Source organism: Paenibacillus harenae, assembly GCF_030812415.1.
In the GTDB taxonomy this organism is placed as follows: Bacteria; Bacillota; Bacilli; order Paenibacillales; family Paenibacillaceae; genus Pristimantibacillus; species Pristimantibacillus harenae_A.
This window is the reverse complement of the sequence record NZ_JAUSST010000006.1, coordinates 57672-115342: the sequence shown is the minus strand read 5'-3', so window position 1 is coordinate 115342 and position 57671 is coordinate 57672. Positions and strand designations below refer to the sequence as shown.

Genomic DNA, 57671 nt, shown 5'->3' with positions numbered 1-57671 from the left:
TCGAGTGTAATTCCCGTGACCGCGATCGAAGGCGCAGCGTAGCTGTACACTTCAAAGTCGTCAATCGCCGCCCAATTCCCGCCGGGCGCATCCGAATAGACGCCGATCTCCATCTTGCCTGCCGTCACTTGAATCCCGTCGATCGCGAACAAGGTCCACGTTCCGCCACTGGCACTGCGCAGGTCCTTCGTCCGCTGGTCGCCGCCGTAGTTTTTCACTTCAAGCTGGAACGTATTTTGACCGCCGCCGGTGCGAACCCATGCTTGCACCTTGTAGGTGCCGTTCGGCACATCGAGCGTGCGATACGTCGATTGCTTGTAGTCGGAACCGCCCCAATGGGTCAGCTTGTATTGTCCGCGAGGCGAGTCGCTATCCACGAACGCGGCTGCCGATTGGCCTTCGGGATGCCACTCCTGCCAAGGACTCAGACTGCCGCTTTCGAAGTCCATATTCGGGAACGGAACAAGCACGCCCGCCGCTGCCGGCGTCGCCGTTACCGTATCGCCGGCCGGCGATTCGTTGCCCAAGTGGTCAACGGCCGTTACGGCGAACGAATACGCTCTGCCCGCCGTCAGCTTCGCGACGGTATACCGTGATTCCGGCGCAGGCTCGACCGATGCGCTCTTCACGCCATTCACATAAATATTGTATTGAAGAAAATCGCTTTCCAAGCTCGGCTGCCACGTCAGTTGCACCTGTTCCACCCCCGGAGCAGCCGAGAGTCCTTCCGGCGCGACGGGAGCTGTCGTCTCCGAGCCGCTATCCGTCGTTGCCTCATAAGCGTCCGTCGCCGCCGATTCCCCGCCGCCGTTATAGGCGCTTATGCGGTACGAGTAGGTTGTATCGCCGCGCAAGCCTTGATCGACATACGAGACAGCATCCTGCGGCGCCAATCCGATCAGCCTATAATCGGCATAGACGGAATCGGCTACCGTATCCGATTGCACGCCTGAACGGTAGATTCCGTAGCCGTCGGCATCCTCCGCGGGAGACCAATCCAGCTTCACATTGTATCCGTTAATGACGGAGACATTTACGTCTTGAGGCGTATCCGGAGCGGCTGCTCCATCTGCCGATGCGGGTGCTCTGGAGGTTACCGGCATTAGCTCGACGTCGTCGAAATTCACCCATTCTCCGGCCGCATTGTCCGAATGGACGCCGATTTCTACTTGGCCGTTCGTCACATGGATAGCCGGAATGACGAGCTGCGTCCACTCCCCGACGTAATCCGTTGTCGCTGCCGGCGCGTTAATCGCGGCGCCACCGTAATTTCTGGCAAGCAAACTAATATTCGTGCTGCCGCCCTTCTGGAACCAGACCGATGCCTTATAGGTCCCGTTCGGCACTTTGACGGTACGATATGTCGTCTGCTCATAAGCGTCGCTTGCATAATGGTTCAGCTTGAAGTTGCCGCTTCTTGGCTGAGCGCCTTCCTCCTTATGCGCGGACGCTTGCCCTTCCGGTGTCCAGCCGCTCCACCCGGCAAGATCGCCTTCCTCGAAGCCTCCGCCAATGGTCAAGTAATTATAGCTGTCCTGTACGAAATCGGAGGAGAACTGGAACCAGTTCAGATTGACATGGCCCTTGAACACCACATAGAGCGGCTGCGCACCGACAACGGCCTCCACCTGCGCCGCCTTCGTCCGCCATGACTGCGGACCGCCCGTATCGACCAAGTAGACGCCGCCTACGTAGGTTCCCGTCGGACTTCCCAGTCTGAATTCAATCGCTCCGTCGCCTTCCGCGGCAGCCCTAACCCGAACGCTGGCCGTACCGCTTGCGAATTCGGCATTACGATACGCAATATAGCTTCCATCCGTGGTCGAACCGACGAACCCGCCGCCGCCAGTATCATTGGCGACGCCTGTCGTTACGCCGGTGTAGTCGCTTGCATCCTCCGCCTCCGTCTTCGCGTAAGGGCTGATCGCCGAATCGCCGGACTGCGTGCCGCTCCATACGAACGTGGCTACAGCACCTGCCGGAAGCGTATACGTGAAGCTCTCCGAGCCCCATCTTACCTTGAACGGCTTTGCCCCGTTGGAAGAGTTTAAGGCAAGCAGCGCCTTCGAGCCGTCGGGATTCAAGAAGGCGGCATTCTCAATGCTGCCGCTGCCGAACGTATTCGACTTTATTCGGTACGCGCCGGGACGAATGAACTTGCTCGCATGGCCGAACGCATAGAACTCTTCGTTATACGTAATCTCATCCGTACCCGTATCGATCGTGACAATGCCGCGGCAATCGGTGCAGCCGCCGACTCTCGGTCCATGATTCTCGTCCAAGGCGATGTTCCACTTGAGCGAAGTTTTCGCCCAATGCCGCATCGCGCCGATCAACAGGTTCTGCGTATCCCATACGACATTGCTGCCGAAGTCCGGCGCGAAGTCGCCGCCCGAGCTCTCGGTAAAATAGATATCCTTGTCGGGATGAAGATCATGGACCTGCGACTGGTTTTCTACGCTGCCCGCATAACCGTGGAAGGCCGATCCCGCAATATACGGCTTCGCTTCCGGATCGTTCAAGACGTCGATCGGATAGACCGGCTCATCCCAGTTATGATCCCATACTAAAATTTTCGTATCGATGCCCGCCTCCTCGAAGGCCGGACCGAGCCTCTTGACGAAAGCCGCCTGCTCCTCGGGCTCCATCCGCATGCCGGGGTAATCGCCCGCTTCATGATGCGGCTCGTTCTGAAGCGTGACTGCATCAATCGCGATACCTTCCGCCTCGTAAGCTTGGATGAACTTTACGAAATATCGCGCGTAGACATCATAATACTCCGGCTTTAGCTTGCCTTTGATCAGCGAGTCGTTCGTTTTCATCCAGGCCGGAGCGCTCCAAGGGGAGGCTACGATCTTCAGCTCAGGGTTGATCTCGAGCGCTTGCTTGATTACCGGAATGATGTATGCGCTGTCATGTTCGATCGAGAAATGCTCGAGCGCGAGGTCCGTCCCCCCGGCCGGCCTATCGTTGTATGTATAGGTAGACGTTGCAAAATCGCTCGATCCCATAGGCAGCCGCATATAACTGAATCCCACGCCGCCGTCTGACAGGCCGAACAGCTTGTTCATCAGCTCCTCTCTTGCCGTCTCATCAAGCTCGTTATAGATGACATAGGCCGATGAATCGGTCAACGAACCGCCGAAGCCGTCAATACTCTGATACTTCGTATTCTCGTCGACATTGATCGTGAGTTCTTCCTGCCCGCTGTCCGCTTCGAAAAATACGTCCTCCTGCTCATCGAGAAGCTTGCTCTTGTCGCCCGTCGTCATCCACACCTTCACGGGCTCCGCCGAGGCCGATACGGCTGGAACGGAAGCCCCGCCGAAGCCCGACAATACCAAGGCCGCTATTAATGTATTGGCGGTCCAACGTCTCATTCTGTTTATTGTCACATCCATGCCCCTCTTTCCTTCAAGATGAATATAGATCCGAAATATTGCTTTACTTGGCTTTGTTCAGCATATAAGCCTGTTAATCACCTGGTTTGAATGTGCTTCCACCCCCTGTTTCAACTGTGAGCAAGCCTGCTGCCTTAATCTCCGGTGTTCATCTGAGTGGATAATATCACTTTTTGAAATCGATTTCAATATTAGATTCACAAGTATACAGCCCCGTCTAACTTAAAAATCCTTTAAACTCCACATAAATAGGATTTTACAACTACTACTACACCTTGCTTCCCATCAAGTTAAAATGAAATCGATTTACTTTTGTCGAATTTTGATGACAAATCCCCCGGCTCTTTGGGAATGGCTGTTACTGGCAATCTGTCCGATTTGAAGAGAGAAGCCGGCGAAGCTCGTTCCGATGCGTATACCCTAGCAGAACGAGATTAATGAGCCAGAACAGCAGCATCTCGCCGTCATAAAAGCCGCTTACGTATACGTAAACGCCAAGCAGCAGCATGCCAAGCACAACCTGCAAAGCATCCGCTTCCGCCGTAAGGGGCTTGCCCTTGCGCTGCCATCTTGTGATTACGAGCAGCAGCGCCAGAATAATGGCATAGGCAAGCGAAGCGGAGAAGCCCGTCAGCGCGCTCCATACGCCGAATGTTGCCGCGATGGCTTTGCCTCCTCTGCCTCTCATGAAAGGCGAGAACACATGGCCGAGCAGTGCGGCAGTCGAAGGGAGTACGATCCAATAGCCCGATACGGCATTCGCATGGACGATCCACAACAGGGGCGCATACCCTTTGGCAAAATCAAGCGCAATGCCCGCAAGGCCATACCCATAACCGGCCGTTCGCCATAGATTGAGCGCTCCGGGATTGCCGTCGCCATGCGCCTTCAAGTTACGCTTCGCAACGAGGCCCAGCCAGTAGGAGAACATAAGAGAACCGGAAATAAACGATAGCAGCGTCCAACCGATGATGATCGTCACTTTTTCCGACCTCCTACCTCAATACGACGCCCCTTCCACGCTACCCGTCCAAAGAACACAACTTGATACAAGGAATAAAGCATGATATAGAGGAAGAACACGGTGCTCAGCATATGAACGGCCGGCAGCCACTTGCCGAAACGGCCAGTGTAATGAATGAAATAGTAGAGCTGTGCCGTGTAGAGTACGTAACCTATGACGAGCGGCCACGCCCATTTCGTACCTATCGCGAAAGGCGCTGCCTCCGCCGCAATTAATCCAATCAACCATATTGCGACCAGCAGCGTCGTGAAGCCGCTTAGCTTGCCCGTGCTGATGACTGCTCCTTTGCTAAAGCCCTCGATCTCGCTGCGAATGCCGCCGGGGTACATGCGGAAGGAGACGACGCCATAGCCGATGTAATTGTTAACCGGTACGCCGGCCTCGATGAACTTCGCTCCAAGGTTCAAGTCGTCGAGCAGCTCCGACTTAATGCCCTCATGTCCTTTGGCCCGTTCATAGTCCTCTCTCGTCGTCAGGATGCAGGAGCCGTACAGCCCTTTATTTCGATTGGCCCGCTCCATCGGCGAGGTAAAGGCGCAGAGGCCGAGCAAATTCGGAATAAGCGCCAATCGCTCGTAGAACTTCTCCGCTTCATGATAAGGGACAACCGAAATAACGCCGCCCGTTTCCTCACGTACCGTGATCAGAGATTCCAGCGCATGCGGAGCTAGACGGACGTCGGCGTCGAGGAAGGCGATCAGATCGCCGGTCGACTGCAAATAGCCGTTCCATACGGCCCAGTTCTTGCCTGTCCATCCTGGCGGGGGCGATGAACCGGCAATCACTTTGACGCCGTAGCTCTCCGCAATCGCTCGCGTCCGATCCTCCGAGCAGTCGTCGATGACGATAATTTCGAACGGCTTATACTTTTGAGCCATAAGCGAGCGAAGAAGATGGGGTAAATTGCTTTCTTCATTCCTGGCCGGAATAATAATCGATAGCTTGCCGAAGGTCGCGGCCAGCCTTGCGGCAGCATGAGGAGCAGGAAGGGGAACCGTATTTTTGCGAAACAAAATAAATCCGGCTGAACAAGCCGGCAGCAACAGTGCGAGGATCCATATTCCCATCTCACTACCCCCTTCTATCGATTCGGACAATGTTTATTTATTAAACTATATTGCGCCGTTGCTCCGCCTATGAAGGTTATCTGCCAGCCCACGACGACAAATAAGACCAACCGGCACGAGCTGGTTGGCCTTATCTGATAAAGATCTATTGTTGAGGTATCGTATACGACGCCGTAAGCTCCCCCCAGCCTCCGCCATGGTACGCCTTTGCTGGTTGACGAGTGAATGAGCACATTCCCTTTGCGATGGAGCAGAGTAAGCTGGTCTCCTGGATAATCGATTTCGGCTCGCGGCCATTGATCAAGCAAACTTTGTTCTTCAACGGTAAACAATTGCTTATACAGGTAAACGAATTCCTTGGTGGACAACCGGATGCCGATTAACATTCTCGAATCATGCGTACGAACTAATAAATAATCGTCGAAGACAACTTCCACGGTAAAGACGGTATCGAGCCCCGTTATTTCCGACAAATCATAGCTCCGGGTGATCGTCCCGTCGGGCTGTACAAGCTTCAATACAGCTGCATCAAGCATGATGGCATTCCCGTTATAGGTGCTGATGCTTTTTTCATTGTCCCGATTATTCCAATAAAGAACGCTCGACCTTGCGACAATGGAGCCGTCCTTAATGATCGCTCTCGATATTTGGTCGTTAATATGAGGCTCTCCGAAATTATCGAAGATGGTTACAAGCAAGCTTTCTCCCAGCTTCTCCACTCCTATAGATACGGTTCCCCAGCTCCCATTCAACTCATGAACGGCATTTTTTATCGCTACCGGAGACGTATGGCCGTCGGAATAATAAAGCGTTTTGCTGTCGGTATTCAGCCATACGGTCGTATCCCCAATGGTCGTAGTAACATCCAACCGATGGAGTCAGTCGGTAGCCGCTTTTGCGGCTATGATGGATATTTGCATTAACTTTTGCTAGTTTAGGGAGCTCTCGGAACCTATGTTGGATATCTGCAGTAACTTTCCTTGGGTGAGCTTTATTTCAGCCGTTCAAGAGCGAAGTTGATGCAAAAATCCAATATAGCATTGGATCGGCTCTCCTAAGGGCCCTCTATGCTGCAAAAATCCAACATAGCATGTCTGCTTAGGCATTATAGGAACGGTATTAGTCATGTTATTTACATAGACGAATCATTATTTGGGAAAGTTTCCAGACGAGTACATTTGCAGTATCAAACTAACAGCGGCAGCTACACAGCGATACGGAAATAAACCCCGCAAGACGCTTATTAAACGCTTAACGGGGTTTATCATTTAGACAGCCGGCTTTTAACGGGTTTTACGGTATTTGGCCGTACGGAGATCGTTGATGACGCAGCTCCAGTTCAGTCCGTACGCGAAGTCGTAGACATGGCCTTCGGAACCGACATGGCAGTCCATATCATGCGCCACATCCTCTAGCTGCTCCTCGACGGTCTTCATGTCGGCGGCATTTGCATCGGCAGCAGTCCCGAGGGCTCGAACGCACCGGACAGAACGTCCATCAAAGCTTGATCCTGCAAGCCGAAGTTCGCGACGATCGCGTCTGCCTCGGCCTCGAATTCCGCCACGATTGTCGGATTGGACAGCGGCAGCGACACGATAACCGGCTTTCCTTTCATCATTTCTTTCATCTCCAGCACCGTATCCAAGTCGCTCTCGTTATGAGTCGCTCTCGTTATGAGTCGTGACCGTTTTGCCCCGGTACGCGCGATCCAGCACATCGCTCGCGCGCGGATCGCCGGCGATGCTGTGCTCACGGGCATGCTCGGCCGTATACGGCCTGTATTTCAGGCTGATCGGCACGTATCCGATGCCGCCGCTTGCCGCATCCTCCTCGCTGTAGCCAAGCGTCCGCTTCTCGTTACCCACCGTCGCCTCAAGCGTACCCCGAAGCACGATAATCATTTCGATGCTCGTATGCCAATGGTCCGGTTAATGCTGTGCAAGGAAACGTCAAACGGCAGGCTGTCATCCGTCTCCACCAGCTCGTACATTGCGTTGCGCCCTTCAATGGCTCCTTTTTGTCCGAATGCTCGTTATAATGGCAGTATACGCTTATTTTCGAACGTAAAGGAACAGGCTCCGAACATTTGAAAAGCCGACCTCGCGCTTAGGTTGATTTTGTGGAAACAATAAGATAGACTCGTTGAACGCGGGTATACGACATTACGGCAGCTCTGATCATATAAATAACATACGAGCGCCATTCATACATGGTTAATTATCATTATAGCAAGCCAAGGAGCGTGGCATCATTGAGCAAAGAGCAAGACTGGGCTGAAGAGCAGCTGAGAGTCGACGAGATTACATCCGTCATCGGAGAGCGAATCGGCAAAATCGAGCATGAAGTCGGCTTCGTGCGCAAAGATGTCGTGGAGATGCGGCGGGAGTTCTGGGACGAGGTCACGATGAACTTTATGGAAGAGGTCGACCTTGGCGAAACCTCTATTAGCATGCGGCAGCAATCCGAGGTGTTATTCGAAAGGGAGCATCGGCACAAAAATTCGGCGGAGGAGATTAAACGGCTTCGCAAGCTGCTCCAATCGCCTTACTTCGGACGAATCGACTTCGCCGAGCACGGGAACGAGCCGGAACGGATCTATCTGGGCATCGCCTCCCTGCTGGACAAGGACGACAATGAATTTCTCATCTACGATTGGCGTGCGCCGATCTCCAATCTATACTATGACAGCACCCCGGGCCCTGCGTCCTATCGCAGCTTGAACAGCGAGATCGAAGGGGAGCTTACGCTAAAAAGGCAGTTCGGCATTCGCGACGGCAAAATCCGGTTTATGTTCGATACGGGTATCACGATCGGCGACGAATTGCTGCAAGCCGTTCTAAGCCGCAGCTCCGACGCACAGATGAAAAGCATCGTCGCGACCATTCAGAAGGAGCAAAACCGCATTATTCGCGATGACCGCAGCCAGCTGCTCATCGTTCAAGGCGCGGCGGGAAGCGGCAAGACGTCGGCTGCACTGCAGCGCGTCGCTTATTTGCTCTACAAGTACCGCGGCCAGATCAGCGCCGACCAGGTCGTGTTATTTTCACCGAATCCGATGTTCAATAGTTATGTATCCACCGTACTGCCGGAGCTGGGCGAGGAAAATATGGTGCAGACGACGTTCCAGGAATACTTGGAGCGCAGGCTCGGCCATGAATTCAAGCTGGAGGATCCGTTCGAGCAGCTCGAATATGTACTCTCGTCCGCTTCCGAGCCGGGATACGATGCCCGCATGGAGGGCATTCAGTTCAAGTCCTCGGATCAATTCATGCAATTAATTACTTCCTATAAGGAAATGCTGCTGCAGGAGGGAATGATCTTCAAGTCCATTCCGTTCCGAGGCAAAGCGGTCATTGCCGCAAGCCAATTGAAGCAGAAGTTCTATAGCTACGACGCTTCGATCAAGCTGGCGAACCGTCTGGCCCTGCTGCGCGACTGGGTGCTGAAAGCCGTTGCGAGGCACGGCAAGGAGCAGTACGGGGAGTTGTGGGTAGAGGAGCAAATCGAGCTGCTCGATCAGGAGCAATACCAGCAAGCGTATGAACGGTATTTGGCCATGACGGGCGGGGACGAGGATCCGTCCGCGTCCGAGCAGGCGCTGAGCGAACGGGACATTATGGCCCGCATGGTCGTCAGCAGCAAGCTGAAGCCGATTCGAAAATGGGTCAAGGCGCTCCGCTTCGTCGATACGACCAGCTTGTACTGCGAGCTGTTCCGCAACGAATCGCTCGCCAGGCGGTTGACCGGAGACGGGACGCTGCCTTCTAACTGGCATCAATTAAGCAGGCAAACGATTGACCGCATTAAAGAAGGCGAGTTAGCCTACGAGGATTCGACGCCTTACCTGTATTTGCGCGAGCTTATGCTCGGCTTCCACTCCAATAACGGCATCCGGTACGTGTTCGTCGATGAAGCGCAAGACTACTCGCCGTTCCAGCTCGCCTTCCTGCGGCGGCTATTCCCTCGGGCGAAGATGACGGCGCTGGGCGACTTCAATCAAGCGATCTATGCCCACTCCTCGGCGCTGCAGGATGCTGGACCGCTCTATGCGCTGTATGGACCTGAGCAGACGGAGCTGATCTCGCTCACCCGCAGTTATCGCTCGACGCAGGAGATCGTTACCTTCACGCGCGGCATGGTGCCGGGCGGCGAGCATATCGTGCCGTTCAACCGCAGCGGCGAGAAGCCTGCCGTAACGGTCGTGAAGGAAAGATCGGTTCTTCACGAGGCTCTGGCAGCCGATGTCAGCGAGTTGATCGACCAGGGGTACGAATCCATCGCGATTATTTGCAAGACGGCCAAAGAAAGCGAAGCAGCCCATAAGCTGCTGACCGGCATGCTCACGGCAGCGCCAAGGCTCATTAAGAAGACGACGCCGAACTTCGAGAAAGGCGTTCATATTATTCCCGCCTACTTGGCGAAAGGCGTGGAATTCGATGCCGTCTTCATCTACAACGGCTCGAAGAAGCAATATTCACGCGAGAGCGAACGCAAGCTGTTCTATACGGCATGCACGCGCGCGATGCACCTGCTGCACATTTACGCCCTGGGCGAGCTGACGCCATTCGCAGCCTCGCAGCCCGACGACACTTACACGTATGTCCGGGTGGAGGCTAAGGATGCTGTCACCTCCCCCGTTGGGCAGGATTGAAATCCATCTGCGCTGCATTCAAGGTGCTATGTTGGATATCTGCAATAACTTTCGATCAAGATGCCTCATACAAGATTTTCAAGGCCGAAGTTAATGCGAAAATCCAACATAGCTGCCTATGGTGCCTTATAGACGCTCTCTATCCTGCAAATATCCAACATAGCCACTCCTCGCGCATTCTCAACCATTAACCATTAACCTCATAAATTATCTATTGCAGCCACGCTGACGATGTTTTTGCCCTTGTTCAGACTTGAGCCGGAAATATTTCGCCAAGCTATCGATCATCCCGCTAATGTCGGTTGCGCCTTTGCCGATCGCGATCCAATTGATCGTATCGAGCGTGTTATACAGGAAATGGGGATTTATCTGAGCCTGGAGCGCCTGAAGCTGCGCCTCCCGCTCATGGATTTGGGCTTTGTACTTTTCCTCGACGAGCGTGCGCACCCGAAGAATGAGGTGGTCGACGCTCCTCTCAAGCATGTGGAAATCGCCGTTAACGGGCGACGGCGCCTTGGACAATACGTTGGCGAACGGCAGCAGCGTAATGAGACCCATCAAGGTCAGAACGAGATAAATGCCGCCGTCCAGCGCGTAGTCTCCGAATTTTTTGCCCCGCATGTTATCTCCCCCTTACCAAATGCTTCTCTGCAAAAATTTGCAGCTGAGCATGTTGCCGATGACGATCAGCAGAAAGCCTACCGCGGAATTGAATAGACCGACCGCCGTGCTGAAGCTGTAATCCTGCTGCCCCAGACCCATGCGGTACACGAACGTGCCGATGACGTCGCCGCTCTCGTAGACGAGCGGATTGTACATCGTCAAGATTTGCTCCGTTCCGGCTTCCAGGAGGCCGCCGATCCGAAGGATGAGCATAGCATGATCGTTGGCATGATGCCCGGCAGGGTAATCGAGAACATTTGCCGGATTCGTCCCGCTCCGTCGATAGCCGCCGCTTCATATTGCTCTTGATCGATGCCCGCTATGGCGGCGATGAACACGATCGCATTCCACCCGATCTCCTTCCAGCCTGCGGTGAAGACGACGATACTGCGGAAGAAGGCGTTGTCGGTAAGGAACGATATCGGCTCCCCGCCAAACGAACGGATGATTTCGTTGACGATGCCGCCCGACGGCGACAGGATGTTAACGAACAGGCCCGAGATAATGACCCACGATAGAAAATGGGGCAAATAAATGATCGTCCGGATCGTCCGCTTGAAGAACATCCGCCGCACTTCGTTCAGCATCAGCGCGATGACGATCGGAATCGGAAACAGAATCGTAATCTTGTACAAGCTGATCAGCAGCGTATTGACCAGCACCTGCATGAACTCGTCGGAGTGGATTAGCTTCTGGAACTGCTGCAGACCTACCCATTCGCTGCCGGAGATGCCGCTGAAAATATTGAAGTCCTTGAACGCGATCACGACGCCGTACATCGGCGAATATTTAAACAACAGCAGGAAGACGATCCCTGGAATCAGCAGCGCGTACATATCGAGATTGCCGCGGATCAGCTTCCATCGGCGGTCGCCCCTCTTCAGTCCGGAGGCCTGCACGGTATCTGCTTTACTCAACCTCATCACCTTCTTTTCTCTATCGTGTTTTCATTGTAAATAACCGGCCGGAGGCTGAGTAGCAGACAATCCTTTGAATTATGGTCGAATGCTATAGAGTTTGGCGTTAGGGTGCCAGAGCTCGGCAAAAAAAAGGACGACCCTTCGGTTTAAGGTCGCCCTTCTTATTGAAATTCGTCACCTATTTCATAGATTAATAGACTTATAAACAAGCCATCCTGCGTTTGCGGAATAGTGTATAGCAATACGAGTAGGGGAGTGAAGTCTTATCAGAACGTACAAAGCATGCTTACTGGGAAGGAACGAGGTTCCGCCAGTTCGAACGAGGGCATCGGGGACCGCCTTCTTCCGCCTCAACGCCGCAGGCACCGAGCTCAGATTCCAGCTTATCGTCCGCAATATCACGCGAGTCACCGACGCCCACATTCATCTTGGTCCAAAAGGAGTGAACGGTCCTGTTGTCGTCACCCTGTTCGGACCGAATAAATTCGGTATTTCCGTAAGACGCGGCATCGTTCGGGGTGTCCTGACCGCTGCCGACCTATCCGGTCCTTTGGCCGGGCTAACGATTGCCGACTTAATTACCGAATTCAACAACGGCAATGCCTACGTGAATGTGCACACGGTCCAAAATCCGAACGGCGAAATTCGCGGCCAAATCAAGAGAGCTTAGTCGAGTTAAAACTGCATGGTGAAAAAGGACATTGTCTTCATACGACAAATGTCCTTTTATTTGCTGTTGTTTATCGTTCCGATGCTGCAGACAAAGACTTAAGCGGTTTTTCCGCAGGGCCTTCTATTACTTCGCCGGTAATGGAGAAGCGCGAACCGTGGCAAGGACAATCCCACGTACGGTCGCCATTGTTCCATTCGACTTCACATCCCATATGCGTGCATGTCGTATCGACAAGATAGAGCTTGCCTTCCTTATCCCGATAAGCTCCGGCCCGTTTGCCGGCAACGGTCACGACGCTGCCTTCATCTTCCGCCACTTCCTCGGGCTTCTTGCGGACGAGCTCCAGCTTGCCGGCAACGAGATGCTTGGCTACATCCACATTATCCGTAATCAGCTTGCCCACACCCGCCAATGTGATCGGCCGTGACGGGCTGAACAGCGGTGCGAACGGATTATCGCGCTCCATAATGAGATCCCGAATGAGCAAGGCCGATGTCGTTCCTGACGTCATTCCCCATTTGCGAAATCCGGTTGCGACGTAGATATTGTCCGTGCCCGACGTCAAATGCCCGATATACGGCAATTTGTCATCGGTGACCAAGTCCTGAGCCGACCAGCGATAAGCGATGCGTTCAGGCTGGAAATACTGCTCCGAGAACTGTTCCAGCTCCTCATAGTGCCGGATGGTGCAGATTCCCTGCCCCGTTTTGTGACCTTGCCCCCCAATGAGGAGCAGCTTCCCGCCGTCCGGCATATCGACCGAACGAACCGATCGTACCGGATCTTCGGCACTGATATACATCCCCCCGGGGTAATGCGCTTTTGACTGAATGCCCAGCACATACGAACGGTCGGCATGCATTCTGGCAAAATAAAGCCCAAGCGCTTCATAGAAAGGGAAATGGGTGCAGGAAACGACATGCTTGCAGGTGATGGAATGGCCGCTCAACGTCATGATTTTCGGACGACGGCCCTGCTCGACATCAACGGCGGTTGTTTGCTCATAGATTGCTCCGCCCGCCTTAACGAACGCTCCGACGAGCTCTTGCAAGTAATGCAACGGATGAAACTGAGCCTGCTTATGCATTACGATAGCGGCTTTATGCGGCACGGGCAGCTCAATATGCTCTGTATATGAGCTTGGTATGCCAAGCTTATGATAGGCTTCCATTTCGCTTTGCAGCTTGCCGATGTATGCATCCGAATCGGTAAACACATACGCATCCTGTTCCTTCAAACCGCAGCTGATGTCATATTCTTCGACCGTTTGCCTAATGAAGCTTATCGCATCGTCGGCCGCCCGGTAATACAGCTCCGCTTTCTCGATTCCAGAGCTTCGGATAAGCGGATCGTAGAATAGATCATGCTGCGCCGTAATTTTGGCGGTCGTAGACCCCGTCGTTCCATTTAGCAATCGGCCGGCTTCGATCAACGCGACCTTGAGTCCTTCCTTTGCAAGCAAATACGCCGTTGTAATGCCGGATATGCCTCCGCCAACTACGGCTGCATCGACCTCGATGCTTTGTTCCAGCGCCGGGTAAGCCGGAAGGTTTGTCGAGTCAAGCCAATACGATTTCGGATATTGAGGGAGACCAGAGGGTTTTGTCATTATTTTTGCTCCTTTATCAAGGTGTGTCCATATAAGATAAAGATTTCCCATAATGCACCTGTTTGAACCTTGCTATTTTGCAAATAAAAAACGACTGCCTCTTATTAGAAGGGAAGCAGTCACTTAGGATTGAATGCGTCGAAAGGCGCTTGGTGGTTGCAGGCAAAAAAATAGAGCGTCTCCCGAATCGGGAGACGCTCGCTAGCTTAATGGAGACCTAACGCGCGATACAGGATGACTGCGGCTTGCGCGCGAGTCAGCAGGCCGCCCGGCTGAAGCTCGCCGCCGATGCCGTTCACGATACCGGATGAGACGAGCGCCGTGACGCTGTTTTTCGCGTAATCCGCTACCGCGGAAGCATCCGTGAACCCGTCAAGGGAGCCGGCTGCTTCAAGGGGTTGCCCTGCCGCTTCGAGCGCGCGTGCCGTCAGCATCATCATTTCTTGGCGCGTGATCGGCGCGTTCGGGTTGAAACGGTCATTGCCAACGCCTTTCGCGATGCCGAGACCTTTCGCAATGCGAATCGCATCGTAGTAATAATCCGTAGCCGCTACGTCGGAGAACGCCGATCCTCCATCGCTCCGAAGCCCTAGCGCATGAACGAGCAGGAGCAGATAATCCGCGCGCTTGATGCCCGCCGCAGGCGAATAGGAGGTGCCGGACATGCCCTTAATGACGTCGCGCGCAGCCAATGCTTCGATTGCGTCTTGCGCCCATGCATAACGCCCGATATCATCGAAGCTTTTGTCTACGAAGGCAATCGCGTATGTGCTGAAGTGCGTCGTATGGAAAACGACGTTTCCGGTGTCCGCATCGTAGCGACCGTTCGGCACCGCAGTGGCTGCGCCGTTGTCATCCACATACCAAACGACAAGCTTGCCCGGTGCTTTCAGCTCTTCTGCCGTCGGCTTGTAAGGAGCGACAACCGTGACCGGAGCGTTATCGTTCTTCCATGGAACTACTTGATTGTTCACGAGCACCTGCAGGCTATACGCCGGGCGATTGCCGACCTGGCCGCGTACGGCCTCGCCCGCGTTATCCAGATTTGCCGGACCGAATACGATCGTTACCGTATCCGTCGATATATCCATGCCTGCGAGCATGCCGCCCGGCAGTTGTATGATGCCGATGTCCGTCTTAACCGAAATCACGTATTCCTCATCGGCCTTCAGAGCAGCCGTCGGCAATTCGATGGCATATCCGTTCGTTCCGGATGCCGGCTGCAGCTCGAATACGATTTCTTTCACGCCGCTGGCATTCTCGCCGGCTTTGTCCAATGCGTCGCTCAGCCTTTCGTTGCCGATCGTGCCAAGTGCGCGTCCGCCGGATGAAGTCGTAGGCACAACCTTGTCGTTCGAAGGATTGCCGCCAGGATCGCCGGCGTTGCCCGTGTTGCCTGAAGGCGCATTGCCGGTCCGCTTCGATACGACGGCAGACAGAGGCGACACCCGACCATCCGCATGAACCGCCGAAATTTTGTAGTAATAAGTTGTGGATGCAAGCAGATTCGAATCGTTGTAAACCTCCGCTTCAATGATCGCACCGTTCTGCTTCACGAACGGACCGGTTTCAGACAACGCACGGTAAACGTTGTATCCGATCGCTTCGTAAACGGCGTCCCAATTGACTTCAAAAGCTTTGTAGGACTTTGCTCGGATCTTTACATTTATCGGCGGATTCAGCCCTATATCGCCGCCATTCGCGAACGTAAGCACGCCGAACTTGGACGTGTCCTGGTAGGATTGACCCGAAGGGTCGGCCCAATTCGCAACGCTGTCTCTCGTGCCGTCGCCGTCTTCGTCATTATTGACCTGGATGTCGAAGCCGATGACGCTGCCTGCCGCCGGCGTAATCGTATCCAGCGAGATAGCCGCTTCTAAGACGTAACCTACGCCGGGTACGATCTTCGTTGCCGACGCGTAGTTGTCTTGGGAAGCGTGGCCGCCTACCGTCTTCACATTATTGAAGTTAATCCGGTACTGGCCGTCGTCGCTTTGGTAAGATGACGATTTTCCGTTATTTTGATCGACGAATATTTCTACGGAATCCTCTTCCCACGCATTCGCGCTTTCATCGCTGAGCGCCGTATCGGTTATCACCGCATAGATGTAGAGGTTTTCTTCGTCCCACAACGTTTTGAACTTGGCGGTCGATCCGCTTGTTCCTTCTACCCATAATGCCGTTTCCAGCTCGGATGCGCTTGCCCATGCCACATCCTCTTCCCCATCGATGAGCGGGGTGCCCTTCGCCGCCGGTGCCGATTTGGGAGAACCGATCAGCGTCAGGGAGCCGTAGCCGGCCGTATCTTGATGCTGCATGTTTCTTTGATCGCTCCATGATACGATTGCGCCGTTCTGGCCATGCTCCGAGCCGTCTTGAGCGCCCCCGGTCGTCACGCGGATGTCGAAGTACAACTGCTTGCCGAGCGTATTTCCGCTAAGCGGAATGGCAGCCTCGACCACGTAACCGCCTGATTTCTCCGCGACTTGGTTCGATGCTTGACGAAGGATTTCATATTTCGCGAAGCCTTCGTTCTCTTTTACGAATAACTCCACTTTATCCTCGTTTGTCTTATTGCCGTCTTGGACCTCTGCGAGGATATACAAATAGTTATCATCCCACAGCGTTTTGAAGCTTGCGCCGAAGGCGCTCGTTCTTTCCGTTTCCATCGCGGCAACGTTATTCCAAACCGCATCCGTAAGCCCATCGATAGCAGGAGTGCCTTGCGCGGCGCTGCCTGCCTTTGTAACGATCGGCAGCTTGGAAGGAATGATCTCCTTCACCGCTTCGACCATACCCCAATAAGCATACTTCGCTTGATGGCGTTTATCGAACGGGAATGGCGCGTCTTGACGAGTGGTGCCGCGATTATGAAGCCACGTATGGTCGTCCGCGAGACCCCAGATCGTTACGTTGCTGATCCAGCCATCCGGATTGTAAGCCGGCGTGCCAGAATCGGCATTTTTCCCGATCTCATCAAGCTTCACCAATTCCTCGAACAACTCCTTGTAACGATAACCTTGTTTGACAAGGATATCTTCAGGGATTGGATCGTAGGCGGTGCTGTTATTCGTATAAACGGAGATATCGAGCTCCGTCAGCTGGTTGTCGAAGCCCGCTTCGCCGAACTTCCGGATCGAGTCCGAAATTTGCTGGATCGAAGGTCCGCTCACGTTAATGTGCGTTTGGTGACCCACGCCGTCGATCGGCACGCCTTCCGCTTTAAGCTTAGTGACGAGATCGAACAAGAAATCGCGTTTTTGCGGATTATGCGTGCTGTAATCGTTGATGTACAGCTTCGCGGTCGGATCTGCCTTACGCGCCTCTTCGAACGCGACGCGGATAAAGTCCAAGCCGGTAATACGGTACCAGTAGCTGTCCCGCATGCCGTCCGGACGGCCTTCGTCGATGATCTCGTTCACGACGTCATAGGAATCGGCCGCGTCCGCATACTTCGCGACGACCGTCGATATATACGTTCGAAGGCGGGAAAGCACGAGCTCCTTATTCGTTTCATTCGCTTCAAGCCAGTTGCCCTGCGCATCCTGTAGCATCCAGTCGGCGCCCTGCTGATGCCACAACAACGTGTGGAACCGGAGCTGCATATTGTTGTCCTTCGCGTACTTCACTATGGCGTCCGCGCCCCCATAATTGTACGTACCCTCTGTCCCGTTAATCGATGCCGGCTTCATGGAGTTTTCGGCTACGATCGAGTTGTAATGCTTCTTAAGCAATTGATCCGCAGTGCCGGCGAACTGAGCCGGTTCTACCGCGGCGCCGATCTCGAAATAATCGCCGTACAGATCCTTCAAGCCGTCCAGCTCGGTCTGGATCGGCAGCGTTCCTTCGACCGGCCCGACATAGGTTAACGCAAAATCGTCCATATAGAACGTTCTTGGCTCGCCGTTGTCGTCCGCTGTCTCTACGTATGCGTTCAAGACGGTCGGTTTCGTTCTGAGCGTGAACTTGCCCGACAGCTGTACCCAATCCGCATCCGTTACCGTTGCATTGGAGGATACGTTCGTGAACGTGCTATCGCCGGATTGCACGCTGAGACGCAGCCTTGTCGGTTCTTCGCCCGGCGCCATCTTCACCCACGCCGACAACGTATATTCGTAGTTTTTGTGCATCTTGCCGAGAACGTTCAGGAGCGGTCCGTCATATTGTGCGGAAGCCATCGTCAGCAAGCTGCCCGTCCCCCCGCTCGTATGGTTGTCGGCCGAGGATACTTCAATTCCTCCATCGCCGTTTCTTCGTACCCAGTCGCCTTGACCGTCTTCGAAGCCGGTTGCGATGCCCGTTTGATCAAGCGTGCTCGGATCCGGGTCGGGCTCGACTTGGCCAGGAGTCACATCCTCAATGACAAACTCATCGATGTAAATATCGGCCGTGGAAGCAGCCGATTCTACATAAAGAAGCAACTCCGTCGCGCCGGTCGGAAGCATATAGCCCGTTTTGCTAAACGTTGTCCAATCCGTGCTCGTTACCGTCTGCTCCCCCATGATCCAATCGAACGTCTCTCCGATCTTCGACGTCACATGGAGCTTGTCGGAGCCTTCGCCCAATCTCACTTTAAGCGAAATATCGTACAAGCGGTCCTGCTGCAAATAGCTGAAAATATTAATGCTCGGGCTTGCGTCCTTAGCTGCGCGGCCTGAGAATCGGAGCGAGTGGCTGCCTGCCGATGCCTGGTCCGAAGAAATAGCTGCGATGCCCGATCCGCCCCATGAGAGCGGTTGCCATCCGCCTATGCTGCCATCCTCGAAATTTTGACTCAATACCGTCCTGCCCGCCGGCTCTTCAGGATCTGTTACCGGCAGCGCGACCAGCTTTGCTTTGAAGGTATCGATGTAATATGAAACCGTGGCATCGCCGGGAGCTTGCACATATAATTGATACCTTGCCGCTCTAGGGTCCAAGGTGATATTCCCTTTGATCTCCACCCAGTCATCTGCGGTGACCTGCTCCGATTTAACGGTTTTATACGCCTCCGGATCGTCTGCCGGCAAGCCGGTTTGTTTGACGGTCAGCTCCAGCGCGGCTGCGCCGGTCGTACCTTCAAGCAGCTTGGCATATACCGAGAACTCGTAGGTAGCTCCTTTTTCCAACGTATCCAAATACGCACCGGGACCGTTCCAGTTCGAGGTTCGCCCCGTCGTTTTCAGACTGCCTGCCCCGCTTTGCGCGGTGTCTGTTGATTGCGCGACCGTCTCCGTGCCACGCTTGAACCAGTCGTCCGTGCCTATGTCAAAATCGCCGGCAAGCACCGTATCTCCAACCGAAGCCGCTTGGGCGGTTCCTGCGGTCCAAGCCTGCGGCAGCAACAAGGCAACCGCGAGCAGCAAGGATAAGTAAACCTTAAACTTCCTTCCCATTCCACTTTTCCCCCTTAAGCATTAATGTTAAAAAGGTCCAATAAACGACTTCCCCATAAAAGATAAGCGCTTTCATAAATCAAAATGGCAGCGCTTCCCCATTACCATCGTAATCCGAATTCCATTATCGGATAACCCTAAAAACTATAGGCGTTCCTAAGAAAATTTATACAGATTTAGATATTCTCGAGCCTCAAAGTAAAAAAACGGCGGCGCAGGTACCCGAATCGTTCGCCATTGCATTCACTTTCCGGCATAGATAAACCCAGACCGCATGCGGCCTGGGTTTTCATGATTTTGATAACGCTTAAAGTTACTGCAAAAATCCAACATAGCAGCCAGAGGTTAGCCGTACACGAACAAAGGGGCTGTCCCTAAGCCAATAATGGCTTTTGGGACAGCCCCGTTTCATCGTTCTTAGAAACCTTTATATTGCGGTTCTTCATTTTCTAACTGTTGTACGCGGCCTTCGACTTGCTGCAAAATTTGTTGCGTTTGCTCGGCTGCGTTTGTGAAAAGAGTTTTTGCTTCTTGATTTTGCGTGCTCAAAGCGAATTGTTCCAAGCTGGCCTGAGCGCTTTTCAATGAAGCTACGCATGTTTTGACTTGGGAAGCTACTGTCATTTTATCCACCTCCTTAACAGGTTAATGAAAATGCAAACGAAAATAATGCTCAAACCTATCCCAAATACCTAGCTTAATATATCTCGATTTTTCGAAATCATACGCCGAGGAGAGAGGTATTTTCCGCTGAAACAAGCAAAAGGTTTCTTTTTATGAATAGAAAGACGGGGAACTGGAGATCTTGCATATATACTAATTACCATCAAGTGGAAATTAAAAAGCTGTCAGGAAAAAGGGGACCTTGAGAATGCCAGATTGGTTACTTATTGCTTTACGGACATTGTTGGCGATTGTCATTCTATTTGGAATGACTAAGCTATTAGGGAAAAGGCAAGTTTCCCAGCTTTCTTTTTTTGAATACATAACCGGAATCACGATCGGAAGCTTAGCTGCCTATATTTCGTTGGATTTGGACGCGAGATGGTATTTGGGTATCGTTTCCTTATCTGTTTGGGTAGCCGTTACTTTGGGGATCGAATTTTTGCAACTCAAGAGTAAAAAAGCAAGGGATTTTATCGATAGCAGATCAACTGTGCTGATTAAAGACGGAAAAATCATGGAGGAAAATCTGAAGAAGGAACGGCTTACGACCGACGAGCTGATGGAACAACTCAGGAAAAAAAATATATTCCAAGCGGCGAATGTTGAATTTGCGGTAATGGAACCAAGCGGAGACATCAACGTCTTGCTAACGAAAGAAAATCAACCTCTAACACCAAAGCACCTAGGCATCAAAGTCGCCCCCGAACAGGAACCGCAGACGGTGATCATGGACGGAAAGATCATGGATGAACCTCTCGCTACGATCGGACTCAGCCGTGAATGGCTGAATACGGAACTCGAAACGATAGGCGTCGCGATAGAAAATGTGTTCCTTGGCCAGGTAGACTCTTACGGCCAGTTATATGTCGACTTGTTCGACGATCAGATTGTTGTTCCTAAGCCTCAGAAGAAAGCTTCTTTGCTGGCCACTTTAAAAAAATGCGAAGCGGATCTCGAAATGTTCAGTCTGTCCACGAGAGCGCCAAAAGCAAAGAAAATGTACGAAGAATGCGCAAAAGATTTGGAACGAGTCATCGAGGAAATCAAACCGCTGCTCATTCGCTAGATAAGACGAAACAGGAGGAAGAATGATGGCCAATAACAAGAAGAAAAAAGCAACGCCGGTCCAACAGGAGTATCAAAAACTCGCCAAACAGATCGAACCGAAACGTCCCATATTCAAAAACTGTTTGCGTGCATTTCTTTCGGGGGGAGCGATTTGCGTAATTGGACAAGCGATTCAGGAAATGTTTGTTCATTGGGGCGGCTTTGACGAGAAAAAAGCATCCAATCCCACTGTGGCCGTGCTAATTCTTATTTCGGTTATTTTAACGAGTCTCGGCGTTTACGACAAAATCGCGCAATGGGCGGGTGCCGGTTCGGCGGTTCCCGTTACCGGCTTCGCGAATTCAATGGCATCCGCCGCTATTGAACATCGCAGCGAAGGCCTGGTTTTGGGAGTCGGCGGGAAAATGTTCAAACTTGCCGGTCCGGTTATTGTCTTCGGAACAGTAGCGGCTTTTTTTGTGGGGATCGTCACGTTCGTGTTTAAAGGCACCGGAGGAGGACATTGATATGCTAAAGGGGCATCAGAGCTGGATCTTTGAAAATAAACCGGTTATTCGCTCATCGGCTACGGTGGTCGGCCCATTCGAAGGCAGAGGTCCCCTTGCCAACGATTTTGATATCATCCATGGCGACTCCATGTTGGATGAAGACAGCTGGGAAAAAGCGGAGAAGGTTCTGATCGAAGAAGCAGCACAACTGGCTATCGAAAACGCAGGATTAACCAAGGAGCAGGTCCAATTCTATATCGGCGGCGATTTGATGAATCAAATCATCAGCAGCAGCTTCGCCGCCCGTACGCTGACGATCCCCTATCTCGGCGTGTTTGGCGCCTGTTCAACCTCAATGGAAAGCCTGGCTCTTGCGTCCGCTCTCGTCAATGGCGGGGCAGCGAAATTCATACTGGCCGGGACCTGCAGTCACAATGCAAGCGTAGAGAAGCAGTTTCGGTATCCAACGGAATACGGCTCGCAAAAACCTCCGACTGCCCAATATACCGTGACGGGCGCCGGCGCGGTGATCGTATCGCAAGAAGGCGAAGGCCCTGTCGTCACGTCGGCGACCATTGGACGGGTCATCGATATGGGAATCACGGATCCGTTTAATATGGGGGCCGCTATGGCACCCGCTGCGGTTGACACTATTCAAGCTCATTTTCGGGATTTGCAAATAGAGCCCGGCTATTACGATCTGATCGTGACAGGCGATCTTGCCAAAGTAGGCTATGAGATTGCCTGCAAATTGTTTGAAAAACACAATATACCCATGCATCAAACGGAGTATTCCGACTGCGGCATGATGATTTACGACTATGAAAAACAGATGGTTCAGTCAGGGGCAAGCGGTTGCGGATGTTCGGCCGTTGTCACTTACGGTCATTTATTGAACCGCATGCGTAAGGGAGAAATCAAGCGCATGCTTGTTGTCGCGACAGGGGCGCTCTTATCGCCGCTTTCGTTTCAACAAGGCGAGAGCATTCCTTGTATCGCGCATGCCGTAGCGATCGAAGCAGGAGGAATCTGATATGATTTTTTTATGGGCCTTTCTCGTAGGCGGCGCCATTTGCGTCTTCGGACAAATATGTTTTGATGCATTCAAGCTGACACCAGCCCATACCATGACGTTGCTCGTTGTACTTGGGGCAATCGCGGATGGACTTGGCTTGTATGATCCGCTCGTTCAATTTGCCGGTGCCGGCGCTTCCGTTCCTATCACTAGCTTCGGTAACGCGCTGGTTCACGGCGCTTTGGAAGAATTGCAGAAGGACGGATGGATCGGAGTCATTACCGGAATATTCAAGGTCACCAGCGCGGGTATTTCGGCAGCCATTATTTTCTCCTTTTTGGCAGCCTTAATGGTGAAGCCAAAAGGATAAGGCAAAAAACTCTTTTTTCTTTAAAAAAACCCGCTAACCACATGGATGATCCACATGGCTAGCGGGAATTTCTGTTTAAAGTCTTATTAAAAAAGGCGCTTTAGTCTACACTTGCCATCTTTCGTCTGAATATAATTGTGTTGAATAAAAACGGAGCTCTATGCTTACTAAACCTAGAATAGGGATGTGGTTTTTAGTTTAATGATGACGAAATCGGACAATTATTCCAAATTGCTACACAAGAGCTCCAGCCAGGCACAACTATTTATGAAGAAATTAGGCTGCAAGGAGAACGAACGATTGCATTTTATTTTGGTGCATGACGTTAAACCCAGCAATAGCCATAGCCATAGCGCTGCCGCTAGCCGTAATCCGGTAATTATGCTGCAGAAGCCGTTAAGGCTCGTAGAGAAACTCGTTCCCCAAATCAAGCTCGTGTCCAGCCGCAACAAGCCCGTACATTTGCTAAGCCATAACGCAAGAGGTTATGCGGTATTTATGGAAATTAACTACAGAGAAACACCGAATAGCCCTTTCCGAAAAATCAGAGCGCAATTTATCGATGTCGATCTTAACAAGATTTCAGCGACGTGCAGTACGAAGGAAGAGGCGATTCGGAAAATCAAATCGATAAAAGCGAACCCCTCCGAACAGATTCAATCGATCACCGTCAAACGAACCAAACATGGCCAATACCGGCTTGTAGTCCATCGGACAAGACGGAAAATCGCGCAGTTGAAGAAGCAATTTCTTAACAAGCACGGGAACCTCGTTAAACATGCGATGATCGTCGAAACGAGCAACGGCTATCATATTTATTGGGCGCTTAGAGACGGAGCCGTAAGCAAATTCGTTCCGATCCAAAAAGCATTAGCGCAAAAATTCAATTCTGATCCGCTAATCACAAATCTAGCAAGAGTCATGCGGATACCCGGCTTCTACCATATGAAGGATCCAAACACCCCTTTTATGGTTCGGGTCGTTCAGTGGGGAAGGAAAAAACGGTTCACTCAGGAAGAGCTCATCCGCACCTTTCGTTTGGAGCCATAGCTAAAAACCCGACCTGGATAGGTCGGGTTTTTCTCCATCTGCTATTTTTGTTCCATGATTCCGTTGAGCAATAATTAAACCATGCCGATTAACGGAAATAGGGGGATAATTTTTACCGAACATGGTTAACCTCTATAACCAAATGAAATTAATCGTCCATTAACAAATGAGCACTATACTAACCGTATAGTCGCACCTTACATAGGGGAAGGAATGGTATGTCGTGGGAATTCATACGTACTTTCAATCGCTTAACGATCTCGAACGTATTATTCGTTGCCCGGGAAAATTCAAGTTCGAGGAGCACAGCGTATCCGCCCACTCCTGGAAGGTTGTCCAATACGCCAAAACCTTGGCGGACATCGAAGAAAGCAATGGCGTCACGATCGACTGGAAGAAGCTTTACGAAATTACGAGTAGCCATGATTACGGTGAAATCTTTATCGGGGATATCAAAACACCGGTCAAGCATTCCTCGCTAGAGCTTCGCGGCATGCTGCAGCAGGTAGAGGAAGGCATGATTGCTCTCTTTATTGAGGAGAATATTCCAGAGGAGTTTAAGCCGATCTTCTTCAGACAGCTGCGCGAGGGGAAGGACGAAACGGTTGAAGGCCGTATTCTCGAGGTGGCCGACAAGCTCGACCAGATCTATGAAGCGTTTGCCGAACTTCGGAAAGGCAATACAGAGAAGGAATTTGTCGTCATGTACCGTTCTGCCATTATCAAGATCAAAGGAATCAGGCTGCATTGCGTCGATTATTTCCTTGAGCGCATCCTGCCCGATATGGTCAGCGAAGGGTCTAATTCTCCAATCGACATTGCCAGCATAACGAATGAAGCGCTAGCCACATAGGGCTAGCGCTTTTTTGGAGACAAGCATACCTCAAAATATTCGCCGACTCAGCCTTTGCCGGCAGCTTCCTTCGGCATTTCGATGACATCGTCCTTCGAGTCGGAGACCAGCTCCTTCGCCGACGATTTGAACTCATGCAGCGTCCGGCCGACCGCGCGGCCGAGCTCCGGCAGTTTCGAAGGTCCGAATATAATGAGCACGACGACCAAAATCATTAGCAATCCCGGGAATCCGATATTTTGCAGCATACGAACATTTCCCCTTCCTAGCCTTTGTTGGATCGGGCTGCTGCCCGTCGGTCAATCCTGGTTATGCGGAGTCGGGTAAGCCGCGACCGCCTCGATCTCGATCAGCCAATCGGCGTTGACGAGTCCGGCGACCCCGACCGTCGAACGGGCCGGCTTGACCGGATTTTCTTTTGTGTTAAAAAACTTCGCGTATGCGTTAAACCAACCCGTATAGTCGAACTTGCCTTGAAGCGCCGCATCCGGCGTGACGTAAACGCGCAGATAAACGACATCTTTCAGCGACAGCCCTTGGTCCGTCAGCTGTTTCTCAATATTCTTCATGATGCCTTCCGCTTGCTTCTCCGTATTTCCGTAACGTTCGTAGACGGTTGCGCCATCCTTGTTCAGCAGAGGCGGTACCGTACCGCTCGTGGAGAACGTCGCGGATTTGCCCGGGAGCGCTACCGCGCTTGCGATGGACGAGCTGGGACTGCCGTAAAATTCGGGCTCGTGCATCGGCGTTAACGGGAATTTGTTCGGCGTTACCGTGCTTGCGTACACGGATGCACCGATGAAACAGGACAGAATCGCTGTCCCGATCAAAACTTTGACATTGCGATTGATCGCCATAGGTATGGATCCCTCCAACTTATTAATAGGTATAATTGCCTCGCCCTAGCGGATTCCCTGCCTACTCCTTCATGACTCGTTGACTGATGTCGGTCACGACTGCCCTGGCCGATTCGATGCCGCCCGCCATCCATGCCGTGACGTAGCTAATATGTTCGCCGGCCAAGTACACTCTGCGGTCGGGCTTGCAGAGCGTAGGATAGACGGTCTTCCGCTGGTCGCCGGAATAACCTACCCAGCCCCCTTCGTTATACTTGATCTTCTTCCAATCGACGGAGAACGAAGCTTCGAATTCCTTGTGGTATTGCGGATGTATCTTCGCACCCTGGTTCAGCGCATGCGCTTCGCGCTCCTGGAACGTCATCCCGCCAAGCTTGTCCGCGTTGCCGCCGAACGCATAATAGCCGAGCAACAGCCCTTTCTTCTGCATATAGCCGGTAGGAGGATAATAGATGGACGAGATATCCATGTTCGTTAGCGTGTTGCCGCCGTAAATTTGCTCGTCTTCCTCCCAGAAGCGCCGCTTGAATTGAAGGCCGATCTTGCCCGCGGAAGCGTAGCCGACGCTTTCGATCGCATTCTTCATGTCCGGCGAGAAGTCCGCCTTGATTTTCTTCAAGACCGGCAAAGGGATCGTGCAGATGCAATAATCGCCTTCTACATTCTGGTATTCGCCTGTGGCCAAATTTCTGTACGTGACCGCGACGCCCTTCTCGCTCTGCTTGATCTCCGACACTTCGGAATGAAAGCGAATCTTGCCCTTAAGCCGTTTCTCGAAAGCCATCGGAATGGCATCTATGCCGCCTACCGGGTGGAACATCATCATCTGCTGGTCGTAGCTGTATTCGCTGCTCAGATAGTTGCCGAAGCCGGAATTCAGGATCGCCTTCATGCTGAATGGATCGCGTATAACGCCGGCATCCAGGCGAGCGCCCGGCTCGTCCTTATAGCCGCCCCTCGACGAGCCCTTGTAGAACAGATCCGCGTCCAATCCGCCTTCCGAACGCAAGTAGGCGACCAGCTTCTCTTTCTCGTCAGCCGTCAGCGGCATATCCAGCGCGTTCTGATTCACGGCCTTCGCCATCAGCTCGCTGACGTATCCACGCACGTCGGCCTTCGCCTCGCGTTTGCGAACCTTCTTGCCGGAGAGCTCCCCGACGTTCTCGTTATAGTAATACGCATGGTCGTTCACGTTGTTGAACGGCTCGATCGGAATGCCGAACTTGCGAATATATTCCATGGTGACGTGGAACTGCGGTATCCGCATCGGGCCTGCGTTCAGGTACAGCCCGTCGGAGAATCTCGCAACCTGCTTCGCTCCTCCGATTTCGGCTACCGTCGTGCCGCGGCGCACCGACCAGATTCGTCCTCCCGATCGTGCCCGGGCTTCCAGAATGGTGCAATCGAATCCGGCTTGGCCAAGCTCGTAAGCCGCCGTCATGCCTGCGATGCCCGCCCCGAGTATGACGACTTTTTTGCCACCGCGGCCGCTCATCGACAGCTCGTTTTTGTCTGGCGGCTCGTAATCCGCCGCTTTCAACGTCTCGGGCGACAATAACCCGAGCGTGCCCATGACGCTGAATACCGCAGCGCCGCCTCCGAGCTTCCCTACCGTACCTAGAAACTGGCGCCTCGACATCTCGCTTGGCGTTTTGCTAGATTCCATTCGTCTCCACTCCCATTCTTCAGCATCGAAGTGCTTTGTCCACCACACAACGACAAGATAGCATAGGCGAAGCGGAAGTTTCTATTTTTGTGTAAGGAATTCTGACATAGAATATTTTTGGCATCTTGCGGAACTTCGATAAACTTTGCGAATATAGGCTAATTTAACTAGAAATCGAACCCATTATATGCCAAATTACAAATCACTAGTTCATGAAGATCATTGTCTTTTGTGAATCGGCTTGCTAAAATCTCTTGCATACGAATGTAGATGTCATATTACCTATCGTCAATCTATCGCAAAAGTCATTCTTCCGGTATCCATTTATCGATCTAGGAGGCGAAGCAATGAGTTACAAAGTGATGAGCATTGGTATGGTTAGACAATTGACGGGCTTAACGGAGAGGCAAATCCGATACTACGAGGATCGCCAACTGATATTTCCGGATCGCACCTCCGGCGGCGCGAGGAAGTTTTCGTTCGAGGACGTGGAGCGGTTAAAGGAGATTCACCGAAAGCTAAGAGACGGATTCCATACATTCGAGCTTCGCAAAGCGATCATGTCCGAAACCGCTCATTCGATCAAAACATAGAGAGGAGAATGGGATAATGGGAAATTCGGTTCTTATGTCTTTTTTGGAGCACTTGGCCCAGCTGCGCAAACAACTCATTATTATCGCCGTCGTCTTCGCCGCATGCATGGCCCTCGGGCTGTTCGCCGCGCCTTACATTTTCGACGCGATCAAGAGCGCGCCCCCGGCTTCGCGGATGGAATGGAACACCTTCTCGCCTTTCGACGGCGTGCGCATTTATATGATCATAGCCATGGTCTTCGCCTTGACGCTAACGGTGCCCGTTGCGCTGGCCCTCATCTGGAGCTTCGTGAAAAAGGGGCTGTATCCTCACGAACGGGCCGCAACGATCCGTTATATCCCATACAGCGTCATCTGTTTCGTCGCTGGAGTCTGCTTCGGCTACTTCGTCGTCTTGCCGATGAGCTTCTCCTTCGTCAACAAAATTTCGGAGAATCTGAATTTGACCGAAACGTACGGCGTTGCCGAATACTTCGCGTTCATGTTGAACATCGTTCTCCCGATCGCCGCGGCCTTCGAGCTGCCGATCATCGTCATGTTCCTCACCAGGATCGGGCTGCTCACGCCGGATCGCCTCAAGCGCTCGCGCCGCTACGCGTATTTGATTCTGGTCGTCGTCTCCAACCTGATGACGCCGCCCGACATCGTCTCGGATTTCCTCCTTCTGATTCCGCTCATCGCCTTATTCGAGATCAGCGTTTGGTTGTCCGGAACCGTCTACCGCAAACGAATGTCCGCGGCGCCGGGCGCAGCTTAGGCTGCTAAGCGAATAACAAGAAAAAGAAGGTGCCCCTAAAGCCTATGGCTTTCGAAACACCTTCTTTTCCGTATCTTAACTATATTCGAAATCAAGATTAGCCGGCTCGATCGGCATTTGATCATCCGAATCTTGACCTGTCGTCGGCGTTTTCTCGTCGACTTCTTCAAACCGGAATTGATCGCCCCATACTTTGCCTTCGCCGCTCAACAACACCCCAAATGCGATGGCATGACTATGCTCGGAAACGTCCAGTACGACAGAGTACAGCTTCCAATCCTGCGTCCCTTGTATCGGTCTATTCTGCATATTATCGAACTGCAGGAGATCGCCGTTTTTGCGGTCGACCCGCATCCACAGGCCTGACCAGCCTTTTACATCCTCTGCTTTCACAAACGCCGTCAATCGCACTCTTTTGCCAAGATAACGTTCTGCACTGAACATTTGCATGAGGGTAGCAAACCCTTCAGCACGGACTTTGACCGAATGAAGCTTTACGGATGCAGTTCCGGAATGCACCTCTTTTTTGTCGAGCGCGATCTCATAGTCTTCCACGCGATTCCCCGTAACCGACCAGCCTTGCGGAATAGTTTGACGACTCATATCCATCTTCTCCTTCTTAATGAGCGATTTGGAATAGGTGCGATAGTGACCCGGCGTAACGCCATACCTCTTTTTGAAAGCTCTCGTAAACGCTTCTTGCGATTGAAAATGGTACTTAAGCGCAATATCCAGAATGCCGAAATTCGTATGCACAAGTTCCGCAGCAGACTTCGTTAAACGGCGGTCGCGAATATAATTGGCCGCCGTCGTCCCTATTATTGAAGTAAATATGCGATAGAAATGCCGCTGCGAAAACCTGCCTTCCCGCGCCACATCGTCAGGCCCAATCGATTGCGTCAGATGCCTCTCTATATAAGCTAGCGATTGATTGACCGATTTTCTGTGCGTCGTATCGTCGCCCACTGCAACCACCCTCCTTGTTTATAAATTATCATACCGCAAGAAGGACGTTTTGATCTTTTTTGCCATGTTTATGATTTCCTGGTTGGTGGAGGCTATTATAGTTGAATCCCGTTTGAAAGGATTATATTTCTTCGCGATTTGATTCAGTTGCTCCGACATGCAATGAACCTCTTCAATAAATACCGAATCCATGTCGTCTAATATTCATGTCCGATAACAAAGCAAAGAGAGTACCTCATGCGGTACTCCCTCTCAGGTTTAACAATTTAGCTCCTCATCGGTGCTAGCTCTATATTCACAATCGTATTATTACTTTACTAGCTCATCTATTTCACTCTTCAATAAAAGGTACCTGTGAACGCTTCTCATGATCGGCACTTTGGTTAGACTGCTTTTGTCTGCATAGGTTTTCATTTGATCTTTGGAAAGACCTAACAAGCTGCCTGCTTCCGTAACCGTTAACACGATTTCATTGCTTGTAGCATTAAAGGTTTTTTTCACTTTAAGATTCCAGTCTTCGAATTCATTCATAGATCGGCGCAACCTTCCTCTTCTTAGCCAACAACTTTCTTGACTTCATACTTCTATTATAACAGAAGTTCAGGTCATTTCCTAAACCAATCTGTAATAACTGTCATGGTCCTCCTTCGGATTCGGGGCTAAGCAGCTTCAGATAAAGAAGCAATTGAAGAACTTGCCGGTGAAAGGCCTATCTTTTCGATTACGGCAATAGTGAAGCACGGTCACTTATTGTCAATTCCCCCGATCCTTTCGATACTGCCGATCTTAATATCTCTCCGCCAGGTAAAGTTTTCTCAAAGATCTTGTCCCAGCCACTTTGCATTACCAAAACCCATCCATCGCGTCTTAAAAACTCTCCAAATCACTCCAACTAGGCATGGAACATGCGTGCTACCGATTCAATGTCTTCTTCCAGAAGAACACGTCCATACCGACCATCTTCATCTTGTTCATATTCGAAAGTCAACTCATACACAGACAGCAATTCCTTCATTTGCTGCTTCGAGAATGCCATTATAACATCTCTGTTCCGCTTAATGGCTTGAGGCTTCTCCCTCACAATGGTGTCAATAAACCCACCGAAATTAGCTCTAACTTCAGTAGCGTTCAGAACTGTTTGCATTCTGCGTGCCCGGCCGGTTTTTAGCACCATTCCCTGTCACGTTTCCCGCTCCAGCAAATACCGGGCCGTAAATTGGTCCGTAATCAGAACGTTCGCGTACCCTCCGCTCAGCGCGCCAAAGATGCCGTCAACCTTCTTCGCTCCGCCGGCAACGAGAATAGATTGCTCCTTCTGCTTCAGCTCGTCCAAACTGATGCCGATCGTCCGCTGATCCAGCTCCTCCGAGCATATAGCGCCGGTCGTGTCGATATAACGAGAGCAGATGTCGCCGGCTCCTTTGGCCCGAATGATGTCCAGTTCCTCCTCGGTAAAATAGTTCGCCCGAATCAAAACCGAATCCTCGGACGGCGCGCCTACCGTCACAACGGCGATATTAGACTGTTTGCCCAGCTCCAAAATGTTGCGGATATGGCGGTCCTTCTCGATCGTCTGCTTCACGATCTTGTGATCGACCAGAGCCGGCAGCGGGATGAAGTATGGCATCGTGTGGAACGCTTTGCCGAATAAGTGAACGACTTCATACGCATACGTATTCGTCTCTGAATGGCTCACGCCTCCGTTCAATTGCACGACCTTGACGTCACGGACAGGCTTGTCCTTCAGATGAAGCGCCACTTGATACAGCGTCGTCCCCCAAGTCGCGGCGATAATATCGCCATTCTTGACCGTATCGTATAAATAATGGGCCGCCGCCTCGCCGATATACTTTTTGACGACGCCGTCCTCGTAATGCGGCACCGACACGATCACCGCTCTCTTCAGTCCGAACTTCGCCTCCAGCCTTACCGCAAGAGCGCCGTTGTTCTCCCCCGGGTGGACGATCTTGATTTGCACGTATCCCTCTTCCTTCGCCTGCTGCAAGAACCTCGAGATGGTCGGCCGCGATACGCCAAGCTTCCGGGCAATTTCCTCTTGATTTTGATTCAATTCATAATACAGTCTTGCCGCATCTATCATTTTGCTAACCTTGTCTTCCGATCGCTCATCCGCCATTAGCACCCAACTCTTCTCAACATGATTCGCTATTTTTCTACGTACTTGCGTATTCGAAAACAGGCAATATACAAGCTTAATGCAATTTTAATACTATATATAGCAAAAACCCACAACCTCGTGCACGTGCGGTTGTGGGTTTTCATGGTGGCGGCGACTCGTGGTACAACAAATCCACAATTCGCTGCCACTTGATAATTCATATGTTTGGAGCCTGGCTCTTCCCGCCACACCGATGCATCAGTGGATTCTTTCCTTTCGCATTGGTGTCAGAGGCAGTTGTTTTATAAATTGGTTATGCTAATGATTACTTGAATGTTAGAAATGATATAATCAGCATCTGCATCCGAAAGACCTTTGCCTCTTTGGGCATTCACCGCGTTGATTAAAGCCTGCATCTGGTTAACGGCAGCCTTATGATTTCCTTTACTAATGGATTTTTGGGCATTCTCCAGTTTAGATAAGATGGATTTCTCTCTTCCGTTTGGCATATTGAGACTCTTAATATATTCAATCGACTGATCGATTAAGCTTGTTGCACTTACGTCATTGACGTTAATCGTGATGCTGCTGTTTGTAGTCAGAATACCATCACTTGCAACGAAAGTAACGTTTGCATACATGCCCGCTTGTGTATAATCCGGTGTCCAGCTGAAAACGCCCGTTGTCGGATCAAAAGTTGCTCCCAGTGGCAAATGGCTTGTGGTATACATGATCGCATTGCCATCTGGGTCTGTGCCGCTCACCGTAAATTGCAGAAACTCGCCTTCGTCCACCGTTTTATCACCGATTGGATTTAAGACAGGCGGGCGATTGACATTGTTAACGGTAATGTTTATAGACTCACTTGCAGTCTGACGGCCGTCAGTTGCAGTGAATTGAACGTTTGGATACGTGCCGGCTTGCGTATAATTCGGCATCCAATTGAAAACGCCCGTTGTCGGATCAAAAGCTGCTCCCGGCGGCAAATTGCCAACGGAATACGTTATAGTATCGCCATCCTGATCTGTACCGCTCACCGTAAATTGCAGCAACACGCCTTCATCCACCGTTTTATCGCCGATTGGATTTAAGACAGGAGTTGTAGGCAGAGGACTGCCTTTCAAATCGACGATCCGGCCTTCGACAGCGGAAGTAGCCGCCGTAATCGTTCCAACCTTCTGAATATACTTCGTAAATACCTCGTAATCCGGCAGGTACAGCAGATTGACGCGTCCCTCTTTATAAGCCTTCTCAAGCGAAGCGTAGAAGTCTCCGCCTTTGGCCGTGAACGCATTCGTTGCCACTTCATAGGTCGCCTTCAAATTAAGAGGAACGTATTTATTGCCGTTCTTCACCTCTACGCGTACGACGCGCTCGTTCACCGGCTTGGTCGAATCGTAGTCGAATCGCATGCCCGCAATATGCGGGAAGCGGCCGTCCTTCGTCGTCGTAATGGTTGAGACGCCGTTTTCAAGCGCATCCTTGATTTCTTGACCCGTTAACGAAATCGTAACCAGGTCGTTATTGAACGGAAGCACCGTGAGCACTTCCCCTTGCGTAATCGACCCCACATTGATCGAATCGCGGATGCCGCCGCCATTCTGCAGCGCGATTACCGCATTCGTACCGGCCGCTTTGGCCGCGTCCAGCATGCCGTCGGCGATGAGGTTGCCGAGATTCGTTTCCTTCGAGCGCACATCTGCTCTTACGCCGTTCAGCACGACATCCGAATTGCCGACCTCAGTGCCAGTCAGCTCAACAATTCCCGGCTTATACTTCGTATCGAGGATCAACTTCGCTTCCGCGTCCTCGGCCACAATATACGTTGTGCCGTTCTTCGCATCGATGGAGATCAGCTCTTCGTCCCACTCCGTCAGAACGCCTTCTTCATTAAACATGACTTCGAGTTTGCCAAGGAATTGGCCCTTCTCGCCGGCTTGTACGATAAGCTTCGGCGCGTCCGGGTCGGTATTATCGACAACCGCTTCCTCCAGCTTGGTGTGACTGTGCGCGCCAACGATAATGTCGATGCCTTCAACCGCTTTAGCAAGCTCAACGTCGGCATCGTAGCCAAGGTGCGACAGCACGATGATTTTATTAATGTTTTGCGCCTTCAGCATGGCAACCGCAGCAGCCGCCTTTGCTTCCGCGTCCTCGAACTTGACGTCGCCAGGCGAGGCGATGTTCGCCGTATCCTCCGTCGTCAGGCCGACGATTCCGACCTTCTCGCCATCCACATCCATAATAAGCGCCGGGTAGATGGTCTTATCGCTTCCCGGATTGCCGATTTCATTCTTGAACTTCTGACTCAAAATCGCGTCATCCGAGAAATTCACGTTGGAGGAAACGAACGGGAATTCCGCATTGCCGATAAAATCGGCAAGCACCTGAGAGTTTTTGTCGAACTCATGGTTCCCGAACGTCATCGCGTCGTAGCCGACCAGGTTCATAAACTCGAGATCCGCTTGGCCAAGATACTTGTTGAAATAAAGCGTACCGGAGAACACGTCGCCCGCATCGACGAGAATCGGATTCGTCGCGCTGGCTTTCGCATCCTTGATCGCCGTCACGCGGCGCAGGACGCTATTCGGCGAACTGGTCGTATCCAGGTTCGCGTGCGTATCGTTCGTATGCAGAACCGTGAGCGGGAAGCCGGATGGCTTGCTCAAGTCGATCTGCGCCATGACCGCATCGTGATCGGATACCCGCCCGTCTGACGGAGAGAAGTCCGCGTTCAAGTGGACAACGTCCGGCTCGGCATTCGCGGTCAGGTTTTTGCTGACCAGTATATGATCAAGCACCTGCGAATTGCCGTCATACGTATACGTGTACCTTTCATTCAACGGAAGCTCGTCGATCAGATTGTCAAGCTCGTTTCCTCTTACAATCTGTGCCGTTTCGGTGAACTGGAAGTCATTCAAGTCGCCTAAGGCCACGATATTGGCTTCCGGGTTTTTCGTCAGCACGTCCTTCACAAATCCGTTCACGATTGCCGCAATATCATGCCGCTGATCTTCGCTCGACAGTACAGGAGGTTGAACGACGCCGAACGGTCCGTTGTCGCCCCCTTTCGAATTGAAGTGGTTGGCAATGACAATCACTTTCTCGCCGTTAAATTCGAACTGAGCCGCAAGCGGCTTGCGCGAGCTGTTGAACGCACTGTTCGTCGGGTCGATCCGTCCCGGATTATAGGTCAATTCACCGCTATCGCCTGTGTACCCGACAGCTTCGGTTGCGGAACCTTTCCGGTTGTTCACGCTGCCCGTAAGGCTTACACGATCCGGATTGTATAGGAAGCCGACTCGAATGTTCCCGCCTGGCGCTCCGCCATCCTTTTTGTCCTGTGGAGCGATGTCTGTGTATACATAATCGGGACCGCCGGCAGCTTTAATCGCTTCGATCAAATCGGATGCATCCGCCTCGACCAATCCGGTATCCGCCTCGCCGTTGCCGTCCTGCATCTCGACGACGCCGATAATATCCGGCTTCTTCATGTTGGATACGATGGATTCGGCTAATTTCTCCGTTTTGGTTGCTCCTACGCCCGGATAATAATTTTCGATGTTATAGGAGGCGATTAATAATTTGTCTTCATCGACTTGAAGAGTAGTCGTTTCCCGCTGGAACGTATTTTGGGTAATAGCCGGCAAGCCGTTCAATGCCGGAATCACTTTGAAATTACCGTTGTTGTAGCCAATAACGCCTGTTACGTCGCTATTGAATTTGTCGCCTGTGCTGACCTGCTGCCCCGGATCGCCGTACGCGATCAAGAGACGCTGCGGATTCAAGTTGTTAGGCCCTTTCAGAACCAGTCCTCCTGCAGCTGTAAGGACGTCGTTTGCATCATTTTCAATTCTTGTCGGTATGTTGTACAGCATGGAATTGCCGCTTCCGCTTGTCCAATAAGGACTCAGAATCGTCGGTGTCGGCAGCTTAACGAGCATGCCCTCCAATGATTCATAGAAGTCGATTGCATCCTCTGCTGGCTGAAACTCCGTCATAGGAACGGTGTCATTGTCGATGATGGAGGATGGAATCACTCTGCCGTTCTTGCCGAGCGTGACAGGTTCAGGCACCGCATTGACGGGAGATACGATTGTTCTTGCCGTCATCGTGATTTGCGTAGACGTTAAATTGCCGGTGTTTCCTTCGTTATATTCGGATACCGTACCCGTCACCGTAACCAAATTCCCGATGGCCGGCTTCAGCGCTTCGTTCGTGCTGTATACGAAGATGCCTTCGGAAGTATTGATGTTAGTATCCGGGGTCGGATCCTGCATGAAGAAGCCTTTGTAAACGCCGGTGGCGAAGGTGTAACCGTACTGCGTTACGACACCTTCTACATCCGTAACCGTCTGGCCGGCATATTCCGACTTATGGGACTCGCCCTGAATATCGTGAATGCGCGGCGCCTCCGAAGCCTCGTACTCGAACGTATAGATCTCGCTGGTCTGGCCGCCAGCAACCGCAATCGCTTTAATGACGACATCTTCGCTCACCGTAATCGGTGAATCATAGAGCTGGCTTGCCTCTGATGGGTTGGTGCCGTTCAGCGTGTAGTAAATCGCCGCCCCGCTCGTCGGGCTCGAGAGCGTTACCGAGCTGCCGATGATAATGCGGCCTGCTCCCGGACTGGCCATGACCGAAAAGAGGTCCTCCACGAGCGCGCCTTCGTTCAGCGGAATAAACTGATAATCCGCGTTAAACTGCTTAATAACACCGGTAATTTTTTCAAAAGTTTTGTTTAAAGTTAATTTCGATAGATTGGAGTAGATAGTAAAGTTATTGCCGCCTTGGCTTGCCGTCACTTTGCTTCCGTCTTTGTCGACGATAGTCACATCTTCAAGCGTAACGAGTTCCGCTTCGTGAGCCTCACCGTTAGCCGGTGACAAATCCGCGCCCGTCAACAGCTTTGCTTCCGGTACGCCGGCATCCTGCTCTACGACCTCATACGTAAGTCCGGATTGAGGCTTGATTTCCTGCAGACCGTTGAAGATATCCATGACACCGCGAACTTCAACACGGTCTCCGATGTCTGCAAAACCCGGGAAATTGTACAACACGATTCCGGCAGTCTCATCCTGAATGTACGTCTCCGGTCCGTCGATGTGCGTCACAATGCCCTCGGTCCACACGTTCTGCCCTTTGACAGCCAAGCGGGCCGTGGCAACGTTCGACTTCTCCAGTATCGTATAGTCGAAAGTCGACTCCGGGCTATCCGGCATGCCTTGCGCCTGCGCGTAAGCCTTGATCGTTGTCGCTTCGCTTATTGTGATCGGTCCCGTATACGGCTCAAAGTTTTCCGTCCCGCCCGAACCGTACACGGCCGCATAAACAGAGGCACTTACCGTATCCGTTTTTAACGAGATCTCCGTGCCTGCAGGCCAGGCATTTGGTGCGGGCGAAGCCGTAACAGGGCTTACGGCAAGCGCGTTATAGCTGCTGTTGCGCGGATCCGGCGTTCTGACTTCGAAATCCGCTGCGTTGTTATCCGTATCCTCTCCGCGACTGCCTTCCGAAGCGCCTGCAGCCGCCTTCCGAATAGCCGCTGTCGTGCTCGATAGAGCAGGGGTCGGATTCGTCTCCGATAAGGTAGCGGTCCCAAAGCCTACCAAATCAATCGTAGTACCAGAACCGTCGACCAAGTCTACTTTCCCGTTTGAAGCGCCCAAGCCTAACGTTCCGACTGCATCGGGAGCAGGCAGATCCTTCGTCCCGCCGGTGCCTGCCGTTTGTTGAATCAGAAAGTAACCTTTTGCATGAATAGTGCCGTTTATTTCCGTCACATTATTGAAAGTACCAGTAGCACTTGCATAGCGTACCTTCCAATTCGTCATCGTGACTGGAATATCAGTCGGATTGTACAACTCGATAAAATCATTTTTATACTCGGCCCCGCTGTTGCCTCCGCCCCCGTATACCTGCGAAATCACAACATGATTAGCATCCGCTGCCTGTACGGGCGCACCAATGCTTCCCAGCGTGCTGCCGACAATCATAACAGCAGCCAGCATCATACCTGTCTGTCTCTTTATACGTGAAATCCAATGCCGCATGTTACTTTCACTCCTCTCTCCAACCTAAAATTGCATAATAACTAGCATTTCATCCTTAATAGAGTAGTTCAAAATTGTAATCAAAGCGTCAAAATGAAATTAAGTTCTAGTAAACATGAACATTTGTTCAGATGCGACAACAAAAAATCCCCTTTCCGCAAACATGCACGAGATCTGGTTACAGACTGTTTGCACGATGAAGTAAGGGGATTATTCGCTTTGGGCCCAAGCGTATTAGTCGCACCATATGATGTCATATAAACTATCATAAACTTATGTCGGATAGTATACAGCGGAGCCTTTCGCCTGTCAATCGGCTGAAACTACCTGTTATTTTTCGAGAAAATCCAACAAAAAAAGCTATCCACAGCGGCCGGCAGCCACCTCCTGAATAGCTTTTCGAAACCTATCCGCAACAACAACAGCTGGACGATTAGACTCGCAGTTGGTATACTTGCCGGAGTAGACAAGCCTATTCCATCCGGAAACAGGAGGCAATCGATGAGAAGATACAACTTCATAAGGCCGCTATTGTTGATTGCAATTGCGCTGCTGACGAAAAGTCTGGTGACTAATCTCTGCATGGTGTTTGGCTTAGGGCAGGAAACAGCGTCCAATTTAGGATTTATCGCAATGATTGCTGCAGCCCTTATCTTTTATACCCGCATAAAGAAAAATCGCCATAAATAGAAGAGCCTCAAACCCAGCCTCATGCAGGCTGGGTTTTCAACTTGTATTGTTGCCTGCTCAATCCCAGACCAACTATTCCGTAATCAGCCCGTGCGGCGTAATATTTTTCATCCGATAAGCGGCGGTCATGGATACGGCGTATGCCAGTACAACCATACCGATACAAAGCGAGGCGATTAAGGACAGCTTAATCGTAAACTGCACATTGTGAATGCCGGCACCGGACAGCAGCAGCGTCAGCACGGAATTCGTATAAAGCGAGCCGAGGGCACCGCCGATAAAGACGCCTGCCAGCATAATCGGAACGTAGCCGAGCGCAATTTGATTCATTAGTTGAAGCGTCGTGTAGCCCGTTGCTTTTAAAATGCCAAAATCTCTTTTGCGTTTGAGCAGCGTCGTTTTGATCACCATATACAAAATCAAGATAAGTGGTGGTCATTCGGCCCGATTGACAAATCAGGTTACCCTTTAATTCGCTGTTTCTTCCAGTAAAAACTTGATTTTGTTCAAATCCTTTTTGTTGGCCCTCTTCATCATCAAAGACATAAACGGAGTAAATAGAATCGAAAATCCGCTAGGGTTGCCTTTGTTGCGCAAAGTCATTCGAGTGGAATGACCGCTCAGAGACTCCCAGGTATAGGTCGTTTCCATCGGAAAAGGACCATCGGCCGTCCTCATGACAAGCTTTTTTCCCGGTGTATATTCGGCGATCTGATACACATAGGAAAGCTCCCTTCCAAGGAATGCAGCTTTAAATGCCACTTTAGAACCAACCTCGATCCGCTTCGGTGTTTGCCATTCAGCTGAGTTAATATTGACATACCATTCAGGTGCGTTGTCGGGGTTAGCGGCATATTCCGCAACTTGATCACGGGGACGATTTATTGTTATTTCCGTTAAAACATCTACCATATCCAATCCCTCCAATAAAAAATGAAAAGCGTGCATATACTCGCACGCCGTTTCACTTGCTTAAGCTAATAATTTCTCTATTGGACCCCAGTAATTGGCGTGCCATCCGGATGCGAGATGCTCGCCTTGTCCCTCCGGGAAACCGGAATGATCAAACATCAGCAAGGTTTCGGAGCCTTGCTCCTTTAGCTCGATTTTGATTATCGAGTAGATACCTTCTTCCCAACTAGCAGCACGCCAAGCTTGTACAATTCGCTGATTAGGTACGAGCTCAATGTTGCGTCCCAGGATCATGCCTCCAAAACAAGAAAACTTGCCGCCTTCTTCTGTACTGATATCGGTTGGAGCGCCACCGGTAGCCTTACTAAATTGCTCGCTGCTAATAAGAATATCGTAAATACGCGCTGGATTAGCTTTAAACGCCACTTCTTGATGAATCGCCGAGCCCGTCATTACGCCCCCGCCTTTAACTGCTCGTCTTTATTAACGAGCCACTGCTCCAGCATATCGACAGTCATGCTTTTCAGCATATCCGTGTGTTCTTGAATGGCGTGATGCCACATAGCCGCTTCTGCTTTATATTTGTTTTCATCCGTAATTTTGAATCCACAGTTGCAAGATAATGTATTCATTTTATTAATAATCTCCTTTAAATATAATTATTTAGTCTTTAAATTAATGCATAGCTTGTACTGACCACGGATCGACGCCCGGATCCTGGCCTTGCGCGATCAATTGCAGGCGAGACATGTAATGCGTCCAACCTTGCACATGTGAGGCTACTTCCGTTCCCGGCAGATCGTAATGCGTCAACACCAAGAGAGTTCCGTTATCTTTGGGAGTCAGTCTAAATTCAACGGTACTGGATCCAGGCGGTACAATCTTCGACTTCTCCCATCCCCATGTCATGACGATTTTCTCGTTTGGGATCATTTCTTTGTATTCACCTATCGCAATGTCGCTCCCGTTAACATCAATGCGATATTTGCCGCCGATACTCGGATCAAGTAAAACATGACGCCCCATCCAACGAACTAATTTATCAGGGTCTGTAAAAAAGGAGAACAATGTCTCCGGACGGCATTCGATAAAAATTTCTTTCTTGATCGTGTCGCTATTGCTTGTTGAAGTCATTTTTTCTTCTTTCCTCCTCTTCCGCTGCTTCCTTCAAGCGCATTAAGCTGTCATCCCAGAAGCTCTCGATGTAATGCATCAATTCGGCAAACCCTTCCCTCCTAATGCCATAAAATCGCTTGGTGCCTGCCCGCCTCACAACGACGAGCCCTGCCTCCTCTAGAACTTTAAGATGCTGTGAAATAGCTGGTGCTGAAATGTCAAAATGCGAAGCAATGGCGCTGGAGGTCAGCTCCTCATGACGGACAAGATGTAAAATATCTCTGCGCCTAGGTTCCGTTATCGCTTGAATGGCTTTATCGATCATGACGTTAATTTAGCATAGACTTAATTAAGTGTCAACTTAATAATGTTTCCCACGGTCGTTTCATTTGATTTATTTTGACCTGGATTCGTACAAAGTAATCAAGGCGTATTTATGAGTTGATCGATATGGTTAATATTGTATTTCACCATTCTCTCTATAAGCCTTAGTTTTTGAAACCGATATATATACATATATGCTTATTTGCTGATGAGTACCGTTGGTTATCAGATACCGGGAGGCTGCGAACATGTAATGCGGAGTTTAATGGGGATGATTAAACAGCATATCTATACAATTGTCGGAATGACATTGCTCGGTTTATTCTATTGGGCATGTTTGATTTACCCCTTTAAGTTGGTTCTAGGGATGGAACTCTATTTCGCTAGTATTTTCACTTTTATTGCGCTTAAAATATTCGGTTGGAAAAAAGCTGTTGGCTTGGCAGTTATTATTCAACTATTGGCCGTCGCTATTCTGCATGAATCTATGCATTCTTTGATCATATCGCTATTGGAGCTATTAGCCGCATCTCTTTGGACATTGAAAAAAAAGAGGAGAATATTATTACCAACCTTCTTGTTTTGGACCGTAATCGGTGGTCCGTACATTCTGTTGGTAAGCCTGTCGCAAGGACTGCATGTCAATTTTTATTTGATTCTTATTTTGGCCGTCCTTTTCATTAATGCTTTGTTTAATGCGTTATTGGTCGACGCGGCCTCGACTTATATTCCCTACGCAAGGCCAAAAAGCACGGGGAGAATCCATTTATCCCGCATGCTAATCGATTTGACGGTCTTTAGCATCATCGGATCTTCTTTTTTATTTATTCTTAATACAGGTCTCAACGCCGAACGAACGATGATTTCCGATTTAGGGACGCAAGCCGCTTCGACAGCAAGTTCAATCCTGGATTCTTATAAGCAATGGACAGGCGAACAAGTCCAATCGTTAACTCTTCGAAGCTGGGTGCAGCTTGGGCATCTGCAAGAATTAATACGGAACTCATCAGGCTCTGCTGTGAATCAGGCAGTCTTTTATGATGCCAAGGGAGAATTCATAAGATCCTTTCATTTCAATAATGAAGATTCGACTCTACTATGGATCGGACCGGGATATTGGAATCATATAACCGGAAATCTACACAAATGGGAACCCGTAAACACGCTTGCTAATTCCCCTGGCGAAATATTGAGGGAGACGGCATACGTTTATAAGCTTAATCTCGACGGTTCTACCCTCTTGTTGCGTTTTTCTACAGTTAAATACACGGAAGAAGTCATCCATTATTTTCTTTCTCAGTCGATAAACGTATTGTATATGGCTATAGTGATTGGCTCTCTTGCTCTATTTTTGCATCGTTTCGTGATTCGATCCATCAGACTGTTGGCCAAAATCACAACCGATTTGCCCCAGCAAATAAGGACCACGAAATCAACGGAATGGTTCGATTCTCATATTGAGGAAATTTACACTTTGATTCAGAATTTCTCGTTCGTTACGGAGCAATTAAAGCAAATTTTAAAGGAATCCAACCATCATGCTAATTACGATACCTTAACCGGACTTGCCAATCGGAGACATTTTAATGAATTCACCCAACACGTCCTTGAGACAAGTTCAACCCCAAACCAGTGCGTTGCCTTTATGTTTATTGATCTTGATCGATTTAAGCCTATCAATGATAGGCATGGACATGCGGCTGGAGACGAATTGCTCGTGCAAGTAGCCGATCGGTTGAGAAAGGTTTCCGGAAGCAAGGCTTTTGTGGCGAGACTCGGCGGAGATGAATTCGTCATTGTATATCGTGATACGAGTAAGTCCGAAACCCGAGAACTGGCGTTGCAAATTAGCGAACAGCTTCGGATTCCATTCATCATCAATCATCAAGAGGTCAATATCGGCGGGTCGATCGGAATAAGCATGACTCCAGACGATGGATTGGATGCGGAAACCGTGATTAAACACGCAGATGTGGCGATGTATATCGCTAAAGAGCAGAATGATCATTCTTTTGTATTCTATGAAGATATTGCGCATCAATTAGCGACAGACAATTGGGATATTGCGCACGAACTCCAGTCGGCGCTAGGAAACAACGAACTCACGTTGCATTACCAGCCTATCGTAGATAATCGGACAGGCGACATGGTTAGAGTAGAAGCGTTGGCGAGATGGCCTCATCCGATTAGGGGACTAATACCTCCAAGCGACTTTATCCCGATTGCAGAACAAGAAAATTTGATGGATATTCTGTCTGCATATGTGATTCGCGAAGCTTGTATACAAGGGAAACGATGGTCTGATATGGATGAAACTTCGCCCAAGCTAAAGATAAGCGTTAATTTATCTAAAAAACAGCTGGCGCAACGCGAAACCGCGGAAATGATAGAGAACATATTAAACGAGACGGGCTTCGCTGCAGACCTGTTGGAAATCGAGGTAACGGAAGAGGCATTTTCGGAAGATCTTGAACTCGTGGTCGCTTCCCTCCACGATCTGCGTAATCTAGGAGTTCGAGCATGGGTTGATGATTTCGGGAAGGGTTATTCTTCCTTGGCAATCATTGATCTCCTGCCCATCCATGGCATCAAGCTGGACCGATTATTTATTCAACGGTTGTCATACAAAAACAGTTCCTTTAGCATCGTTCGTCATATGATAAACCTTGCAAATGAACAAGGCTTGCAGGTCGTAGGAGAGGGCATCGAGCATGAAGAGGAGGCACGGCTTCTCATTGAGGCCGGATGTTACTTGCTCCAAGGCTATTACTTTGGAAAACCAATGAACGCTTCGCAGATCACAAAGGAGTTGTTCGCACGGGAGGAAACGTTAAGGGGGAGGGTGAGGCAACGTGGATACTAATGCCCGACTTCAATCGTTTAAGATCATCCTTCATTTTCTGCTATGCGTGGTCTTAATCGGTTGTTCCATTGACTCTCCACTCGAAGGTTCATTCACTTCGCCAGTTCCCAAGTCGGATTCAAGTCAAGACTCCGACACGGGGGACACCTTGCGGATACTGGCAACAATGGAGAATCAAAGTTTGATCATTGACGAATATCAAAAAAAGTTTCCTGATCGAACCGTACTATGGGACTACGCTACAGGGGATGCTTTTCTTCAAAAGCTGGGTGCAACGCCTGCCCCGGATCTGGTCATAGCCGGGAACGAGCTTCTGAACGTTTTAAGCGGATTCGACTTATTTGAAGATGTCGGTATAGAGCCCTATCACGCGGGGGGACTTATCCAGGAAAAGTGGTTTAATCGTTTGACGCTAACGCCATTTCAATCCATTGATGGTCAATCGCTTATTGCGATCCCGAAAGACTTTCCTATGGCAGGGACGTTCTATCGAGCCGACATACTAGAGGGATACGGTTTTCCTTCAGATCCCGAAGAGCTCGGAAAGTTTATGGAGCGCCCCGAAAATTGGATTCTGCTTGCCGAGACTCTTAAGTCTCATGGCATTGGGGTGATCAGTTATACTCATGATGCGCTCAATATGGCTGCGGCTGGATATGGCTATTTCGATCATTATGGAAATTATGCGAGAAACACCGAGGATTTAGTGCCGTATGCCTCGCTTACGCTTGATATTGAGCGCAAGGGTTTGGATTCGAACTGGAATATGTGGGACGATAAAGGTCAACAAGCCATTAGAGATAGTAAGTTGGTTATGCTATATTTGGGGGAATGGGGCTGGGACCTCATCAAACAGTGGGATCCTGATCATTACGCACAATGGAAGTTTACTCGGCCCCCGTTTAACGCTTATTGGGCTCATGGAGGATCCTTTTTCTCGATCATGAAAGCAAGCCCGAATAAATCCTCTGCATGGGAGTATGTTCAATTGTCGATGGAGATGGAGGGGCAATATAGAGAAAGTCTAAGCGGCTGGAAATGGCATCCCGACGTTAGAAATCACTGGTCTTCGCCGCTTGCGGTCAAGGCAGAGGAAATTTGGTCGAAACAGCTTCAGAATTTGATATACACGGATATATCCGGATCGCAATTGCTGCAAACGATGGAGACCAAGACCTTAGAGGAGCTTGGAAATGATCTTAAAATTCTTAACGGATTGTTCAATCTTTCGAATCAGACAGACGTGAACCATGAGTAATCGGTAAAGATCGATGACGGAGGTAAAATATCATGATGGCAAGGCTGGCGGACAGGAATACAATTTGCATCAAGGTGCGGGGGAATAAAGCATCATCCGGTTTCGCCGCGAGATCTGAAAGGGCATAGTGAACATTTGCCGGGAACATGACAATCAGTAGAAGGGATAGACCTCCAGCTGCCCAAGGAGCCGTGGGCCGCCATAGCAATCCTACAGCTCCTGCCAATTCCAGCAAACCGGTGAGCGTCACGATAAAATCCGGATATGGAAGGAAAGGCGGTACCATGCCAATAAGCTTTTCCCGCATCCAAACGAAATGAACAGTGCCCGTCAAGATAAACATGGCCGCAACTCCGCCCCGCAGCGCAACTGGCCACGGGCGCAGACGGTTTATTCCCGCAATTCCCGCAATGAGAATGGCAATAGTGACGACCACAAGAACGATCAGCGGTTCCATAAAATTACCTCCGATATGAATGATTAATGATTGGAATCATACAAACCATTTTAGAATCCCTTCATCACCATCAAGTATAGGATGATGATCGGCAGAAAAGTAGCGGCGACCCCGTAAATAGCCCATTGGCGCGAAGCGCGCCGATATTCCGCAGAGATTGTACCTGTCATTATACTATCGGCACTGGACCGGATCATTTTGCGTTGCAACGGAATGAGAATGGCTAGCCAAATGATCCCGGTAACCGACAATAAGATCAGCGATAGAGAAAGCCAGTTTATTCCTGTCCATGTGACGCCGGACTCGCTAGCCATCGCACCGCCAGAGACAATGATCATGACGAGACCGGGAATCGTAAAAGCATAGTCGGCAATCATGACGTTCTTAGCAGCCTGATGGATGACGACCGGATTCCCCGCTAGATCGGCCCGAATCTTCCAGAATGCCGCCGTAATGATATTACCGGCCATTAATAAGACGCCAAGCAAATGCAAGACTAACCATAATTTCACGTTTAATCACCCTTTCTTTCCATCTTCGGTGCCCGGATTTAAAATGCCGCCAATAAACGTCGTTAAATCTTGAGCTTTAAAAGCTGACTGTACCCGTGGAATACCCGAGCGGATTCGTAATCCGAATGTCATAAGCGTGAACATATCTGCTGTTTTCTCCGCATCCACAGTCTCGGTAATGACTCCGTGCCTCTGCCCCGTTTCAATCCACAGCTTGGATAAATGCACAGACCGATCGTAATACTGCTTCAATGCTTCTGCGACCAAAGGGTCATCTTCTTTTCCAAGCAAGTACAGCAACACTTTGTTCGTTACGTCATGCGGATTTTCATATGCAATGATGCTTTCCTTGATTTGCTGCATGGGTTCATTGAAGGTTTGCCGGCCATGCTCAACCGCATTCATAAAATTAACGTTTGTTGCTTCAAGACGCTCCTGCAGCACCCAGACAAAAATTTCGTTTTTGCTCTTTACATAGTGGAAGATTGCGCCTTTGGATAAGCCGGACTTGCCCATGATATCCTTCATCGTAATGGAATGACAACCATTTTCCCTTATCAATTCTTTGGTCGTGTCCATCAACCGTCTTATCGTCTGTTGCCTGCGTTCCTCTTGTTTCAATGCCGCTCCTCCATGTGAACTTTTATATTTTTATGTACTCATTATAAATACCAACCATCGGTTTGTAAATAGACTCTTTTATTTGGGGCCGTCAAATAATCCAGCTTACTGTTCGTTATTCGACTGTCTGAACGATTGCACGGTTTTCTCTAAGGCATATTCCAAAGGCGTTGCAGCCACGCCGAACCGTTTCGTGAATTTGTTGCTGTCCACGACAAAATCCTCTTCAAATTGGTACAGCATTTCTATGCTTTCTCTTGCTTCGGGTATGAACAGTCCGCCTAATCGCAGCATTCCTTTTCCCATCGTTCGGATGACTGCCGGGAATCCAGCCAATCGATACGCCATTTCCACGAATTCCCTTGTCGTAACGGTATCCGCATTCGGTACATGCCACACCTGTCCAAATGCGTCATCATGATCGCTGAGCACAACAAGCGCCTTTCCGAAATCATCGATAAACGTGTACGTATGCTTCCTATCCGGGTTACCGATTAACGTACATGCTTTACCCTTCACGATTGGGTTAAAAAGCCTTGAACCTGCGGAAGAATGATGAACGTTCGGACCGAAAAAATCAGCACCTCTCCCCATAGTCGCCTGCAAGATTCCGTCTTGATGTAATTTCGTCAATGTTCGAGCCATGGATGCCCTAACCTTACCTTTCTTAGTTACGGCAGAGTAAGGCAAATTCTCATGCATGCTCCCTTTTACCAACCCGTACATATACATATTCTCAGCCGCAACAAGCTTTGTCCCGGAAGCAATAACTCCTGCTATTATATTATCCTGAAAAGAGTTAAACATTTCGCCCCACTTGTGATACGGAGGCTGCGCGCATTGAAAAACGACCTTAGAGTCTTTCATCGTTTCCTTCGCTTGCTCTTTATCCATAAGGTCGGCCCTCTCTAACCGTACCCCTTGCGGGACCGCTGCTCTTCCATTGAAGCTGACCATTTTAACCGGTTCATCCCGAGCGACCAGTTCCCTCATTACAGACATTGCTAACGGCCCTGTTCCTAATATTAGATTCATTATTATCCTCCTCGCATTAATGGTGATAATAACAAAATAAACCCTATAGCTACTATAGGGTCAAGGCTTTTCGAACGGGAACTTGCAGTTCGACGATAAACTCCTCCGGCTTCATCATATGCGCCATATCGACAAGGTATTGCTCAATAGATGGACCGTTTTCGATGTAACCGTTATTCTCTATCCACTTCTGGAGCTTACCGTAGATCCGCTTGCATGATACATCGTTGGGAATTCCGCAGTAGAGGGCGGTAATATAATCATTTTCGGGTATGATGCGAGTATTGACGGTTTCCGGTCCTGCATGATTAAGGATGATACAAAATTCCAAGTCGGATTCCGCGCGGTCAAAGGTCATGATGTTCTCATGGTAGACGGTCATGATAGGATTCGTAATTAGATCGCTGGCATCGACCTTACCGAATAACTTCGTGAACTTTATTATGGAGGGTTCCATTCCGCAGGCATACCTCCCACGGTCAGATACCACGTGCCGATCGGGAAACCGCTTCAACTCCACTAGTACGTCAAGGTCTTTCAATCCATTTCCCAACTCCTGAAGCATAACGACCCGAGCTGTTCTCTGTTCGATCGACTTGACTGTTTTCTCCAGTCTTTTAATCTCATCTAACATCTCCTTTTGCTTGGATTCGAGCTTTATAAACAAGCTATCCAAGCTGTCGTTCTTCAACATCTCTCCAATTTCGTCTAACGAAAACTGCAGCATCTTCATGTCCTGAACAATCTTGACATAAAGGAGGTCCCGATTAGAGTAATAACGGTATCCGGATAGTTTATCCGTATGATTGGGAATCACCAATCCGATTTTGTCGTAATACCGCAAAGTCTGAATGGATATATTGCAGATCTTCGCCACTTGGCCTATGGAATAATATTGATCGTTACTCATAACCCGCAACCCCTTTTAATAAACAACCGCATCCTTATGTTAAAGGGATTTTGTGGATTATTCAATGTCTACCCATATTTATGAAATTCGCGGATATCATTATTGTTCCAAGGGAAATCTACTCTCAGAGTTGCGTGAGAAAGGGGGGGTGTTCCCTATGGTCGTTGTTATCTTTATTTTATTCGCATGGTTTTGTACGCAAGTCCTATTGAATCTGCGCCGCAAGCTCCCGCTTGTTGTCAACGTCCTTTTATTTATGGCTATAGAAGTCTTGCTTACTAACAAATTGACCATTAGCGGTTTCAGTCTTAAGTTATTCGAAATGAACCAGAGCATACCTCATTTTATAGCCTTGATTCTGCACAATGACTTCACCGTTACGTTCATCCTGCTTGCTTTCGCGAATATTTTTCTCACGTCGCCAAAAACAAGCGTTCGAATAAGTATCGCAATTTATGCATTCCTAATTCAACTACTGCTCGGCTCTGCACTACGTTGGAATCATGTACTTATATATAAAGATTGGAACTTCTTCAAAGAGTCCCTGATGATCCTATTGGTAATGGCATATACACTATTTTGGGGGAAGATCTTTCAGCGAATGGCTTCCAAGGAAGGGTGGATCCGGTAATGGAAACTGTCGTTTACGATCATCAATTCAACGGCAATGAGTGGTTCGTTATCGGGCTAATGTCTTTAGGCTTCGCAGCATATTGGTTGTTGCCGCGAACATTTTCCCCCTTGCAAACGATCTTCAATATGCTTATTGGCGTCACGTTCGGGCTTATCTTCGACCATACTATTTTTATTCCTCCCTTTGATCTGTACGACATTGGCGACAAATCAAGTTATGAAGTGTTTGATTTGTTTTCTTATCTGATGTATGCACCCTACGGATATTTTTTTATTTATGGGGTTGAACGTTTTCGAATTTATGGAATGTCGACAATCGGATATATTATTTTATGGACGGGCCTCGCTATCTTGCTCGAATGGTCTGGCCTCAAGGTTGGTTTATTCCACTACAATAACGGTTACAAGCTACTGTACTCCATTCCCATCTACTTGGTTTTGCAAAGTATTCACCTATCGATGTATCGAACGGTATTTTCAAGGCAGCGATGGCAGAGGCCGCGAACGAAGAGAGCCATACCCACCAAATAACGCAGTGCATCATTACCTTCATACAAAGCAGAAACCCGACCTGATCCGGTCGGGTTTCTGTTGGTTTACGTTTGATAAGCCTCTAAAGCTGCCCGCACCTCTTCCGGCGTATCCATATCCAAGATTCGCTCGGCAAGCTCTTTGCATTCGCTGCGGTTCAAATTAATAATTTGGCGCTTGATCTTTTGGATGGCGGACGGGGACATGCTCCATTCATGCAGTCCTAAGCCCATTAATAAGGGAGCCGCCAGAGGATCGCCCGCCATGCTTCCGCACATGCCCGTCCATTTGCCGTAACGGTCGGAAGCGTCGATCACTTGTTTGATTAACCGGATGACCGCAGGGTGGAAATAATCATACAGATAAGAGACCTTTTCGTTCATTCGGTCCACGGCAAGCGTATATTGAACCAAGTCATTCGTGCCAATGCTGAAGAAATCGACTTCTTTGGCGAAACGGTCGGCTTGAAGCGCCGCGGACGGTATTTCAATCATGATGCCGACTTCGATCTTCTCCGCCATCGGGATGCCCTCAAGGCGAAGCTGTTCCCGGACCTCCTCGAATATGCCCTTCGCTTTTCTCCACTCTTCAAGGCCCGAAATCATCGGAAACATCACTTTGAGATTGCCGTAAGCGCTAGCCCGCAGAATAGCCCGCAGTTGAGTGACCAGCAGGTTCGGACGATCGAGACACAATCGAATAGCGCGATAACCTAGAAAAGGGTTCAACTCATGAGGCAGCTCCAAATAAGGCAGCTCTTTATCGCCGCCGATGTCAAGCGTCCGGATAATGACGGGACATCCCTGCATCGCTTCCGCCGCCGATTTGTAGGCCTGAAATTGCGTTTCTTCATCCGGCATGCTGCTGCGGCTCATGAACAAAAACTCCGTACGGTATAGACCGACTGCCTCCGCTCCTGTTCCCAACAGGCCGAGCGCCTCTTCGGGCGTTCCGATATTCGCTGCGATTTCGACCTTAAAGCCGTCTGCAGTGACCGCCGCTTTATCCGCATAAGCCAACAATTGTTGGCGGGATTCCTCTTGAAGCCGCATCTTCTCACGCGTATCCTCAATCGTTTTCGTATCGGGGTTCACAATGCAAACGCCGGCAGCCCCATCAATCGCAAGCATATCGCCATCTTTAATTTGTTCAATACCGTTTCCCGCTCCCAGAATGGCCGCGATACCCAATGAATTCGCCAAGATAGCCGTATGAGAGGTTTTGCCGCCAATGCGGGTAACAAAACCAAGTACGAACCGTTTATCCAATTGAACGGTATCGGACGGGGATAGGTCATCCGCGACGATAATGACTTCTTCTTGAATATCGGATAACTGGCTGCCTTGCCGTCCTCGTACATACGAGAGCAGCCTGCTGCCCACATCCCGAACATCCGCAGCCCGTTCCCGCATGTATTCGCTCGGCATGCTTTCGAATATGCTGGCCGTCTGTAACGTCACCATTCGGACTGCCGTTTCCGCCGTCCACTTCTCCTTATGAATCAATTGCTCCATGGGCGGGAAAAACGAAGGATCATTCAGCATGCTGACCTGGCCTTTTAGAATGACCGCCTTCTCTTCCCCAAGTATGTCGTTCGCCCGAGCGACTAAAGCATCCAAATCAGCTAAACATTGCGTTTTTGCGGTATGAAGCAAGCCCGCTTCCATGTCCGGAGCGTCGGTTTTCCGATCCTTGACATCCTCCAGACGCACAGGCGAATAGACAAACGCTTTTCCTAATTTAATGCCTTCCGAAACCCCTAAGCCTTGAATGTTCAACTCCCGTGACATAGACCCGGGCCTCCTCTCCGTTTCACGCTGTTGTTATACTTCTCCAAATCCGCCTTCAACCAGCTGCACAAGCGATTCCAACGCTTTCTCTTCATCGGGGCCGTCTGCGGAAATCTCAATGACGCTCCCTTGCGCAAGTCCGAGCGTCATGAGTCCTAAAATGCTTTTGCCGTCCACTTTCACGCCTTGGTCTTTAAGCAAAATGTTTACCTGCGATTGAAACTTTGCCGCCTGCTCCGTAAACAATTGCGCCGGACGTATATGAAAGCCCGTTGCATTGCGAATGGTCACTTCTTTAGTCAACATATGGGTTCTCTCCATTTCCTTCTTCTATATGGTTTGCAGCAAGCCGATCAATTCCTCCGAATCTTGAACAGCGAGCAATTTATCGCGGAATTCCTCATCAATTAATTTGCGGGATATGGCGATTAAGATTTGCAGATGTTCATTGCCGGCCGCTGCCTCCGGTACCGCGATCATAAAGACGGCGGATACGGGCTCACCATCAAGCGAATCCCAGTCAGTCTGCTTCGCCAGCTTCGCAAAGGCTAAGCCGGGCTTGCTTACTCCGGCGGATTTACCATGCGGGATAGCTACCCCAAAGCCAATTCCGGTAGAACCCGTCTTCTCGCGGTTCATGACCGCTTCAAGGTAGGCAGACTTATCGGTAACGCATCCGGATAGCGCCAAAGCGTCCACCATTGCCTGTATGCAATCCGTTTTGTCCGAAATATCCAAAGGAATCAAGATCGATTGTTTGTCTAGCAGTGCGCTTACGTCCATATTAAACCCCTCCCGCTGCTTCTTGTTTTACCGGTTTTTTCAAAATACTTAGCATCAAAGCCGTCACGACGGTTCCGATAATAATCGCCAATGCGTACAGCCAAACTGGATTGACTAGCCAAACGACGAAAATTCCGCCGTGCGGCGCCCTGAGCGTTGCGCCAAATACCATGGACAAAGCCCCGGTTACGGCCGAACCGACCATAATGGAAGGGATGACACGGAATGGATCGCTTGCGGCAAAAGGAATCGCTCCCTCCGTAATGAAAGAAATACCCAGTACGGCCGCAGATTTTCCGCCATCCCTTTCCTCCTGCGTGAATTTCTTCGGAACAAGAAGGGTTGCTAGCCACAAACCGAGCGGAGGCGTCATTCCTGCCGCCATAACCGCTGCCATTGGGCCAAATTCATTGCTTGCCAGAAGCCCTACCGCAAATGTATACGCCGCTTTGTTGACCGGACCGCCCATATCGAAGGCCATCATCGCGCCAAGCAGCAATCCAAGCAGAATAGCATTCGCAGTACCAAGCGATTTTAACCACTCCGTCAAGCTGTCCATAATAAATTTTACGGGTTCCCCGATAACAAATACCATCAGCAAGCCTGTAATCGCTGTTGCGATTAGCGGAATCAATAGAATTGGCTTCAAGCCTTCCAGGTTTCTAGGCAACTTAATCGTATTTTTCAACCATTTGGCCAAGTAACCCGCCAGAAATCCTGCCGCGATACCGCCGATAAAACCGGCGCCGATTTGGGAAGCCAGCATGCCTCCGACCAATCCCGGGGCAAGACCTGGCTTCTCCGCAATAGAGAATGCGATAAAGCCGGCAAGAATAGGCACCATAAGCGCGAAAGCGGCGCCTCCGCCAATGCTCATCAAAGCCGCAGGCAATGATCCTTCTACTTTAAAAGCATCGTATCCGAACATGAATGAAATCGCGATCAGCAATCCTCCCGCGATAACGAGCGGCAGCATCGCCGAAACGCCGGTCATTAGATGCTTATACGGGCCCGTTCTAGCCGAACTGCGCTCCGCTTTGGATTTATTTACTTGCTTAAGATAATCGGCGGGATCGGAAGCCTGCATATTTAAAGCCTCATCAATCAAACCTTTAGGATCCTTGATCGCCTGTGCGACACGAACCTTTACGACCGGCTTCCCTTGAAACCGGGATTCGAGGACATCCGTATCCGCCGCAATGATGACCGCATGCGCTTCGGCGATTTCCTGCTCCGTGATCTCGTTTTCAACGCCGACCGCGCCGCGGGTTTCGACCTTCAGCTCGATTTGTTTCTCTTTTGCCGCTTTCGCAAGCGATTCCGCTGCCATGTAAGTGTGCGCGACGCCAGTCGCACATGAAGTAACCGCAATAATTTTCTTCATCATTTCCCCTCCTGTTTGTTTATACCTCGATTGTTAATCGGAAAATATCGACAAGACCCAACTTATCCTGCACCTCGTCAAGCGTACAAACCTCGGTTCCTGACTTGGAAGCGGTGACGGTCCCTGCCGCCGAAGTCCACCTTGCCATATCTTCGAAAGACTTACCGTGAACAAAACAATATGCCATTGCGGCTACCATGGAATCCCCCGCGCCGACCGTACTTAGCGGGGTGATCGGAAACGGCTTGGCGCGAATCGCTTCCCGTTCGCTGACGAGAATGGATCCCTCGCCTCCCATGGACACTATGACATAGGAAATTCCTTTGCGGATAAGCTGCTGCGCTGCGTATATGATTTGCTCGTCCGTCGTGAACGTTGAATCAAACAAGGCTTCCAGTTCATGAATGTTCGGCTTTAAAGCAAACGGCACCGCCTCTATTCCAAGGGCAAGAGCTTCCCCGTCGGCATCCAAAATCGTACGGACTCCTTGGCGGTTTGCCAGCTCGATCAGTCTCTTATAATAATCAACCGGCGTACCCGGAGGCAAGCTTCCTCCTAATACAACAAGCGATGCTTCGCTAAGGCTCAACTCGAAGCGTTCAACGAATTCCCCCAGCAGCGCCTCGCTAGGCGAGAAGCCGGCTTCATTCAATTCCGTCGTTTGTTTGGTCCGCTCATCCACCACCTTCAAGTTGGTGCGGGTTTCCCCTTCCGCCTCAATCAGATAAGAAGGGATGCCCTGCTCGCGAAGCTTCTCCAAAATAACTTTTCCTTCATGTCCTGCTTGAAAACCGAGCGCCTTGACGGGTACCGAAAACCGATGCAAAACTTTCGCGACGTTAATGCCTTTGCCGCCCGCATCCGTTCGGGTAGTCTTTATGCGATTCAACTCGCCGAACGAAAAATTTTCCACCGTCACGGTTTTGTCTACAGCAGGATTCAAGGTTACCGTGTGAATGGCATTCATAGTTCCAATCTCCTTGCTACCGTTACTTTTATTCCTTCTGCTTCCATCGTTCTGACCGCTTGTTCCGATATCGCGTCATCGACGATGCAATGATGTATGTCAGTTAACTCGGCAACCTTTGCAAACGATACCTTCCCGAACTTGCTGTGATCCATTACTAGTATGACTTGTTTGGCAGATTGTATCATTCGACGTTTCGTTTCCGCCTCTGTCAGGTTTGGCGTAGTCAGCCCGCCATCGGGATCCAAACCGTTAATGGCCAAAAACAGCTTATCTACCCGAATGGAACCAATCGCGCGATCCGCAATCGGACCAACCATCGCCTGCGTTTCATATCGCAAAGTTCCGCCGGTAAGAAGCAAATCGAGATGCTTCATCTGGTTTAACTCCTGAGCCACCATGTTCGAATTTGTAACCACGGTTAATTTCTGAAAATTTCTCAAATGCTTAGCCATAAAATACGTCGTTGTTCCCGAGTCCAGAAAAATCGTATCCTCTTCATCAATAAAGGATAACGCTTCCTGTGCGATTCGTTCCTTCTGACGGCGGTAGCGGTCTTCCTTTTCAACAAATGAGGGCTCTACGCTATCTTGTTGGAGCAAGACCGCGCCGCCATGGGTTCTGCGGAGCTGCTTGGCCTCTTCCAATTCCCTTAAATCCCTGCGGACCGTTGATTCAGAAACTTGAAAACGGTTTGCAAGCTCAGGCACTAACGCTCTGCCATGGCTTTGAATATAATCGACGATCTTTCGCTTTCGCTCTTCCTCAAATAGCATGTGTGTCACACCTCTCTTCTTGATGCCCATTTGTGAGTGAGTTTATTTTATCTTGCTCATATTTGATCATTTAATCTTATTTATGATTATATATGCCTATTTATAAATTGTAAAGCGTTTTCATTAGGAACTCCATTCATAAATGAGCATCGGAAATCGACAAACCACTCAGTGACGTAAGTTAGGTTGTCCTAATGTCCTTTATTTATCTTAACAAGGATTTAACACATGTTTCGTTAAGATAGGGTTGAAATAACCAATAAGGTATAGAAGGAGAGTCAACATGAAAAAAAATGTAGGCGGTTCGGAACGATCTCTGCGGTTTATAATCGGTATTGCGATATGCGGCTTATTTTTCGTGTTAGAGGACAACTTGAGATGGGTGGCTTTGATTGGGTTATGGCCTCTGGGCACATCTGCAATCAGCTGGTGTTTGTTGAATAAAATGATTGGCAGGAATAGCTGCAAGATTCAACACAGCAAGTAAAAATCCCACCTAGCGATGCAGGACAAAAGCGCCGCAGTTTAAGCGGCGTTTTTATTTTAATTTAATCCAATATGCAATAAAATGAATATGAAAGAGGTGATCATAATCCGTATTTTGATTATTGAAGACGAACAGGACCTTCTTAAGGCTCTCGCAAAAGGTTTACGACTGCAAGGTTACGCGATAGATACCGCCGAAGATGGACTATCAGGAATAGAACTCGTCACGGTTAACGAATATGATCTCCTAATCTTGGACTTGAATTTACCCGCTATGGATGGCCTTGAAGTTTGCAGAAAGGTGCGTGCACTTCTGCCGCAGCTCCTTATCGTCATGCTAACTGCACGAAGTCAGCCCAATGATAAAATTTTCGGTTTGGATCAAGGAGCCGACGATTACATGGTCAAACCCTTTCATTTCGAAGAGCTGCTGGCTAGAATAAGAGCTTTATTCAGGCGGGATATGAGAGGAAGGGATCCCCACTTGCGGCATGGGGAATTATTAATGGATACGACTGCAAAGATCGTGTGGTGCGGCACGAAAAGAGTTGAACTTACAAGGAAGGAATATGGAATTTTAGAATATTTGCTGCGTCGGCCAAATGAAACGATATCGGCAGAGCTGCTTTTGGAGCATGTATGGGATATGAACGCAGATCCTTTTTCCTCGACAGTGAGAGTTCATATCAATTCATTGCGTAAAAAACTAAGGGATGCGAAAAACAACGTTTATATTGAAACGGTGATTGGCGAGGGCTACAGACTGGGCAAACCAACAGCTCCCCATTCAATGGAGGAATCGTCGTTTGTTTAATGATTTTAAAGAGTCCGCTTCCCGAAGCTTTTACCTTAAAATGGTATTTTGGATTATTGCGATGTTTATTTTGTTATGTATATTCCTTGTCACTTTTATTAATGTGGTTGAGTTTATTTTCGATACAAAAAATATACTGTTAGTATCGACGATTGGTTTTGTTCTGACTATAGGTATCGGTGTTTTTTGCATGTTCAGATTCATTCGTATCGCCTTCCGCCCATTGAAAGCAGTTGTCGAGGCCACATCTTCGATCAATATTGAAACATTGGATACGCGTCTGGATTTAAACCAGCCTTACGACGAATTGACTCAATTGGCGCGCTCCTTTAATACAATGCTAGAGCGGATAGAGTCGGCGTTTCTTCAGCAAAATCATTTTGTTGCAGATGCGGCGCATGAATTGCGCACGCCTTTGGCCACGATTCGAACTCAAATAGAAGTCATTCAACTAAGCCAGGAAGCAACTGTTTCCCAATATCAAGAAACTTTTTCATCCGTGGAAAGAGCTTTGCACCGTCTTGAACAGTTGGTATCAGATATGCTCATTTTGACAATGGAGAAAAAACAGCCGCTCGCAGATCGCATTTCTATTTTACCGGTTGTAGAGGAAGCTTGGGAGGTTGTGAAACATTTAGCCGAAACTAGGCAAGTTTCCTTGTTGATAAAGGGCGACCTCGATATACAAGTTGTTGTTGATGAAGGGTCTATCCTTCGGGTATTTATTAATATGTTGGAAAATGGAATCAGGTATAATCGAGCAGGCGGAGAAATTACCCTAGAAATGATAAAGAACTCTAAACAAGTTATAATTCGGATACATGATACTGGAATAGGCATTCAGGAACAGGATAAATGGCGTATATTCGACCGCTTTTTCCGGGTGGATGCTTCCCGTTCCC

50 protein-coding genes and 2 pseudogenes (2 of these 52 cut by a window edge) are annotated in these 57671 nt (G+C 49.9%); 17 read left to right on the top strand and 35 right to left on the bottom strand.

The window, feature by feature from the left end; genetic code table 11:
- From J2T14_RS21470 to J2T14_RS21450, 5 genes and pseudogenes are all read right to left on the bottom strand, one after another.
- Positions 1–3395: the 5' portion of an S-layer homology domain-containing protein gene (locus J2T14_RS21470; protein ID WP_307474028.1), read on the bottom strand. Its footprint begins 1510 nt before the window's first position; the window shows 3395 of its 4905 coding nt (coding positions 1–3395); its start codon is at positions 3393–3395; its stop codon lies off the left edge, out of view.
- A 364-nt stretch (positions 3396–3759) separates the two neighbouring features.
- Positions 3760–4383, bottom strand: coding sequence for a glycerol-3-phosphate acyltransferase (locus J2T14_RS21465; RefSeq protein ID WP_307474026.1), 624 nt, complete (start codon positions 4381–4383; stop codon positions 3760–3762).
- Positions 4380–5492 carry a glycosyltransferase gene (locus J2T14_RS21460; protein ID WP_307474024.1) on the bottom strand — a complete coding sequence of 371 codons (1113 nt, stop codon included), beginning with the start codon at positions 5490–5492 and terminating at the stop codon, positions 4380–4382. The genes J2T14_RS21465 and J2T14_RS21460 overlap by 4 nt, the downstream gene beginning before the upstream one ends.
- A 14-nt stretch (positions 5493–5506) precedes the next feature.
- Positions 5507–6361: a hypothetical protein gene (locus J2T14_RS21455; RefSeq protein ID WP_307474022.1), complete on the bottom strand. Its 855-nt coding sequence runs from the start codon at positions 6359–6361 to the stop codon at positions 5507–5509.
- A gap of 414 nt (positions 6362–6775) precedes the next feature.
- A pseudogene (locus J2T14_RS21450) lies at positions 6776–7339 on the bottom strand (glycoside hydrolase family 3 C-terminal domain-containing protein); the annotation flags it as partial.
- A gap of 404 nt (positions 7340–7743) precedes the next feature.
- On the opposite strand from J2T14_RS21450, the gene helD reads away from it, so the two are divergent.
- Positions 7744–10143 (top strand): RNA polymerase recycling motor HelD, encoded by a 2400-nt coding sequence (gene helD, locus J2T14_RS21445; protein ID WP_307474020.1) that lies wholly within the window; start codon positions 7744–7746, stop codon positions 10141–10143.
- 207 nt (positions 10144–10350) lie between these two features.
- Here helD and J2T14_RS21440 read toward each other — a convergent pair whose 3' ends face one another.
- Positions 10351–10764, bottom strand: a complete 414-nt coding sequence (locus J2T14_RS21440; protein ID WP_307474018.1) for a sensor histidine kinase — start codon at positions 10762–10764, stop codon at positions 10351–10353.
- 12 nt (positions 10765–10776) lie between these two features.
- Positions 10777–11729, bottom strand: a pseudogene (locus J2T14_RS21435) (ABC transporter permease).
- A gap of 262 nt (positions 11730–11991) precedes the next feature.
- Here J2T14_RS21435 and J2T14_RS21430 point away from each other — a divergent pair.
- Entirely contained in the window at positions 11992–12396 is a 405-nt protein-coding gene (locus J2T14_RS21430; RefSeq protein WP_307474806.1) for a CHRD domain-containing protein, read from the top strand.
- A gap of 70 nt (positions 12397–12466) precedes the next feature.
- Here J2T14_RS21430 and J2T14_RS21425 read toward each other — a convergent pair whose 3' ends face one another.
- From J2T14_RS21425 to J2T14_RS21415, 3 genes are all read right to left on the bottom strand, one after another.
- Positions 12467–14008, bottom strand: a complete 1542-nt coding sequence (locus tag J2T14_RS21425; RefSeq protein ID WP_307474015.1) for an FAD-dependent oxidoreductase — start codon at positions 14006–14008, stop codon at positions 12467–12469.
- Between the two features lie 206 nt (positions 14009–14214).
- Positions 14215–19383, bottom strand: a complete 5169-nt coding sequence (locus J2T14_RS21420; protein WP_307474013.1) for an endo-1,4-beta-xylanase — start codon at positions 19381–19383, stop codon at positions 14215–14217.
- A 417-nt stretch (positions 19384–19800) separates the two neighbouring features.
- A complete protein-coding gene (locus J2T14_RS21415) occupies positions 19801–20007 on the bottom strand; it encodes a DUF1657 domain-containing protein (RefSeq protein WP_235241779.1) in 207 nt (68 codons plus the stop codon).
- A gap of 247 nt (positions 20008–20254) precedes the next feature.
- Between J2T14_RS21415 and J2T14_RS21410 the strand changes: the two genes are divergently transcribed.
- The 6 genes from J2T14_RS21410 to J2T14_RS21385 all read left to right on the top strand — a co-directional run bounded on the left by J2T14_RS21410 (position 20255) and on the right by J2T14_RS21385 (position 24893).
- Entirely contained in the window at positions 20255–21115 is an 861-nt protein-coding gene (locus J2T14_RS21410) for a DUF421 domain-containing protein (protein WP_307474010.1), read from the top strand.
- 25 nt (positions 21116–21140) lie between these two features.
- On the top strand, positions 21141–21623 hold the full coding sequence (gene spoVAC, locus J2T14_RS21405) for a stage V sporulation protein AC (protein WP_307207825.1): 483 nt from the start codon (positions 21141–21143) through the stop codon (positions 21621–21623).
- A gap of 1 nt (position 21624) precedes the next feature.
- Positions 21625–22638, top strand: coding sequence for a stage V sporulation protein AD (gene spoVAD, locus J2T14_RS21400; protein WP_307474008.1), 1014 nt, complete (start codon positions 21625–21627; stop codon positions 22636–22638).
- Position 22639: 1 nt separating this feature from the next.
- Positions 22640–22990: a stage V sporulation protein AE gene (gene spoVAE / locus J2T14_RS21395; protein ID WP_307474006.1), complete on the top strand. Its 351-nt coding sequence runs from the start codon at positions 22640–22642 to the stop codon at positions 22988–22990.
- 300 nt (positions 22991–23290) lie between these two features.
- Positions 23291–24040 carry a DNA-primase RepB domain-containing protein gene (locus J2T14_RS21390; RefSeq protein WP_307474004.1) on the top strand — a complete coding sequence of 250 codons (750 nt, stop codon included), beginning with the start codon at positions 23291–23293 and terminating at the stop codon, positions 24038–24040.
- A gap of 223 nt (positions 24041–24263) precedes the next feature.
- Positions 24264–24893 carry a YfbR-like 5'-deoxynucleotidase gene (locus tag J2T14_RS21385; protein ID WP_307207834.1) on the top strand — a complete coding sequence of 210 codons (630 nt, stop codon included), beginning with the start codon at positions 24264–24266 and terminating at the stop codon, positions 24891–24893.
- 47 nt (positions 24894–24940) lie between these two features.
- Here J2T14_RS21385 and J2T14_RS21380 read toward each other — a convergent pair whose 3' ends face one another.
- The 3 genes from J2T14_RS21380 to J2T14_RS21370 all read right to left on the bottom strand — a co-directional run bounded on the left by J2T14_RS21380 (position 24941) and on the right by J2T14_RS21370 (position 27416).
- The gene (locus J2T14_RS21380) at positions 24941–25141 is read right to left on the bottom strand and encodes a twin-arginine translocase TatA/TatE family subunit (protein WP_307474002.1); all 201 of its coding nucleotides are present in this window, start codon (positions 25139–25141) and stop codon (positions 24941–24943) included.
- Between the two features lie 51 nt (positions 25142–25192).
- Entirely contained in the window at positions 25193–25750 is a 558-nt protein-coding gene (locus J2T14_RS21375; RefSeq protein WP_307207837.1) for a RidA family protein, read from the bottom strand.
- Positions 25751–25811: 61 nt separating this feature from the next.
- Positions 25812–27416: a flavin monoamine oxidase family protein gene (locus J2T14_RS21370; protein ID WP_307474000.1), complete on the bottom strand. Its 1605-nt coding sequence runs from the start codon at positions 27414–27416 to the stop codon at positions 25812–25814.
- 347 nt (positions 27417–27763) lie between these two features.
- Here J2T14_RS21370 and J2T14_RS21365 point away from each other — a divergent pair, with 347 nt between their 5' ends.
- Positions 27764–28009, top strand: a complete 246-nt coding sequence (locus J2T14_RS21365; RefSeq protein ID WP_307207840.1) for a MerR family transcriptional regulator — start codon at positions 27764–27766, stop codon at positions 28007–28009.
- Positions 28010–28025: 16 nt separating this feature from the next.
- A complete protein-coding gene (gene tatC / locus J2T14_RS21360) occupies positions 28026–28766 on the top strand; it encodes a twin-arginine translocase subunit TatC (RefSeq protein ID WP_307473998.1) in 741 nt (246 codons plus the stop codon).
- Between the two features lie 75 nt (positions 28767–28841).
- On the opposite strand, the gene J2T14_RS21355 is transcribed toward tatC, so the two are convergent.
- From J2T14_RS21355 to J2T14_RS21335, 5 genes are all read right to left on the bottom strand, one after another.
- Entirely contained in the window at positions 28842–29732 is an 891-nt protein-coding gene (locus tag J2T14_RS21355; RefSeq protein ID WP_307473996.1) for a helix-turn-helix transcriptional regulator, read from the bottom strand.
- 309 nt (positions 29733–30041) lie between these two features.
- Complete coding sequence (locus J2T14_RS21350; protein WP_307207844.1) at positions 30042–30263, bottom strand: DNA-binding protein; 222 nt, start codon at positions 30261–30263, stop codon at positions 30042–30044.
- A gap of 361 nt (positions 30264–30624) precedes the next feature.
- Positions 30625–30906, bottom strand: coding sequence for a hypothetical protein (locus J2T14_RS21345; RefSeq protein ID WP_307473994.1), 282 nt, complete (start codon positions 30904–30906; stop codon positions 30625–30627).
- Between the two features lie 6 nt (positions 30907–30912).
- On the bottom strand, positions 30913–31869 hold the full coding sequence (locus J2T14_RS21340; protein WP_307473992.1) for a sugar-binding transcriptional regulator: 957 nt from the start codon (positions 31867–31869) through the stop codon (positions 30913–30915).
- A 284-nt stretch (positions 31870–32153) separates the two neighbouring features.
- A complete protein-coding gene (locus J2T14_RS21335) occupies positions 32154–37907 on the bottom strand; it encodes a 5'-nucleotidase C-terminal domain-containing protein (protein ID WP_307473989.1) in 5754 nt (1917 codons plus the stop codon).
- Between the two features lie 501 nt (positions 37908–38408).
- Here J2T14_RS21335 and J2T14_RS21330 point away from each other — a divergent pair.
- Positions 38409–38597, top strand: a complete 189-nt coding sequence (locus J2T14_RS21330; RefSeq protein WP_307473987.1) for a hypothetical protein — start codon at positions 38409–38411, stop codon at positions 38595–38597.
- Between the two features lie 72 nt (positions 38598–38669).
- Here J2T14_RS21330 and J2T14_RS21325 read toward each other — a convergent pair whose 3' ends face one another.
- Genes J2T14_RS21325 through J2T14_RS21300 form a run of 6 tightly spaced genes read right to left on the bottom strand, consistent with a single transcriptional unit; the run spans position 38670 to position 40950 of the window.
- Entirely contained in the window at positions 38670–39014 is a 345-nt protein-coding gene (locus tag J2T14_RS21325; RefSeq protein ID WP_307474803.1) for an FtsX-like permease family protein, read from the bottom strand.
- A 51-nt stretch (positions 39015–39065) separates the two neighbouring features.
- Positions 39066–39509, bottom strand: a complete 444-nt coding sequence (locus J2T14_RS21320; RefSeq protein ID WP_307473986.1) for an SRPBCC family protein — start codon at positions 39507–39509, stop codon at positions 39066–39068.
- Positions 39510–39569: 60 nt separating this feature from the next.
- Positions 39570–39962, bottom strand: a complete 393-nt coding sequence (locus J2T14_RS21315) for an SRPBCC domain-containing protein (protein WP_307473983.1) — start codon at positions 39960–39962, stop codon at positions 39570–39572.
- Positions 39962–40141 (bottom strand): hypothetical protein, encoded by a 180-nt coding sequence (locus J2T14_RS21310; protein WP_307473980.1) that lies wholly within the window; start codon positions 40139–40141, stop codon positions 39962–39964. The genes J2T14_RS21315 and J2T14_RS21310 overlap by 1 nt, the downstream gene beginning before the upstream one ends.
- 43 nt (positions 40142–40184) lie before the next feature.
- A complete protein-coding gene (locus J2T14_RS21305; protein WP_307473977.1) occupies positions 40185–40643 on the bottom strand; it encodes an SRPBCC family protein in 459 nt (152 codons plus the stop codon).
- Positions 40624–40950 (bottom strand): ArsR/SmtB family transcription factor, encoded by a 327-nt coding sequence (locus J2T14_RS21300; RefSeq protein WP_307207854.1) that lies wholly within the window; start codon positions 40948–40950, stop codon positions 40624–40626. Before J2T14_RS21300 ends, J2T14_RS21305 begins: the two co-directional genes overlap by 20 nt.
- 270 nt (positions 40951–41220) lie before the next feature.
- On the opposite strand from J2T14_RS21300, the gene J2T14_RS21295 reads away from it, so the two are divergent.
- A complete protein-coding gene (locus tag J2T14_RS21295; RefSeq protein WP_307473976.1) occupies positions 41221–43812 on the top strand; it encodes a putative bifunctional diguanylate cyclase/phosphodiesterase in 2592 nt (863 codons plus the stop codon).
- Between the two features lie 166 nt (positions 43813–43978).
- Positions 43979–45070: an extracellular solute-binding protein gene (locus J2T14_RS21290; RefSeq protein ID WP_307473974.1), complete on the top strand. Its 1092-nt coding sequence runs from the start codon at positions 43979–43981 to the stop codon at positions 45068–45070.
- Here the strand turns inward: J2T14_RS21290 and J2T14_RS21285 are convergent.
- From J2T14_RS21285 to J2T14_RS21265, 5 genes are all read right to left on the bottom strand, one after another.
- Complete coding sequence (locus J2T14_RS21285; RefSeq protein WP_307473972.1) at positions 45033–45527, bottom strand: DoxX family protein; 495 nt, start codon at positions 45525–45527, stop codon at positions 45033–45035. The two genes, J2T14_RS21290 and J2T14_RS21285, sit on opposite strands and share 38 nt — an antisense overlap.
- Positions 45528–45577: 50 nt before the next feature.
- Positions 45578–46039, bottom strand: a complete 462-nt coding sequence (locus tag J2T14_RS21280; RefSeq protein WP_307473970.1) for a DUF2269 family protein — start codon at positions 46037–46039, stop codon at positions 45578–45580.
- 6 nt (positions 46040–46045) lie between these two features.
- Complete coding sequence (locus tag J2T14_RS21275; RefSeq protein ID WP_307473968.1) at positions 46046–46660, bottom strand: TetR/AcrR family transcriptional regulator; 615 nt, start codon at positions 46658–46660, stop codon at positions 46046–46048.
- A 105-nt stretch (positions 46661–46765) separates the two neighbouring features.
- Positions 46766–47695 (bottom strand): NAD-dependent epimerase/dehydratase family protein, encoded by a 930-nt coding sequence (locus J2T14_RS21270; protein ID WP_307473966.1) that lies wholly within the window; start codon positions 47693–47695, stop codon positions 46766–46768.
- Between the two features lie 52 nt (positions 47696–47747).
- Positions 47748–48605 (bottom strand): MerR family transcriptional regulator, encoded by an 858-nt coding sequence (locus tag J2T14_RS21265; protein WP_307473964.1) that lies wholly within the window; start codon positions 48603–48605, stop codon positions 47748–47750.
- Positions 48606–49235: 630 nt separating this feature from the next.
- On the opposite strand from J2T14_RS21265, the gene J2T14_RS21260 reads away from it, so the two are divergent.
- A complete protein-coding gene (locus J2T14_RS21260; protein WP_307473962.1) occupies positions 49236–49769 on the top strand; it encodes a hypothetical protein in 534 nt (177 codons plus the stop codon).
- A gap of 65 nt (positions 49770–49834) precedes the next feature.
- Here the strand turns inward: J2T14_RS21260 and ptsP are convergent, their stop codons facing one another.
- From ptsP to J2T14_RS21230, 6 genes are read right to left on the bottom strand one after another with little or no spacing between them, the layout of a single operon-like run.
- The gene (gene ptsP / locus J2T14_RS21255; RefSeq protein WP_307473960.1) at positions 49835–51559 is read right to left on the bottom strand and encodes a phosphoenolpyruvate--protein phosphotransferase; all 1725 of its coding nucleotides are present in this window, start codon (positions 51557–51559) and stop codon (positions 49835–49837) included.
- 33 nt (positions 51560–51592) lie between these two features.
- Positions 51593–51865, bottom strand: coding sequence for an HPr family phosphocarrier protein (locus tag J2T14_RS21250; RefSeq protein WP_307207863.1), 273 nt, complete (start codon positions 51863–51865; stop codon positions 51593–51595).
- 24 nt (positions 51866–51889) lie between these two features.
- Entirely contained in the window at positions 51890–52342 is a 453-nt protein-coding gene (locus J2T14_RS21245) for a PTS sugar transporter subunit IIA (protein ID WP_307473959.1), read from the bottom strand.
- Position 52343: 1 nt separating this feature from the next.
- Positions 52344–53726 carry a PTS fructose transporter subunit IIC gene (locus J2T14_RS21240; RefSeq protein ID WP_307474801.1) on the bottom strand — a complete coding sequence of 461 codons (1383 nt, stop codon included), beginning with the start codon at positions 53724–53726 and terminating at the stop codon, positions 52344–52346.
- Between the two features lie 19 nt (positions 53727–53745).
- Positions 53746–54693, bottom strand: a complete 948-nt coding sequence (pfkB, locus tag J2T14_RS21235; RefSeq protein WP_307207866.1) for a 1-phosphofructokinase — start codon at positions 54691–54693, stop codon at positions 53746–53748.
- Complete coding sequence (locus tag J2T14_RS21230; RefSeq protein ID WP_307473957.1) at positions 54690–55469, bottom strand: DeoR/GlpR family DNA-binding transcription regulator; 780 nt, start codon at positions 55467–55469, stop codon at positions 54690–54692. Before J2T14_RS21230 ends, pfkB begins: the two co-directional genes overlap by 4 nt.
- Positions 55470–55752: 283 nt before the next feature.
- On the opposite strand from J2T14_RS21230, the gene J2T14_RS30935 reads away from it, so the two are divergent.
- The 3 genes from J2T14_RS30935 to J2T14_RS21220 form a co-directional block, all read left to right on the top strand.
- Positions 55753–55956: a YgaP family membrane protein gene (locus J2T14_RS30935; protein WP_373458182.1), complete on the top strand. Its 204-nt coding sequence runs from the start codon at positions 55753–55755 to the stop codon at positions 55954–55956.
- Positions 55957–56043: 87 nt separating this feature from the next.
- On the top strand, positions 56044–56769 hold the full coding sequence (locus J2T14_RS21225; protein ID WP_307473954.1) for a response regulator transcription factor: 726 nt from the start codon (positions 56044–56046) through the stop codon (positions 56767–56769).
- Positions 56762–57671, top strand: the 5' portion of a protein-coding gene (locus J2T14_RS21220; RefSeq protein ID WP_307473952.1) for a sensor histidine kinase. 128 nt of this gene lie beyond the right edge of the window; the window shows 910 of its 1038 coding nt (coding positions 1–910); it begins with the start codon at positions 56762–56764; its stop codon lies beyond the right edge, outside the window. The genes J2T14_RS21225 and J2T14_RS21220 overlap by 8 nt, the downstream gene beginning before the upstream one ends.

Bases quoted from the DNA above. Each gene is read 5' to 3' on its own strand.
- J2T14_RS21460 (WP_307474024.1), bottom strand. From the start codon at position 5,492: ATGGGAATATGGATCCTCGCACTGTTGCTGCCGGCTTGTTCAGCCGGA.
- J2T14_RS21440 (WP_307474018.1), bottom strand. From the start codon at position 10,764: ATGCGGGGCAAAAAATTCGGAGACTACGCGCTGGACGGCGGCATTTAT.
- J2T14_RS21425 (WP_307474015.1), bottom strand. From the start codon at position 14,008: ATGACAAAACCCTCTGGTCTCCCTCAATATCCGAAATCGTATTGGCTT.
- J2T14_RS21420 (WP_307474013.1), bottom strand. From the start codon at position 19,383: ATGGGAAGGAAGTTTAAGGTTTACTTATCCTTGCTGCTCGCGGTTGCC.
- J2T14_RS21415 (WP_235241779.1), bottom strand. From the start codon at position 20,007: ATGACAGTAGCTTCCCAAGTCAAAACATGCGTAGCTTCATTGAAAAGC.
- J2T14_RS21410 (WP_307474010.1), top strand. From the start codon at position 20,255: ATGCCAGATTGGTTACTTATTGCTTTACGGACATTGTTGGCGATTGTC.
- spoVAC (WP_307207825.1), top strand. From the start codon at position 21,141: ATGGCCAATAACAAGAAGAAAAAAGCAACGCCGGTCCAACAGGAGTAT.
- spoVAD (WP_307474008.1), top strand. From the start codon at position 21,625: ATGCTAAAGGGGCATCAGAGCTGGATCTTTGAAAATAAACCGGTTATT.
- spoVAE (WP_307474006.1), top strand. From the start codon at position 22,640: ATGATTTTTTTATGGGCCTTTCTCGTAGGCGGCGCCATTTGCGTCTTC.
- J2T14_RS21380 (WP_307474002.1), bottom strand. From the start codon at position 25,141: ATGCTGCAAAATATCGGATTCCCGGGATTGCTAATGATTTTGGTCGTC.
- J2T14_RS21375 (WP_307207837.1), bottom strand. From the start codon at position 25,750: ATGGCGATCAATCGCAATGTCAAAGTTTTGATCGGGACAGCGATTCTG.
- J2T14_RS21370 (WP_307474000.1), bottom strand. From the start codon at position 27,416: ATGGAATCTAGCAAAACGCCAAGCGAGATGTCGAGGCGCCAGTTTCTA.
- J2T14_RS21365 (WP_307207840.1), top strand. From the start codon at position 27,764: ATGAGTTACAAAGTGATGAGCATTGGTATGGTTAGACAATTGACGGGC.
- tatC (WP_307473998.1), top strand. From the start codon at position 28,026: ATGGGAAATTCGGTTCTTATGTCTTTTTTGGAGCACTTGGCCCAGCTG.
- J2T14_RS21350 (WP_307207844.1), bottom strand. From the start codon at position 30,263: ATGAATGAATTCGAAGACTGGAATCTTAAAGTGAAAAAAACCTTTAAT.
- J2T14_RS21345 (WP_307473994.1), bottom strand. From the start codon at position 30,906: ATGGTGCTAAAAACCGGCCGGGCACGCAGAATGCAAACAGTTCTGAAC.
- J2T14_RS21340 (WP_307473992.1), bottom strand. From the start codon at position 31,869: ATGGCGGATGAGCGATCGGAAGACAAGGTTAGCAAAATGATAGATGCG.
- J2T14_RS21335 (WP_307473989.1), bottom strand. From the start codon at position 37,907: ATGCGGCATTGGATTTCACGTATAAAGAGACAGACAGGTATGATGCTG.
- J2T14_RS21330 (WP_307473987.1), top strand. From the start codon at position 38,409: ATGAGAAGATACAACTTCATAAGGCCGCTATTGTTGATTGCAATTGCG.
- J2T14_RS21320 (WP_307473986.1), bottom strand. From the start codon at position 39,509: ATGGTAGATGTTTTAACGGAAATAACAATAAATCGTCCCCGTGATCAA.
- J2T14_RS21315 (WP_307473983.1), bottom strand. From the start codon at position 39,962: ATGACGGGCTCGGCGATTCATCAAGAAGTGGCGTTTAAAGCTAATCCA.
- J2T14_RS21310 (WP_307473980.1), bottom strand. From the start codon at position 40,141: ATGAATACATTATCTTGCAACTGTGGATTCAAAATTACGGATGAAAAC.
- J2T14_RS21305 (WP_307473977.1), bottom strand. From the start codon at position 40,643: ATGACTTCAACAAGCAATAGCGACACGATCAAGAAAGAAATTTTTATC.
- J2T14_RS21300 (WP_307207854.1), bottom strand. From the start codon at position 40,950: ATGATCGATAAAGCCATTCAAGCGATAACGGAACCTAGGCGCAGAGAT.
- J2T14_RS21295 (WP_307473976.1), top strand. From the start codon at position 41,221: ATGATTAAACAGCATATCTATACAATTGTCGGAATGACATTGCTCGGT.
- J2T14_RS21290 (WP_307473974.1), top strand. From the start codon at position 43,979: ATGGAGAATCAAAGTTTGATCATTGACGAATATCAAAAAAAGTTTCCT.
- J2T14_RS21285 (WP_307473972.1), bottom strand. From the start codon at position 45,527: ATGGAACCGCTGATCGTTCTTGTGGTCGTCACTATTGCCATTCTCATT.
- J2T14_RS21270 (WP_307473966.1), bottom strand. From the start codon at position 47,695: ATGAATCTAATATTAGGAACAGGGCCGTTAGCAATGTCTGTAATGAGG.
- J2T14_RS21265 (WP_307473964.1), bottom strand. From the start codon at position 48,605: ATGAGTAACGATCAATATTATTCCATAGGCCAAGTGGCGAAGATCTGC.
- J2T14_RS21260 (WP_307473962.1), top strand. From the start codon at position 49,236: ATGGAAACTGTCGTTTACGATCATCAATTCAACGGCAATGAGTGGTTC.
- ptsP (WP_307473960.1), bottom strand. From the start codon at position 51,559: ATGTCACGGGAGTTGAACATTCAAGGCTTAGGGGTTTCGGAAGGCATT.
- J2T14_RS21250 (WP_307207863.1), bottom strand. From the start codon at position 51,865: ATGTTGACTAAAGAAGTGACCATTCGCAATGCAACGGGCTTTCATATA.
- J2T14_RS21245 (WP_307473959.1), bottom strand. From the start codon at position 52,342: ATGGACGTAAGCGCACTGCTAGACAAACAATCGATCTTGATTCCTTTG.
- J2T14_RS21240 (WP_307474801.1), bottom strand. From the start codon at position 53,726: ATGAAGAAAATTATTGCGGTTACTTCATGTGCGACTGGCGTCGCGCAC.
- pfkB (WP_307207866.1), bottom strand. From the start codon at position 54,693: ATGAATGCCATTCACACGGTAACCTTGAATCCTGCTGTAGACAAAACC.
- J2T14_RS21230 (WP_307473957.1), bottom strand. From the start codon at position 55,469: ATGCTATTTGAGGAAGAGCGAAAGCGAAAGATCGTCGATTATATTCAA.
- J2T14_RS30935 (WP_373458182.1), top strand. From the start codon at position 55,753: ATGAAAAAAAATGTAGGCGGTTCGGAACGATCTCTGCGGTTTATAATC.
- J2T14_RS21225 (WP_307473954.1), top strand. From the start codon at position 56,044: ATGAAAGAGGTGATCATAATCCGTATTTTGATTATTGAAGACGAACAG.